48 protein-coding genes (2 of these 48 only partly in view) are annotated in these 57,438 nt (G+C 68.8%); 37 read left to right on the top strand and 11 right to left on the bottom strand.

The genetic code is table 11. From position 1 onward, the window contains the following. The 3 genes from ligA to def form a co-directional block, all read left to right on the top strand. A protein-coding gene (ligA, locus tag QTH87_RS12315; RefSeq protein WP_286609305.1) for an NAD-dependent DNA ligase LigA crosses the window boundary here: on the top strand, positions 1–1,482 show its 3' portion. Its footprint begins 609 nt before the window's first position; 1,482 of the gene's 2,091 nt are visible here — the last part of the coding sequence; its start codon lies beyond the left edge, outside the window; its stop codon occupies positions 1,480–1,482. 64 nt (positions 1,483–1,546) lie between these two features. Beyond that, a complete protein-coding gene (locus tag QTH87_RS12320) occupies positions 1,547–1,927 on the top strand; it encodes a hypothetical protein (protein WP_286609308.1) in 381 nt (126 codons plus the stop codon). A gap of 96 nt (positions 1,928–2,023) precedes the next feature. After that, positions 2,024–2,563 (top strand): peptide deformylase, encoded by a 540-nt coding sequence (gene def / locus QTH87_RS12325; protein ID WP_286609310.1) that lies wholly within the window; start codon positions 2,024–2,026, stop codon positions 2,561–2,563. Here the strand turns inward: def and QTH87_RS12330 are convergent, their stop codons facing one another. Continuing rightward, positions 2,564–2,968 carry a DoxX family protein gene (locus QTH87_RS12330; protein ID WP_286609311.1) on the bottom strand — a complete coding sequence of 135 codons (405 nt, stop codon included), beginning with the start codon at positions 2,966–2,968 and terminating at the stop codon, positions 2,564–2,566. A gap of 159 nt (positions 2,969–3,127) precedes the next feature. Here QTH87_RS12330 and QTH87_RS12335 point away from each other — a divergent pair, with 159 nt between their 5' ends. Genes QTH87_RS12335 through QTH87_RS12345 form a run of 3 tightly spaced genes read left to right on the top strand, consistent with a single transcriptional unit; the run spans position 3,128 to position 6,203 of the window. Further along, positions 3,128–4,162 carry an amino acid ABC transporter substrate-binding protein gene (locus QTH87_RS12335; RefSeq protein ID WP_286609313.1) on the top strand — a complete coding sequence of 345 codons (1,035 nt, stop codon included), beginning with the start codon at positions 3,128–3,130 and terminating at the stop codon, positions 4,160–4,162. Continuing rightward, a complete protein-coding gene (locus QTH87_RS12340) occupies positions 4,159–5,163 on the top strand; it encodes an amino acid ABC transporter permease (RefSeq protein ID WP_286609314.1) in 1,005 nt (334 codons plus the stop codon). The genes QTH87_RS12335 and QTH87_RS12340 overlap by 4 nt, the downstream gene beginning before the upstream one ends. Further along, on the top strand, positions 5,160–6,203 hold the full coding sequence (locus QTH87_RS12345; RefSeq protein WP_286609316.1) for an amino acid ABC transporter permease: 1,044 nt from the start codon (positions 5,160–5,162) through the stop codon (positions 6,201–6,203). The genes QTH87_RS12340 and QTH87_RS12345 overlap by 4 nt, the downstream gene beginning before the upstream one ends. A gap of 24 nt (positions 6,204–6,227) precedes the next feature. Here QTH87_RS12345 and QTH87_RS12350 read toward each other — a convergent pair whose 3' ends face one another. Continuing rightward, on the bottom strand, positions 6,228–8,942 hold the full coding sequence (locus QTH87_RS12350) for a [protein-PII] uridylyltransferase (RefSeq protein ID WP_444812782.1): 2,715 nt from the start codon (positions 8,940–8,942) through the stop codon (positions 6,228–6,230). After that, the gene (map, locus tag QTH87_RS12355) at positions 8,843–9,667 is read right to left on the bottom strand and encodes a type I methionyl aminopeptidase (RefSeq protein WP_286609319.1); all 825 of its coding nucleotides are present in this window, start codon (positions 9,665–9,667) and stop codon (positions 8,843–8,845) included. Before map ends, QTH87_RS12350 begins: the two co-directional genes overlap by 100 nt. Positions 9,668–9,749: 82 nt before the next feature. Between map and purL the strand changes: the two genes are divergently transcribed. Further along, entirely contained in the window at positions 9,750–13,835 is a 4,086-nt protein-coding gene (gene purL / locus QTH87_RS12360; RefSeq protein ID WP_286609321.1) for a phosphoribosylformylglycinamidine synthase, read from the top strand. Between the two features lie 53 nt (positions 13,836–13,888). After that, the gene (ygiD, locus tag QTH87_RS12365) at positions 13,889–14,752 is read left to right on the top strand and encodes a 4,5-DOPA-extradiol-dioxygenase (RefSeq protein ID WP_286610377.1); all 864 of its coding nucleotides are present in this window, start codon (positions 13,889–13,891) and stop codon (positions 14,750–14,752) included. A 69-nt stretch (positions 14,753–14,821) separates the two neighbouring features. On the opposite strand, the gene QTH87_RS12370 is transcribed toward ygiD, so the two are convergent. The 6 genes from QTH87_RS12370 to QTH87_RS12395 all read right to left on the bottom strand — a co-directional run bounded on the left by QTH87_RS12370 (position 14,822) and on the right by QTH87_RS12395 (position 19,513). Beyond that, positions 14,822–15,607: a foldase protein PrsA gene (locus tag QTH87_RS12370; protein ID WP_286609322.1), complete on the bottom strand. Its 786-nt coding sequence runs from the start codon at positions 15,605–15,607 to the stop codon at positions 14,822–14,824. A gap of 52 nt (positions 15,608–15,659) precedes the next feature. Continuing rightward, complete coding sequence (locus QTH87_RS12375) at positions 15,660–15,926, bottom strand: BolA family protein (RefSeq protein ID WP_286609324.1); 267 nt, start codon at positions 15,924–15,926, stop codon at positions 15,660–15,662. Continuing rightward, positions 15,923–16,462 (bottom strand): septation protein A, encoded by a 540-nt coding sequence (locus QTH87_RS12380; protein ID WP_286609325.1) that lies wholly within the window; start codon positions 16,460–16,462, stop codon positions 15,923–15,925. The genes QTH87_RS12375 and QTH87_RS12380 overlap by 4 nt, the downstream gene beginning before the upstream one ends. Before the next feature lie 9 nt (positions 16,463–16,471). After that, on the bottom strand, positions 16,472–16,894 hold the full coding sequence (msrB, locus tag QTH87_RS12385; protein ID WP_286609327.1) for a peptide-methionine (R)-S-oxide reductase MsrB: 423 nt from the start codon (positions 16,892–16,894) through the stop codon (positions 16,472–16,474). After that, positions 16,891–18,372: a protein adenylyltransferase SelO gene (locus QTH87_RS12390; protein WP_286609329.1), complete on the bottom strand. Its 1,482-nt coding sequence runs from the start codon at positions 18,370–18,372 to the stop codon at positions 16,891–16,893. Before QTH87_RS12390 ends, msrB begins: the two co-directional genes overlap by 4 nt. A gap of 82 nt (positions 18,373–18,454) precedes the next feature. Next, positions 18,455–19,513 (bottom strand): AraC family transcriptional regulator, encoded by a 1,059-nt coding sequence (locus QTH87_RS12395; protein WP_286609330.1) that lies wholly within the window; start codon positions 19,511–19,513, stop codon positions 18,455–18,457. A 127-nt stretch (positions 19,514–19,640) separates the two neighbouring features. Here QTH87_RS12395 and QTH87_RS12400 point away from each other — a divergent pair, with 127 nt between their 5' ends. The 27 genes from QTH87_RS12400 to QTH87_RS12530 all read left to right on the top strand — a co-directional run bounded on the left by QTH87_RS12400 (position 19,641) and on the right by QTH87_RS12530 (position 50,806). Beyond that, positions 19,641–21,449, top strand: a complete 1,809-nt coding sequence (locus QTH87_RS12400; protein WP_286609331.1) for a carboxylesterase/lipase family protein — start codon at positions 19,641–19,643, stop codon at positions 21,447–21,449. A 157-nt stretch (positions 21,450–21,606) separates the two neighbouring features. Continuing rightward, a complete protein-coding gene (locus QTH87_RS12405; protein ID WP_286609332.1) occupies positions 21,607–23,250 on the top strand; it encodes a 3-(methylthio)propionyl-CoA ligase in 1,644 nt (547 codons plus the stop codon). Positions 23,251–23,418: 168 nt separating this feature from the next. Further along, entirely contained in the window at positions 23,419–24,657 is a 1,239-nt protein-coding gene (locus QTH87_RS12410) for a branched-chain amino acid ABC transporter substrate-binding protein (RefSeq protein WP_286609334.1), read from the top strand. Between the two features lie 75 nt (positions 24,658–24,732). Next, positions 24,733–25,686 carry a branched-chain amino acid ABC transporter permease gene (locus QTH87_RS12415; RefSeq protein WP_286609335.1) on the top strand — a complete coding sequence of 318 codons (954 nt, stop codon included), beginning with the start codon at positions 24,733–24,735 and terminating at the stop codon, positions 25,684–25,686. A gap of 4 nt (positions 25,687–25,690) precedes the next feature. After that, on the top strand, positions 25,691–26,989 hold the full coding sequence (locus tag QTH87_RS12420; protein ID WP_286609336.1) for a branched-chain amino acid ABC transporter permease: 1,299 nt from the start codon (positions 25,691–25,693) through the stop codon (positions 26,987–26,989). Positions 26,990–27,071: 82 nt separating this feature from the next. Further along, positions 27,072–27,842 (top strand): ABC transporter ATP-binding protein, encoded by a 771-nt coding sequence (locus QTH87_RS12425; RefSeq protein ID WP_286609337.1) that lies wholly within the window; start codon positions 27,072–27,074, stop codon positions 27,840–27,842. Between the two features lie 3 nt (positions 27,843–27,845). Next, positions 27,846–28,541 (top strand): ABC transporter ATP-binding protein, encoded by a 696-nt coding sequence (locus tag QTH87_RS12430; RefSeq protein ID WP_286609338.1) that lies wholly within the window; start codon positions 27,846–27,848, stop codon positions 28,539–28,541. Positions 28,542–28,715: 174 nt separating this feature from the next. After that, positions 28,716–30,821, top strand: a complete 2,106-nt coding sequence (locus QTH87_RS12435) for a 3-hydroxyacyl-CoA dehydrogenase NAD-binding domain-containing protein (protein WP_286609340.1) — start codon at positions 28,716–28,718, stop codon at positions 30,819–30,821. Next, the gene (locus tag QTH87_RS12440) at positions 30,751–32,310 is read left to right on the top strand and encodes a M20 family peptidase (protein ID WP_444812783.1); all 1,560 of its coding nucleotides are present in this window, start codon (positions 30,751–30,753) and stop codon (positions 32,308–32,310) included. The genes QTH87_RS12435 and QTH87_RS12440 overlap by 71 nt, the downstream gene beginning before the upstream one ends. 31 nt (positions 32,311–32,341) lie before the next feature. Then, entirely contained in the window at positions 32,342–33,517 is a 1,176-nt protein-coding gene (locus QTH87_RS12445; protein ID WP_286609342.1) for an acetyl-CoA C-acyltransferase, read from the top strand. Positions 33,518–33,534: 17 nt separating this feature from the next. Beyond that, on the top strand, positions 33,535–34,008 hold the full coding sequence (locus tag QTH87_RS12450) for a PaaI family thioesterase (protein ID WP_286609343.1): 474 nt from the start codon (positions 33,535–33,537) through the stop codon (positions 34,006–34,008). 16 nt (positions 34,009–34,024) lie between these two features. Then, complete coding sequence (locus QTH87_RS12455) at positions 34,025–35,857, top strand: acyl-CoA dehydrogenase (protein ID WP_286609344.1); 1,833 nt, start codon at positions 34,025–34,027, stop codon at positions 35,855–35,857. After that, entirely contained in the window at positions 35,857–36,084 is a 228-nt protein-coding gene (locus QTH87_RS12460) for a hypothetical protein (RefSeq protein WP_286609346.1), read from the top strand. The genes QTH87_RS12455 and QTH87_RS12460 overlap by 1 nt, the downstream gene beginning before the upstream one ends. Positions 36,085–36,135: 51 nt before the next feature. After that, the gene (locus tag QTH87_RS12465; protein WP_286609348.1) at positions 36,136–36,930 is read left to right on the top strand and encodes an SDR family oxidoreductase; all 795 of its coding nucleotides are present in this window, start codon (positions 36,136–36,138) and stop codon (positions 36,928–36,930) included. Positions 36,931–36,934: 4 nt separating this feature from the next. Next, positions 36,935–37,387: a PaaI family thioesterase gene (locus QTH87_RS12470; RefSeq protein WP_286609350.1), complete on the top strand. Its 453-nt coding sequence runs from the start codon at positions 36,935–36,937 to the stop codon at positions 37,385–37,387. A gap of 46 nt (positions 37,388–37,433) precedes the next feature. Next, positions 37,434–38,450, top strand: a complete 1,017-nt coding sequence (locus QTH87_RS12475; RefSeq protein WP_286609352.1) for an NADP-dependent oxidoreductase — start codon at positions 37,434–37,436, stop codon at positions 38,448–38,450. A 21-nt stretch (positions 38,451–38,471) separates the two neighbouring features. Continuing rightward, a complete protein-coding gene (locus tag QTH87_RS12480; RefSeq protein WP_286609353.1) occupies positions 38,472–40,118 on the top strand; it encodes an isovaleryl-CoA dehydrogenase in 1,647 nt (548 codons plus the stop codon). 21 nt (positions 40,119–40,139) lie between these two features. Further along, positions 40,140–41,078 carry a glutathione S-transferase family protein gene (locus tag QTH87_RS12485; protein WP_286609354.1) on the top strand — a complete coding sequence of 313 codons (939 nt, stop codon included), beginning with the start codon at positions 40,140–40,142 and terminating at the stop codon, positions 41,076–41,078. Between the two features lie 105 nt (positions 41,079–41,183). Further along, on the top strand, positions 41,184–42,089 hold the full coding sequence (locus tag QTH87_RS12490; protein WP_286609355.1) for an SDR family oxidoreductase: 906 nt from the start codon (positions 41,184–41,186) through the stop codon (positions 42,087–42,089). Between the two features lie 52 nt (positions 42,090–42,141). Beyond that, a complete protein-coding gene (locus tag QTH87_RS12495; protein WP_286609357.1) occupies positions 42,142–42,765 on the top strand; it encodes a paraquat-inducible protein A in 624 nt (207 codons plus the stop codon). Further along, complete coding sequence (locus QTH87_RS12500; protein WP_286609358.1) at positions 42,762–43,394, top strand: paraquat-inducible protein A; 633 nt, start codon at positions 42,762–42,764, stop codon at positions 43,392–43,394. The genes QTH87_RS12495 and QTH87_RS12500 overlap by 4 nt, the downstream gene beginning before the upstream one ends. Further along, the gene (locus tag QTH87_RS12505) at positions 43,391–45,031 is read left to right on the top strand and encodes a PqiB family protein (protein ID WP_286609359.1); all 1,641 of its coding nucleotides are present in this window, start codon (positions 43,391–43,393) and stop codon (positions 45,029–45,031) included. The genes QTH87_RS12500 and QTH87_RS12505 overlap by 4 nt, the downstream gene beginning before the upstream one ends. Further along, positions 45,028–45,666 carry a PqiC family protein gene (locus tag QTH87_RS12510; protein ID WP_286609360.1) on the top strand — a complete coding sequence of 213 codons (639 nt, stop codon included), beginning with the start codon at positions 45,028–45,030 and terminating at the stop codon, positions 45,664–45,666. Before QTH87_RS12505 ends, QTH87_RS12510 begins: the two co-directional genes overlap by 4 nt. Before the next feature lie 41 nt (positions 45,667–45,707). Further along, entirely contained in the window at positions 45,708–46,259 is a 552-nt protein-coding gene (locus tag QTH87_RS12515) for a methylated-DNA--[protein]-cysteine S-methyltransferase (RefSeq protein ID WP_286609362.1), read from the top strand. Between the two features lie 85 nt (positions 46,260–46,344). Next, positions 46,345–47,550 carry a multidrug effflux MFS transporter gene (locus tag QTH87_RS12520; protein WP_286609364.1) on the top strand — a complete coding sequence of 402 codons (1,206 nt, stop codon included), beginning with the start codon at positions 46,345–46,347 and terminating at the stop codon, positions 47,548–47,550. Positions 47,551–47,623: 73 nt separating this feature from the next. Continuing rightward, positions 47,624–48,976 carry an MFS transporter gene (locus tag QTH87_RS12525; protein ID WP_286610378.1) on the top strand — a complete coding sequence of 451 codons (1,353 nt, stop codon included), beginning with the start codon at positions 47,624–47,626 and terminating at the stop codon, positions 48,974–48,976. 111 nt (positions 48,977–49,087) lie between these two features. After that, positions 49,088–50,806 carry a hypothetical protein gene (locus QTH87_RS12530; RefSeq protein ID WP_286609365.1) on the top strand — a complete coding sequence of 573 codons (1,719 nt, stop codon included), beginning with the start codon at positions 49,088–49,090 and terminating at the stop codon, positions 50,804–50,806. A 37-nt stretch (positions 50,807–50,843) separates the two neighbouring features. Here the strand turns inward: QTH87_RS12530 and QTH87_RS12535 are convergent, their stop codons facing one another. Beyond that, positions 50,844–52,304, bottom strand: coding sequence for an alpha/beta hydrolase (locus tag QTH87_RS12535; protein WP_286609366.1), 1,461 nt, complete (start codon positions 52,302–52,304; stop codon positions 50,844–50,846). A 52-nt stretch (positions 52,305–52,356) separates the two neighbouring features. Further along, complete coding sequence (locus tag QTH87_RS12540; protein WP_286609368.1) at positions 52,357–53,766, bottom strand: aminotransferase-like domain-containing protein; 1,410 nt, start codon at positions 53,764–53,766, stop codon at positions 52,357–52,359. Positions 53,767–53,826: 60 nt separating this feature from the next. Between QTH87_RS12540 and QTH87_RS12545 the strand changes: the two genes are divergently transcribed. Next, positions 53,827–55,437, top strand: a complete 1,611-nt coding sequence (locus tag QTH87_RS12545) for an MFS transporter (protein WP_286609369.1) — start codon at positions 53,827–53,829, stop codon at positions 55,435–55,437. 112 nt (positions 55,438–55,549) lie between these two features. Continuing rightward, a protein-coding gene (locus tag QTH87_RS12550) for a hypothetical protein (protein ID WP_286609371.1) crosses the window boundary here: on the top strand, positions 55,550–57,438 show its 5' portion. The gene runs 640 nt beyond the window's last position; only the first 1,889 of its 2,529 coding nucleotides appear in the window; it begins with the start codon at positions 55,550–55,552; its stop codon lies off the right edge, out of view.

The raw sequence follows: 57,438 nt of genomic DNA on the forward strand, positions 1-57,438 counted from the left end.
GCCGGCCAGAAGAACGAGAAGGTCTTCGTCAACCCGCGCAATGCCGCGGCCGGCGCGGTACGCCAGCTCGACCCGGCCATCGCGGCGCAGCGGCCGCTGAGCTTCTTCGCCTACGGCCTCGGCGAGGTCACGCCGCCGGCCGAGGGCGGCCCCGACCACGCCACCCAGTTCGACTGGCTGCAGCAGTTCGCGGCCTGGGGCTTCCCGGTGGCGCAGCAGACCGCCCGCGCCCGCGGCGCGATCGAGCTGATCGCCTTCCACGAGACCATCGGCCGCCAGCGCGACGGCCTGCCCTACGACATCGACGGCGTGGTCTACAAGGTCGACAGCGTCGAGGAACAGCGCCGCCTTGGCTTCGTCTCGCGCGAGCCGCGCTGGGCCGTGGCCCACAAGTACCCGGCCCAGGAGCAGCTCACCGAGGTGCTCGCGATCGAGGTGCAGGTGGGACGCACCGGCAAGCTCACGCCGGTGGCCAAGCTGGCGCCGGTGTTCGTGGGCGGCGTCACCGTGACCAACGCGACCCTGCACAACGAGGACGAAACCCGCCGCAAGGACGTGCGCGTGGGCGACACGGTCATCGTGCGGCGCGCCGGCGACGTGATTCCCGAGGTGGTGGGCGTGCTGCCCGAGAGCGCGGCACGGCCGGACGCCGAGCGCGGCCCCGTCTTCACGATGCCGCGCCAGTGCCCGGTCTGCGGCTCGGACGCGGTGCGCGAGGAGGGCGAGGTCGACTACCGCTGCAGCGGCGGCCTGTTCTGCGCCGCCCAGCGCAAGGAGGCGATCCTGCATTTCGCGGCCCGGCGCGCGCTCGATATCGAGGGACTGGGCGACAAGCTGGTCGAGCAACTGGTCGACGCCGACCTGATCCGCACGCTTCCCGACCTCTACAAGCTGGGCTTCACGACCTTGGCGGGCCTCGATCGCATGGCCGACAAGTCAGCCAGGAACATCGTCGACGCGCTCGAGGCGTCCAAGAAGACCACCTTGCCGCGCTTCCTGTTCGGCCTCGGTGTGCGCCATGTCGGCGAGAGCACGGCGAAGGAGCTGGCGCGCCACTTCGGCAAGCTCGATGCGGTGATGGACGCGAGCGAGGCGCAGTTGCTGGAGGTCGAGGACATCGGCCCGGTGGTTGCGAGCAGCCTGCGCACCTTCTTCGACCAGCCGCACAACCGCGAGGTGGTCGAGCAGCTGCGCGCCTGCGGCGTGCACTGGGAGGAGGGCGAACCGGCACCGCGCGCCGCCAAGCCACTGAGCGGAAAGACCTTCGTCATCACCGGCACGCTTCCTACGCTGAGCCGCGAGGAAGCGAAGGAAAAGCTGGAAGGGGCCGGCGCCAAGGTGGCAGGCTCGGTCAGCAAGAAGACCGACTACCTGGTCGCGGGTGCCGAAGCGGGCAGCAAGCTCGACAAGGCCAACGCACTGGGCGTCCAGGTGATCGACGAGGCGGGGATGCTCGGCATCCTGGGCGGCGCGGCCGACTGAAACCGGACCGGACGCGACTGAACCCGCGCGGATTTTCCCGGTCAACAGGAAGTGCCGCCGGCCGTTGACTGGTGGAACGCGTCTGGAGATCCGAATGAAGCGCATCGTTCTCGTGTCGATCGCGGCCGCCTCGGCGGCCCTGCTGGGCGGCTGTGTCGCGCCGGGACCGTATTACGCGTCGCCGTACGGCGGCTACTACGCGGCCTCGCCGGTGGTGGTCTCGCCCTCGATCTACTACGGAGGCTATTACGGGGCTTGGGGCGGCTGGCCCGGGTACTACGGCCGGCCGGGCTGGCCAGGCTACTACGGCGGCTACTACGGGCGACCCGGTTACTACGGCTGGGGCGGCCGTCCAGGCTACTACGCCGGAGCCTACGGGCGGCCCGGCTACTACGGGCGTCCAGGTGGCTACTACGGCGGCCGGCCCGGGTATTACCGCCGATAGCGCATATAGAGCATCCAGGGCGGCCGGTCGCTGCGTTTCGGCCCGAAGCCCGCTCGATGCGCCGCCCGCGAACGGCGCCGCCGCGATAATCCGCAGATGGCCATCCGCGAAATCCTCAAGATGGGCGACCCCCGGCTGCTGCGCATCGCGCAGCCCGTGGCTGCCTTCGACACCGACGAACTGCACCTGCTGGTGCGCGACATGTTCGAGACCATGCATGCGGTCAACGGCGCCGGCCTCGCGGCGCCGCAGATCGGCGTCGACCAGCAACTGGTGATCTTCGGCACCAACACCGTGAATCCGCGCTATCCGGATGCGCCGATCGTGCCGCGCACCGTGCTGCTGAACCCGGTCGTCACGCCGCTCGGCGAGGCCGAGGAGGAGGGCTGGGAAGGCTGCCTCTCGGTGCCGGGCCTGCGCGGCGTGGTGCCGCGCTTCGCGGCCGTCCGCTACACGGGGTTCGACCCGTACGGCGATCCGATCGATCGCACCGTGGACGGCTTCCACGCGCGGGTCGTGCAGCACGAGGTCGACCACCTGCTGGGCAAGCTGTACCCGATGCGGATGCGCGACTTCACGCGCTTCGGCTACACCGAGGTCCTGTTCCCGGGCCTCGATGCGAGCGAGGACGACTGATCAGTTCAGCCGGCCGCCGCTGCCCGCGACGCTGAAGCGTCCGGCGCCGAGGAAGGCCACGGCCAGCGCCGAGAACAGGAAGAGGCCCTGGGTCTCGAGCGCCCAGCCGCCGTTCTTGTCGAGCGACCAGAGCTGGCCGGTGTGAACCAGCCAGATCGCGACCAGCATGTTGATCACGATGATCCAGGCCGCCGCGCGCGTGTAGATGCCACCGATCAACAGCACCGGCGCGAGAATCTCTCCGACATAGACGAGGTACGCCAGCACGCCGGGCAGGCCGTGCGAGCTCAGCAGGCCGGAGACGAAGCCGACGCCGGTCGTGAGCTTGGCGGCGCCGTGCAGCAGCAGCAGGATGCCCAGGGCCAGGCGCAGCACGAGCTTGCCGGTGTCATCGGAACGGATCATTTGAGAAACCTTTCGTTGCTTGAAAACAGGCGGGATTGTGGTGCATCTGCCCGTCGTCTTCCCGAATAAGTTTCCAACCGGTTGTTGTTTGGCAGACTCGCGCGCGGCCCCGTAAACTGCCCGATGCCATTTTTTCCCGCTGACCGAAGAGGACTCCGCATGAACCCACGCATTCGCCCGGCCCTGGCCGCCGTCGCCACCACCCTGGCCATTGCTGCCGCTGCACCGGCCTTCGCGGGCAAGACGCTCGATGCGGTCAAGCAGCGCGGCAGCGTCAAGTGCGGCGTGACCAACGGCGTGGCGGGCTTCTCGGCGCCCGACACCCAGGGCAACTGGTCGGGCCTGGACGTCGACACCTGCCGCGCAATCGCGGCGGCGGTGCTGGGCGACCCCAAGAAGGTGGAGTTCGTGCCGCTCAATTCGCAGCAGCGCTTCTCGGCCCTGCAGGCCGGCGAGATCGACATCCTCGCGCGCAACACCACCTGGAACCTGACGCGCGACGCCTCGCTGGGCTTCCACTTCACCACCATCACCTACTACGACGGCCAGGGCTTCCTGGTGCCCAAGAAGATCAAGGTGACGAGCGCCAGGCAACTCAAGAACGCCACGATCTGCACGCAGGCCGGAACCACCAACGAGAAGAACGTCGCCGACTGGTTCAAGGCCCAGAACATCCCCGTCAAGACCATCGTCTTCGACAGCTTCGAGGCCTCGTTCAAGGCCTTCTTCTCGGGCCGTTGCCAGGCCTTCACGACCGACAGCTCGGCGCTCGCCGGCCTGCGCAACAAGGAGGCGCCGAATCCCGACGACTACGTGATCCTGCCCGAGCTGATCTCCAAGGAGCCGCTGGCACCGCTGGTGCGCCGCGGCGACGACGAATGGTTCGCGATCGCCAAGTGGGTGCCCAACGCGCTGATCGAGGCCGAGGAGGTCGGCATCACGCAGGCCAACATCGACGAGCTCAAGGCCGGCAGCAAGGACCCTGCCCAGCAGCGCCTGGTCGGCAGCGGCGACGACGTCGGCAAGCTGCTGGGGCTCGACAAGGACTGGTCCTACCGCGCGATCAAGGCGGTCGGCAACTACGGCGAGGTGTTCGAGCGCAACGTCGGGCCCAAGTCGACGCTCAAGCTGCCGCGCGGCTCCAACAACCTCTGGAACAAGGGCGGCCTGATGTACGGATTGCCGGTGCGATGAACCGGCCGGGGGCGGGCGGCCGCCGCGCCGCCTGGCTCGCATGGGGGCTGCAGGCCCTGCTGGTCGCGGCGGTGGCCGGTGCCGCGTTCTGGCTCGTGCACCACGCGCTCGAGCTGCTGCGCGCCCGCGGCGTGCGCTCGGGCTTCGATTTCCTGCTGCAGCCGGCGGGCTTCGACATCTCCGAGGGCTGGCTCAGCTTCGACGCCGGCCAACCGTTCTGGCGCGCCTTCCTGGCCGGCCTCATCAACACGGTGCGCGCGGCCATTCCGGCGGCGCTGCTGGCGGTGCTGTTCGGCACGCTGATCGGCATCGGCCGGCTGGCGCCGCACGTGCTGGTGCGCGGCTTGTGCACGGCCTACGTGGAGACGGTGCGCAATGTGCCACTGCTGGTGCAGCTGCTGATGCTCTATTTCGCGATCACCCAGCTGCTGCCCGACTCCACCGACCCGCTCGAGCTGCTGCCCGACGTCTGGCTCAGCAAGGGCGGCCTGTCGCTGCCGTGGCCGGTGCGCGAGGAGGGCGCCTGGTTTCCGGATCGGCTCGAATGGCCCGAGCGCGGCAGCTTCAACGTCAGCGGCGGGGCGGCACTGAGCCCCGAGTACCTCGCGATCGTGGGTGCGCTGGCGCTCTACACGGCGGCCTTCGTGGCCGAGATCGTGCGCGCCGGGATCGGCTCGGTCTCGCAGGGCCAGCGGCTCGCCGCCCGCGCGCTCGGGCTGTCTCCGGGGCAGGAACTTCGGATCGTCGTCATGCCGCAGGCGCTGCGGGTGATCGTGCCGGCGCTCACCAACCAGCTGCTGAGCCTGACCAAGAACTCCTCGCTGGCGGTCGTGGTGGGCTATCCCGAACTCGTCTCGGTGGCCAACACCGCGCTCAATTCGACCGGGCGCGCCTTCGAATGCATCGCGGTGATCATGGCGGTCTACCTGAGCCTGTCGCTGCTGATCTCGGGCGGCATGAACTTCTACAACGCGCGGGTGGCGCTCAGGGGGTGGCGATGAGGGCGCAAGGCACCGCCTGGCGCCAGGAGCTCTGGGGCTCGCCGCTGCGCGCCGCGTTCACGCTGGCGCTGCTGGCGCTGTTCGGCTGGGCCGCGCTGCATGGCTTCGATTGGGCCGTGCGGCAGGCCGTGTTCCGCCCCGACGCCGAGGCCTGCCGCGCGGTGGCGCACGGTGCCTGCTGGGGCGTGGTGGCCGAGAAGTGGCGCCCGATGCTGTTCGGCCGCTATCCCTACGAGGACCAGTGGCGGCCCGCGGTCGCGGTCACGCTGCTTTCGGCCACCACGCTGCTGAGCGCCTGGCCGCGCAGCTGGCGCTGGTGGCTGCTGCCGCTGTGGATCGCGACGCTGGCGCTGGCCCTGCTGCTGATGCACGGCGGGCTGTTCGGACTCGAGGTCGTGCCGACCAGCCGCTGGGGCGGCCTGCCGCTGACCATCGGCCTGGCGGTCGTCGGGCTCGCGCTGGCGTTTCCGCTGGCCCTGCTGCTGGCGCTCGGCCGCCGCTCGCAGTGGCCCGTTCTGCGCACGCTGAGCGCGACCTACATCGAGCTGGTGCGCGGCGTGCCGCTCATCTCGGTGCTGTTCATGGCCTCGTTCCTGCTGCCGCTGTTGTGGCCTGCGGGCTGGCGGCCCGACGTCCTGCTGCGCGTGCTGGCGGGCCTGGTGCTGTTCGTGGCGGCGTATTTCGCCGAGATCATCCGCGGCGGCCTGCAGGCGGTGCCGCGCGGCCAGACCGAGGTCGCGATGGCGCTCGGCTTCGGCCGCTGGCCGGTGCAGCGCGACATCGTGCTGCCGCAGGCGCTGCGGCTGGTGGTGCCGGCGCTGACCAACAGCGTGGTCGGCACCCTGAAGGACACCTCGCTGGTCACGGTGGTCGGCCTGTTCGAGCTCACGGGTGCGCTCGGCCTCGCGCTAGGCGGCGATCCGACCTGGCGCCCGTTCTATCTCGAGGGCTACCTGTTCATCGCGGCGGTGTACTGGGTGCTGTGCTTCGGGCTGTCGCGCTACAGCGCGTGGCTGGAGCGTCGGCTGGCCACGCCCTGAGCGCCGGCGCGCGGTGGCGGCGCGCTACGACGCCAGCGCCTCGAGCAGTTCGGTCTCGATCGCGAGCTGCGCGCGCTGGCCCTGCAGCTCGGGGCCGCTGATCAGGAAGGTGTCCTCGATGCGCTCGCCGAGCGTCGTGACCTTGGCCAGCTGCAGGTTGAGGTGATGGCGCGCCAGCACCCGCGCCACCGAATAGAGCAGCCCCGCGCGATCGCTGGCCGAGATGCTGAGCAGCCAGCGCTGCGCCTTCTCGTCGGGCAGCAGGCTGATGCGCGGCTTGATCGGGAAGCTGCGCACCCGGCGCGACACCCGGCCCTTGCTGGGCGGCGGCAGCGGCCCGGCTTCGCTCAGCGTCTTCGTGAGGCCGGCCTCGACCATGTTGATCAGGTCGCGGTAGTGCTCGGGCACGAAGGTGGTCACGACCTGGAAGGTGTCGAGCGCGAAGCCGTTGCTGGTGGTGTGGACCTTGGCATCCAGGATGCTGAACGACGACTGGTCGAAGTAGCCGCAGATGCGCACGAACAGGTCGGCCTGGTCGGGCGTGTAGACCACCACCTGCAGGCCTTCGCCCACCGGCGACAGCCGCGCCCGCACCAGCGGTGGCGCGCGCGGATCGAGCGGCACGCCGGCCGGCGGCACGTGGCGCGACAGCTGCTTGGCGTGCCAGGCGATCTCGGAGGCGTCGTGGCGCATGAAATAGCCCACGTCGAGCGTCTCCCACAGCGCCTTGTGGGCATTGGTGGGCTCCGCGTGCAGCGCCAGCTGGACCAGGGCCTCGCGCTTGCGGGCCTCGATCTCGGCGCCCGGGTCGGGCATGTGGCCGCCGAGCGCGCGCGACGCCGCGCGGTACAGATCCTCGAGCAGCTTGCCCTTCCAGGCGTTCCAGACCCGCGGAGAGGTGCCGCGGATGTCGGCGATGGTGAGCAGGTAGAGCGCCGTCAGGTAGCGTTCGCTGCCCACGCGCTGGGCGAAGGTGCCGATCACCTCGGGGTCGCTGAGGTCCTGCTTCTGCGCGACCTGGCTCATTACGAGGTGCTCGGCGACCAGGAACTCGATCAGCTTCGAATCCTCGCGGGCAATGCCGTGCTGGCGGCAGAAGCGCCGCACGTCGCGCGCGCCGAGCGTGGAATGGTCGCCGCCGCGGCCCTTGGCGATGTCGTGGAAGAGCGCCGCCACGTAGAGGATCCAGGGCTTGTCCCAGCCGGCCGCGAGCTGCGAGCACAGTGGGTACTCGTGCGCGTGCTCGGCGATGAAGAAGCGGCGCACGTTGCGCAGCACCATCAGGATGTGCTGGTCGACCGTGTAGACATGGAACAGGTCGTGCTGCATCTGGCCCACGATGCTGCGGAACACGCGCAGATAGCGCCCGAGCACCGAGGTCTGGTTCATCAGCCGCAGCGCGTGCGTGATGCCGCGCGGCTGCAGCAGCATGCGCATGAAGGTCTCGTGATTGACCGGGTCGTTGCGGAACCTGCTGTCCATCACGTGGCGCGCGTTGTAGAGCGCGCGCAGCGTGCGCGCCGACAGGCCGTTGACGCCGATGGTCTTCTGGTAGAGCAGGAAGGTCTCGAGGATCGCGTGCGGGTTCTTCAGGTAGAGGTCGTCGCTCGCGACCTCGATCAGGCCGCCCTTCTCGAAGAAGCGCTCGTTGATCGGCGTCGCCTCGTCGGCCTGCGGCTGCAGCCGCTCGGCGATGTTGAGCAGCAGGATCTGGTTGAGCTGCGTGACCGCCTTGGCGGCCCAGTAGTAGCGCCGCATGAGCGCCTCGCTGGCCTTGCGCTGCGACTCGCCGACGTAGCCGAAGGTGGCGGCCACGGCGGTCTGCAGGTCGAACACCAGCCGGTCCTCGCGCCGATTGGCCGTGACGTGCAGGCGCGCGCGGATCAGGCTCAGCAGCGCCTCGTTGCGCTTGATCTGCTGGGCCTCGAAGGCGGTGGCGAGGCCGTTGCGGGCAAGGTCGTCCCAGCGGCTGCCGAAACCCGCGGCCTTGGTCATCCAGAGGATGGTCTGCAGGTCGCGCAGGCCGCCCGGCGATTCCTTGCAGTTGGGTTCGAGCGCGTAGGGCGTGTTGTCGAACTTCTGGTGGCGGTGCCGCATCTCCTGCGACTTGGCGGCAAAGAAGGCCTGCGGGTCGATCGCGGCGAAGAAGCTTTTGCGAAAGCCCGCGTAGAGCTTCTTGTCGCCGATCACCAGTCGCGATTCGAGCAGCGAGGTCTGGACCGTGACGTCCTTCGCGGCCTCGGCCAGGCATTCGTCCACCGTCCGCACGCTCGAGCCGATCTCGAGCCCGGCGTCCCAGCACTGGCCGATGAAGGCCTCGAGGCGGCCCGGCGCGATGCCGTCCGGATGCTCCTCGGGCAGCAGCAGCAGCACGTCGACGTCCGAGAACGGGAACAGCTCGCCGCGGCCGAAGCCGCCGACCGCCACCAGGGCGGCCGAACTGCCGAAGCCGGCGTCCTCCCAGAGTGCGGCGAGCGTCTCGTCGGCCAGCGCCGCCAGCTGGCGCAACACCGTATGGACGCTGCGCGTGGGCGCGCGCGCACTGCGCAGCTGGTCGAACAGGGCCAGCTTGTGCGTGCGGTAGGCGTCGCGCAACGAAGCGATGTCCACCTTGACCGCCTGGGGGCGCTCGCGCGGGCTCAAGCCGTGGCGCTGACGAAAGCGGGCGGCGGCGGGCTGCCGGCCGACAGCGTGAGGACCTCGTAGCCGGTCTCGGTCACCAGCACCGTGTGCTCCCATTGGGCCGACAGCGAGTGATCGCGCGTGACGATGGTCCAGCCGTCGTACTGGCCGCCCTTGGCGTCTTCCTTGATCTCCCGCTTGCCGGCGTTGATCATCGGCTCGATCGTGAAGGTCATGCCCGGCTTGAGCTCCTCGAGCGTGCCCGGGCGGCCGTAGTGCAGTACCTGGGGCTCTTCATGAAAGCCGCGGCCGATGCCGTGGCCGCAGAACTCGCGCACGACCGAGAAGCCGTTGCTCTCGGCGAAACGCTGGATCGCGAAGCCGATGTCGCCCAGGCGGGCGCCGGGCCGGACCTTGACGATGCCGTGCCACATGGCGTCGTAGGTGAAGCTGCACAGCCGCTTGGCCGCGATCGAGGCGTCGCCGATCACGAACATCCGGCTGGTGTCGCCGTGCCAGCCGTCCTTGATGACCGTGATGTCGCAGTTGACGATGTCACCCTTCTTGAGCGCCTTGTCGTTCGGGATGCCGTGGCACACCACGTGGTTGACCGAGGTGCAGATCGACTTCGGGTAGGGCGTGCTGCTGGCACCCATGTAGTTGAGTGGCGCGGGAATGGCGCCCTGGACCTGCGTGATGTAGTCGTGGGCCAGCTTGTCGATCTCGTTGGTCGTCTTGCCGGCGACCATGTGGGGGGTCAGGTAGTCCAGCACCTCGGAGGCCAGTCGGCATGCCACGCGCATGCCGGCCACGCCTTCGGCGTCTTTGTAGGTAATGCTCATCGCCGGAATTATCCCATCGGAGGCCGTTAAAATTCAGGGTTAGCGCGGATGGCCCCAGTCAGCGGCCGCCGCCTCATTTCTCATGAATTCCAACGCGGCCCCTGCGGCCGACCCGAACGTGACGCTGCCCGTGAATCCGCCTGCCACCCGTGCTGTTCCCGTCGCCCCCGTGGTGACCTACTTCGAGGGCGGCAGCGCACTCAGCGACTTCCGGGCCCGCCAGCTGCTGCCGCGGCTGCAGGCGATCGATCCGCGCATCGAGGGCCTGAGCGCCCGTTTCGTGCACCTGGTGGTGACCGAAGGGGCGCTCGACGGCAGCGCCCGCGAGCGTTTCGCGGCCTTGCTGAGCTACGGCGAGCCTTTCGAGGCGCCGGCCAAGGCCGGGCCGACCGTCATCGTCACGCCGCGCCTGGGCACCGTGTCGCCCTGGGCCTCCAAGGCCACCGACATCGCCCACAACTGCGGCCTGGCGCTGCGCCGGGTCGAGCGCGTCACCGAATACCACCTGGCGCTCAAGGCGCCGCTGCTCGACAAGGCCTTCGGCAAGGCTCCGGCGCTCGATGCCGGGCAGCTGCAGGCCGTGGCCGCGCTGCTGCACGACCGCATGACCGAATCGGTGCTGGCCGGGCTGGACCAGGCCGCCGGCCTGTTCGCCGAGCTGCCGCCGCAGCCCATGGCCCAGGTCGACGTGCTCGCGGGTGGGCGGGTGGCGCTGGTGGACGCCAACACGCGCTTCGGCCTGGCGCTGGCCGAGGACGAGATCGACTACCTGGTCGAGGCCTTCACGCGCCTGGGCCGCAACCCGAGCGACGTCGAGCTGATGATGTTCGCGCAGGCCAACAGCGAGCACTGCCGCCACAAGATCTTCAACGCCGACTTCGTGATCGACGGCCGGGCCCAGCCGCAGAGCCTGTTCTCGATGATCCGCCACACCGAACGCCAGAGCCCGCAGCACACGGTCATCGCCTATGCCGACAACGCGTCGGTCATGGAGGGCTCGACCATCGAGCGCTTCGTGGCGGCCTCCGGATCGGGCAGCTACGCGAAGCAGGAAGCGCTGAGCCACGTGCTCATGAAGGTCGAGACACACAACCATCCGACCGCCATCTCGCCGTTCCCCGGTGCCTCGACCGGCGCCGGCGGCGAGATCCGCGACGAAGGGGCCACCGGCCGCGGCTCCAGGCCCAAGGCCGGCCTGACCGGATTTACGGTGTCGAAGCTCTGGCCGGCCGAAGGCAGCTACGGCAAGCCCGAGCACATCGCGAGCCCGCTGCAGATCATGACCGAGGGGCCGCTGGGCGGCGCCGCCTTCAACAACGAGTTCGGCCGACCCAACCTGCTGGGCTACTTTCGCGAGTACGAGCAGGCGATCCGGAGCGACGCCGGCATCGAGCAGCGCGGCTATCACAAGCCGATCATGATCGCGGGCGGCCTCGGCAGCATCGACGCCGGCCAGACGAAGAAGATCCGCTTCCCGGCCGGCAGCCTGCTGATCCAGCTCGGTGGCCCCGGCATGCGCATCGGCATGGGCGGCAGCGCCGCCAGCTCGATGGCCACCGGCGCCAACGCGGCCGAGCTCGACTTCGACTCGGTGCAGCGCGGCAACCCGGAGATCGAGCGCCGTGCCCAGGAGGTCATCAACCACTGCTGGCAGCAGGGCGAGGCCAATCCGATCCTCGCGATCCACGACGTCGGCGCGGGCGGGCTGAGCAATGCCTTCCCCGAGCTCACGAACGACGCCGGCCGCGGCGCCCGCTTCGACCTGCGCGCGGTGCCGCTCGAGGAATCGGGCATGGCGCCGAAGGAGATCTGGTGCAACGAGAGCCAGGAGCGCTACGTGCTCGCGATCGCGCCCGAATCGCTGCCGCAGTTCCGGGCCTTCTGCGAGCGCGAGCGCTGCCCGTTCGCGGTGGTCGGCGTTGCCACGGACGAGCGCCAGTTGCTCGTCGTCGACGAGGGTGCCGAGGCGCAGCCGGTCGACATGCCGATGGACGTGCTGCTCGGCAAGCCGCCCAAGATGCTGCGCGACGTCAGGACCGTGGCGCGCCGCTTCCAGCCGCTCGACCTCACGGGCGTCGCGCTGCAGCAGGCCGCGATCGACGTGCTGTCGCATCCCACCGTGGCTTCCAAGCGCTTCCTCGTGACGATCGGCGACCGCACGGTGGGCGGCCTGAGCCACCGCGACCAGATGGTCGGCCCGTGGCAGGTGCCGGTGGCCGATTGCGCCGTCACGCTGGCCGACTACAAGGGCTTCGCGGGCGAGGCCATGAGCATGGGCGAGCGCACGCCGCTGGCCGCGCTCGACGCGCCGGCCTCGGGCCGCATGGCGGTCGGCGAAGCCATCACCAACCTGATCGCGGCACCGATCGAGCTGTCGCGGGTCAAGCTGTCGGCCAACTGGATGGCGGCCTGCGGCGAGCCCGGCGAGGACGCGGCACTCTACGAGACGGTGAAGGCGGTGGGCCTCGAGCTCTGCCCGGCGCTCGGCATCTCGATTCCGGTCGGCAAGGATTCGCTGTCGATGCGCACGCAATGGCAGGACGGCGGCGAAGCGAAGAAGGTCAGCTCGCCCGTGAGCCTGATCGTGACCGCCTTCGCCACGCTCGCCGACGTGCGCGGCACGCTCACGCCGCAATTGGACGCCGACGAGCCCGACAGCACCCTGGTGCTGATCGACCTCGGCCGCGGCCGCCAGCGCATGGCCGGCAGCATCCTGGCCCAGACCCTGGGCCAGAGCGGCGACACGGTGCCCGATCTCGACGATCCGCAGGACCTCGTCAAGCTCGTGGCCGCGGTGAATGCGCTGCGCGCCGAAGGCAGGATCCTCGCGCTGCACGACCGCAGCGACGGTGGCCTGTTCGCCGCCGCCTGCGAGATGGCCTTTGCGGGCCACGTGGGCGTGGCGCTCAACGTCGACATCCTGGTCACCGAGGGCGACGGCATCAGCGACAGCCGCGCCGAATACGGCGACGCCAAGAACTGGGCCGGCCAGGTGAGCGCCCGACGCGAGGAGCTCACGCTCAAGGCGCTGTTCAACGAAGAGCTCGGCCTGCTGCTGCAAGTGCGCACCGCGGAGCGCAACGAGGTCATGCAGACCCTGCGCGCCCACGGCCTGAGCGCCTGCAGCCATTTCGTCGGCAAGACCCGGCCGCAGAGCTCGGCCATCGAGGCCGGCAAGGGCCGCGTCGAGGTCTGGCGCGACGCCAAGTCGGTGTTCGGCGCCGAGCTGGCCGACCTGCACCAGGTCTGGGATTCGGTCAGCTGGAAGATCTGCCGCGAGCGCGACAACCCCGACTGTGCCGACGCCGAGCATGCCGCGGCCGGCGACCGCGAGGACCCGGGCGCCCACGTTCTGCTCGCGCCCGGCGCGACCGATGACGTCGCCGCCCCATTCCTGAACCTGGCGCGGCCCCGGGTCGCGATCCTGCGCGAGCAGGGCGTCAACTCGCATGTCGAGATGGCCTATGCCTTCACCGAGGCCGGCTTCGAGGCCTTCGACGTCCACATGACCGATCTGCAGACGGGCAGGGCGGACCTGGCCGACTTCAAGGGCATCGTCGCCTGCGGCGGCTTCAGCTACGGCGACACGCTGGGCGCTGGCATCGGCTGGGCCCGCAGCATCACCTTCAATCCGAGGCTGGCCGGACAGTTCGGCGACTTCTTCGGCCGCGCCGACACCTTCGGCCTGGGCGTCTGCAACGGCTGCCAGATGTTCGCTGAACTGGCCGACATCATCCCGGGAGCCGAGGCCTGGCCGCGCTTCACGACCAACCTGAGCGAGCGCTTCGAGGCCCGGCTGTCGATGGTCGAGGTGCTCGATTCGCCGAGCCTGTTCTTCGCCGGCATGGCCGGCAGCCGGATGCCGATCGCGGTCGCGCACGGCGAGGGCTATGCCAATTTCAAGCACCGCGGCGACCCGGCGCGCGCGATCGCCGCGATGCGCTTCGTCGACAACCACGGCGCCGCGACCGAGCGCTATCCGTTCAATCCCAACGGCAGCGCGGGTGGCCTGACCTCGGTGACCACCGCCGACGGCCGCTTCACGGCGCTGATGCCGCATCCCGAGCGGGTGTTCCGCAACATCCAGAAGAGCTGGACCTCGGGCGATGCGAGCGACACGAGCCCCTGGATGCGGATCTGGCGCAACGCGCGCAAGTGGGTCGGCTGATTCCGATGCGCAGACGTTCCGTCGTCGGCGCCGGCTTCGTGGCCGGCGGCACGATGCTCGGCATCACGTCCTTGGCCGGCGCCGCCGAAGCCTTCGGCGCATTGAAGAAGTCGCCGCGCATGCCGGTGATCTTCGTCGGCCACGGCAGCCCGATGAACGCGATCGGCGACAACGCCTACCGGCGCAGCTGGCAGTCGCTGGGCGCGGAGTTCGGCACGCGCTATCCGAAGCCGCAGCTGATCCTGTGCGTGTCGGCGCACTGGCTGACGCGTGGCGGCTGGTACCTGACCGGCATGGCCCGGCCCAGGATGATCCACGACTTCGGCGGCTTCCCGCAGGCGCTGTTCGATCAGCAGTATCCGGCGCCGGGTGCGCCCGAGGCCGCCGCGCAGATCGCACAGGCCGTGCGGCAGCCGCTCAGCGGCGCCCCGCTGAGCCTCGACACGTCCGAATGGGGCTTCGATCACGGCACGTGGTCGGTGCTCAAGCCGATGTTTCCGCGCGCCGACATCCCGGTGATCCAGCTCGGCATGGACTACGCCAGGCCGCCGGCCCAGCACTACCAGGTCGGCCAGCAGCTGCGCGCGCTGCGCGAGCGCGGCGTGCTGATCGTCGGCAGCGGCAACATCGTGCACAACCTGCGCGTCACGCGGCGCGACGCCGCGCCTGACCAGGCCTACGACTGGGCGATCGAGTTCGACCGCGTCGTCGCCGATCAACTGGCCAACGGACGCCTGAAGGAGCTTTCGGAGTTCAGGAACCTCGGGTCGATGGCGGCCCAGGCCCATCCGACGCACGACCACTACCTGCCCCTTCTCCATGCCGCCGGCGCGGTCGACGCCAGGGAGAGCCCGCGCTTCTTCAATGCCGACTTCCAGTCGGCCTCGATATCGATGCGCTCGGTGGTCTGGGGCTGAACCGCGCCGGGCGCGCAGGCATGAAAAAAGCGGCCCGCAGGCCGCTCCTTGCCAACAGGCCGCAAGGGCCTACTCGACCTTCGCCTTGGCGCGCAGGTCTTCCTGGTACTTCTGCAGCCGCTGCTGCTGCAGCTGCTGCGTGACCTGCGGCTTGACTTCCTCGAGCTTCGGCAGCTGGGCCTGGCGGATGTCGTCGACGCGGATGATGTGATAGCCGAACTGCGACTTCACGGGCACTGCGGTGGTCTCGCCCTTCTTGAGCTTGATCATGGCTTCCGAGAACTCGGGCACGAAGCTCGCGGGCGCAGCCCAGTCGAGGTCGCCGCCGTTGGCGCCCGAACCCGGGTCCTTGCTCTGCTTCTTGGCGATGTCCTCGAACTTGGCGCCCTTCTTGAGGTCGGCCAGGATCTTGTTGGCCTGGTCCTCGGTCTCAACCAGGATGTGGCGAGCCTTGAATTCCTTGCCTGCGTTGGCTGCGACGAACTTGTCGTACTCGGCCTGCACGTCGGCGTCGGTCACCGGATTGGTCTTGCGGTAGTTGTCGAACAGCTGGCGGATCAGGATCGCCTGGCGAGCCAGTTCGAGCTGGTTCTTGTAGTCGTCGGTGGCGTCGAGGCCCTGCTTCTGCGCTTCCTGCATGAAGATCTCGCGCGCGATGATTTCCTCGCGCAGCTGACCCTGCATCTCGGGCGTGACCGGCCGGCCGGCGGCCGCCAGTTGCTGGGCCAGCACGTCCATGCGTGCCTTGGGCACGGCCTTGCCGTTGACGATGGCGGCGTTCTGCGCCATGGCGCCGAACGGAAGGGCGCCGACGATGGCCGCGAGCGCGACCGCCTGGAGGATGTTTTTCTTCATAGAGGGGAGGGGTGGTGTCGCCGCACGACCGTGCGGGTGGTGAATCAACGCTTCAAAGCGTCTCGATGGCAAGCGCGTGAAGGCCCTGTGCGATGAAAACTTGCAGCGCATCATACACAAGCCGATGGCGCGCCACGCGGGGCTTGCCGGCGAACAGGGGGGAAGCGATGCGGACCCGGAAATGGGTGCCGCGCCCCTCTGCATTGGCCCCCGCATGGCCCGCGTGGGCGGCGCTCTCGTCGATCACCTCGAGTTCGGTGGGCACGAGCGCCTCGCGCAGGCGCGCTTCGAGTTCGGCGGCGGTGGGCAAGCTGCTCATGCTGCCGGCTTGTCCGACTTGAGATGCGGCGAGATGTACAGGCCCTGCGCCACCAGGAAGGCGATCGGGAACACGTAGCCCCAGAGCTTGAAATCGACCCAGGCCTCGGTCGTGAAATTGGCCGCGACGTAGCCGTTGAGCACCGCCATGAACAGGCAGTAGACGATCCAGGCCACGTTCAGATGGCCCCAGATGCGCGCCGGCAGGTCCAGTTGCGCGCCCAGCAGCATCTTGAGGAAGTTCTTCTTGAAGCCCCAGAGCGCCACCGCGAGCGCGATGGACATCGCGCCGTACAGCACGGTCGGCTTCCACTTGATGAAGCGGTCGTCGTGCAACAGCAGCGTGAGCGAGCCGAACAGCAGGATCAGTACCAGCGTGGCCTTCTGCATCGGCTGCAGGCGGCGCTCCATGAACCAGATGATCGCCATCTGCAGCACGGTGGCGGCCATGAGCACGCCGGTCGCCGTGTAGATGTCGTAGAGCTTGAAGGCGCCGAAGAACAGCAGGATCGGGAAGAAGTCGATGACGAGTTTCATGGCGGGGCGTCAGGCGCCGTCCTTCTTGTCGTGGAACTCCAGCGAGGCGGAGTTCATGCAGTAGCGCAGGCCGGTTTCGGTCGGACCGTCGGGAAACACGTGGCCCAGGTGGGCGCCGCAGTTCGCGCAGACATTCTCGGTGCGCACCATGCCGTGCGAGCGGTCGACGATGTTGCGGATCGCGCCCGGCACCGCTTCCTGCGAGAAGCTGGGCCAGCCGCAGCCGGCGTCGAATTTCGTTCCCGAATCGAAGAGCTTGGCGCCGCAGCAGATGCAGTGGTAGCTGCCGTCGGCCCAATGGGCTTCGTACTTGCCGGTGTAGGGGCGCTCGGTGGCGGCGTGCCGCGTGACCTCGAAGGCGCCGCGCTCGGCGCCTTTCTCGGCCAGCAGGGCCTTCCATTCGGCATCGGTCTTTTCAACGGGTGAAGTCATGATGAGCAGCTGATCTCGATCGTGGAGGCCCAGTCGGGCGGGAAGCCGGCGAATTCTTCATGGCCGGCATGTTCGTCAAATGGGGACTCGAGCAGCGCCAGCAAGGTGGCGACGCCCGAGAAGTCCCTGGCGGCGGCGGCCTCGATCGCCTGCTGTCCCAAGTGGTTGCGCAGGACGAACTTCGGATTGTGGCCGAGCATGCGGCGGGCGGTCTCGGCGGCCGGCGTGCCGGCGCGGCGCGCCGCATGGCTCGCCCACCAGGCGTCGAAGCCCGCGCGATCGATGAACAGGTCGCGCACCGGGCCCGTGTCGCCGTCCGCCACCGCCTGCGAGAGGCGGCGCCAGAAGATCGTGTAGTCGACCTTTTCCTGCGCCAGCAGGCGCAATGCGCCCTCGATCAGCTGGCGGTCGCCGTCCGCGGCTTCGGCCAGTCCCAGCTTGGCCCGCATGCGGTCCTCGAACTCGGACGGGAACACCGTCTTGTAAGACTCGAGCGCAGCCACCGCGACCTGCTGGTCGCCGATCAGCGGCAGCAGGGCCTGGGCGAGGCAGAACAGGTTCCAGTAGGCGACGTTGGGCTGCTGGTTGAAGGCGTAGCGGCCGGCCGTATCGCTGTGGTTGCAGATGTGGCGCGGATCGAAGCCGTCGAGGAACTGGAACGGGCCGTAGTCGATCGTGAGCCCGAGGATGCTCATGTTGTCGGTGTTCATCACGCCGTGGCAGAAGCCCACCGCCTGCCAGCGGGCGAGCAGGGCGGCGGTGCGCTCGCTCACCGCCTCGAGGAAGGCCGCGTAGGCGTTGCCGTCGAAGCGATCGCTGTGCCGGCATTCGGGATAGTGGCGGTCGATGACGTGATCGGCCAGGGCGCGCAGTTCGCCGTCGCGCTGGTTGGCCGCGAAGTGCTCGAAATGGCCGAAGCGCACGAAGCTCGGTGCCAGCCGGGTCACGACCGCGGCGGTTTCCAGTTCCTCGCGTCGCACGCGGGCATCGGAGCCGGTCACGCACAGGGCGCGCGTGGTCGGGATGCCCAGGCCGTGCATCGCCTCGCTGCAGAGGAATTCGCGAATGCTCGAGCGCAGCACGGCACGGCCATCGCCCATCCGTGAATAGGGCGTGGGGCCGGCGCCCTTCAGCTGCACCTCGAGGCCACCCGCGGTTTCGCCGAGCATGATCGCGCGGCCATCGCCGAGCTGGCCGGCCCAGACGCCGAACTGGTGGCCGCTGTAGACCGTGGCGTAGGGCCGGGTGCCCGCGATTGGCAGATTGCCGGTGAAAGCCGCCAGGCCTTCGTCGGATTGCAGCCAGGAGTCGTCCAGCCCCAGGAGGCGCGCGGCCGATCCGCTGCGGCCGACCCAGTAGGGTTCGGGCAGCGGCCGCGGCTGGAGTTCGGTCAGGAAGGCGGGACCCAGCGCCGAAAAGCCAGGGGCCCAGCGCAGACCCGGGGCCACCAGGTCGGCTTCGTCGGCAAGCATGCTCATGGACGCCATTGTCCCGCAGCGCCCGAAACCCCGGCGCGGCGGGGGCTTGGCTGTCGCGGCCGCGATTCCGCGCAGCCGGCGCTCAGGAAGCGGAGGCGGCGGCGGGCCGCGCTTCGACCGCGCCCGACAGTTGGGCCCGGTACTGCGCCGGTGGCAGGCCAAACCAGCGCTTGCAGGCGCGAAAGAAGTTGCTGCTGTCGACATAGCCGAGCAGGTCGGCCACCTCGGCCAGCGAATGGCGCTCCTCGGACAGGTACTGGCGCGCAAGCTCGAAGCGCGTGCTGTCGAGCAGGGCCTGGTAGGACACGGATTCCTCCTGCAGGCGCCGCTGCAGCGTGCGCTCGGCGAGGCCGAGGCCGGCCGCCACGTCCTGCCGGCGCGGCTCGCCGCGCCCGAGACGGCGCGCGATCTCGGCGCGCACCAGGCTCGCGATGCGGGTCTGGCCGAGCTGGTCCAGCTGTTCCTCGAGCAGCTTCTCGTGCATGGCGCCGAGCGACTGGTGATGCGTGGGAATCGGGATCCGCAGATCGTCTGCCGACATGAGCAGCCGGTGCGTCGGGGCATCGAAGCGGATCGGGCAGCCGAAGGCCTCGCGGTACGGGTGGTCGTTGACGGGGCTGGGGTGCGCGAACTCGACCACCTCGGGCAGGACCTCGCGCCGCGTGAGCCACTGGCACAGCACCAGCGTGGCGAGCATGGCGTATTCGACCCGCTGGCGCGGCACCGGCAGCGTGCCGCCCGTGTGGTGGGTGCTGAGCCAGACGCCGCGCGCGTCGGGTTCCAGCGTGAAGGCGGTGGCGTCGGAGATCACGGCCATGTAGCGCTCGAGGCGCCGCAAGGCACTGCCCAGGTCGCGGCTGCAGGCCATCGCGTGGCCGACCGTGCCGGTGTTGCTGTGGGTCGCGGCCAGGCTGCGCCGCAAGCCCAGCGTGGGCTTGCCGACGCGCGCCACGGCGAGCTGCCAGAGCCGCGTGATCTGGTCCACCGGGAAGCGGGCGTCCTGCCGCTGGAGGGCCGCGCGGTCGATGCCGGCATCGCGCAGCAAGGTCGGCACGTCGAGGCCTTCGGCCTCGAACATGGCCAGCACGCCTTCGAGCCAGGCGGCAGAACTGGTGCGCGGCGCGGGGGTTTCTGAAGTCATTGCTTTGGCGCGCTTGGGATAGCGGCGATCGGAAGGGCGGTACCTAGAATTTTTTGCATCGAAGCGTCGCAGTATGAAACAGCGACCTCGGTACGGGAATTCCGAATAACCCCGGTGTGGAGACAAGATGAAAAAGAGCATCGAGACATTGCGTTCGAGCGTGGCCCTGGCGGGCTGCGCGCTGCTGACCGCCTGCGGCGGCGGTGGTTCCTCCGGCAACGGCTTCATGCTGCCGGCGGCCGCGAACGCGACGACCGCTCCGGCGACGACTGCTCCGGCAACCGCGTCCCCGGCAGACGCGACGAACGGCCCGATGGTGCGCCAGACCGCCGCCGGCAAGATCGAGGGCGTGGACGACAGCGCCCGCTCCGGCGCCTATTTCTGGAAAGGCGTGCCCTATGCCCAGCCGCCGATCGGCGCGCTTCGCTGGCGGGCGCCGGTCGAGCCCGAAGCCTGGAGCGGCGTGCGCGCCGCCGACAAGTTCGGCCATCCCTGCCTGCAGATCGGCCGGCTGTTCGGCCCGGGTGCGAACAACACCTACGACGAGACCATCGGCAGCACGCTCAACACGCCGGTCGGCAGCGAGGATTGCCTGACCCTGAACATCTGGCGACCTGCCACCACCGAGGCCCGGCTGCCGGTGCTGCTGTTCATCCACGGCGGCAGCAACATTTCGGGCTACACCGCCGATCCGCTCTATGACGGCGCCAACCTCGCCAAGGCCGCCAACGCAGTGGTGGTCACCGCGAACTACCGGCTCGGCATCCTCGGCTTCCTGAACATCGCCCAGCTGCGCCCGGGCGGCGGCGCTGCCGACGACTCGGGCAACTTCGCGCTGCTCGACAACATGGCGGCGCTGCGCTTCGTGCAGAACAACATCGAGGCCTTCGGCGGCGATCCGGGCAATGTCACCTTCTCGGGCGAATCGGCCGGCGCCAACAACGTGCTCGCGGTGATGACCTCGCCGATGGCCAAGGGGCTCTTTCATCGCGTGATCGCGATGAGCGGCGGCGTGTCGCTCGCGAGCAACCTGCCGACCGGCACGCTGCCGACGCTGTACCCGGCCACCGCGGCCGCGGCGCAGGGCCAGGCGGTGCTCGAGAATCTGCTCGTCGCGGCCGGCAAGGCGCCCGACCTGGCGGCCGCAGCCACCTACGCCCGCAGCCAGACGCCGGCGCAGATCGCCGAATTCCTGCGCGCCCAGGACGGCCCCGCCATGCTCTCCACCGTGCTGGCGAAGGGCCTCAACAGCGCCAGCCCCATCCCCGATGGCAGCGTGGTGCCGCTGGACCCGATCGCCGCGATCACGGCCGGCAACCACGTCAGGGTGCCGACCATCGTCGGCAACACGCGCGACGAGGGCAAGCTGTTCGCGGGGCTTCTGCAGCTGGTCGGCGGCAGCAAGCCGGGCTTCGTCATGGACGATGCCGCGCGCTTCACGCTGATGCGCAACTTCGACCCCGACGCGCCCACCACGCTCACGGTGGCCGACATCGTCGATTCCGTCTATCTGCCCGTGACGACGCCCGGCACCGGCTACAACGCGCGCACACAGCTGATCACCCAGGGCCTGTTCGAGGCCAACAGCCAGAGCCTGCTCGCGGCGCTCAAGAGCCAGCAGTCGAACGTCTGGCGCTACCGCTTCGACTGGGCCCAGTCGCCGGCGCCCTGGAACGACGTCCACGGGGCGGCGCATGCCTTCGACCTCGGCTTCATGTTCGGCAACTTCGGGCCGTCGCTGCTCGCCAGCGTGAGCTACAGCAAGGCCAACCGGCCTGGCCGTATCGCGCTGTCGAACGCCATGATGGCGAGCATCGGCGCCTTCATGCGCAACGGCGATCCGAACAGCGCGGCGCTGGGCGCCGACTGGAAGCCGTGGCCCTCGAAGCTGCTGCTCGACGCCAGCCCTGCGGCAGCCAGCATCACGCTGCAATGAGGGGCGCACCGGCGCCCCATCACGGGGCGTTGCCTGTGCGGGTTTCTGGCATTGCCCCGATGCCGGACATGGAGGAATCTCGCTGCCGGCGGGCAGGTTGGTTACATTGCGTCGCCCTCTCTGGTTTTAGAAGAATGTTGAACATAGGAGCTGATAGATGCTGGGTTTGATGCAAGACCAACCGTTGCTGATCTCGTCGCTGATCGAGTTCGCCGAGCGCCACCATGGCGACGCCGAAATCGTCTCGCGGCGCGTCGAAGGCGACATCCACCGCACCACGTGGCGCCAGGTCGCTTCGCGTGCGCGCCAGATCGCCAACGCGCTCGAGGAAGAGCAACTGCTCTTCAGCGACCGCATCGCCACGCTGGCCTGGAACGGCTACCGCCACCTCGAGCTCTACTACGGCGTGAGCGGCTCGGGCCGCGTGCTGCACACCATCAATCCGCGCCTGCATCCCGATCAGATCGCCTGGATCGCGAACCATGCCGAAGACCAGATCCTGTGCTTCGACCTGAGCTTCCTGCCGCTGGTGCAGGCGGTGCATGCCAAGTGCAGCACGGTGCGCAAGTGGATCGCGCTGTGCGACGCCGACAAGCTGCCGGCCGACAGCGGCATCCCGAACCTCGTGAGCTACGAGGCCTGGATGGGCCAGCGCTCCGACGTCTATGCCTGGCCCAGCTTCGACGAGAACTCGGCCTCGAGCATGTGCTACACGAGCGGCACCACTGGCAACCCGAAGGCCGCGCTCTACAGCCACCGCTCGACCCTGCTGCATGCCTACGCGGCGGCGCTGCCCGACGTCATGTGCATCTCGGCGCGCGATTCGGTGCTGCCCGTGGTGCCGATGTTCCACGTCAATGCCTGGGGCATTCCGTACTCGGCGGCGCTGGTCGGCGCCAAGCTGGTGTTCCCGGGGCCGGCGATGGACGGCAAGTCGATCTACGAACTGATCGAGGCCGAGAAGGTGAGCTTCGCGGCCGGCGTGCCGACCGTGTGGCAGATGCTGCTGGGTCACCTGCAGGCCAACAAGCTCAAGTTCTCAACCCTCAAGCGCACGGTGATCGGCGGCTCTGCCTGCCCGCCGGCCATGATCCATGCCTTCCAGGAGCTCTATGGCGTGGACGTGCTGCATGCTTGGGGCATGACCGAGATGTCGCCGCTCGGCACGCTGTGCACGCTCAAGAACAAGCACCTCGAGATGTCGCCCGAGGAGCAGACCGCGATCCGCATGAAGCAGGGTCGCGCGATCTTCGGCGTCGACATGAAGATCGTCGACGGCAACGGCGAGTCGCTGCCCTGGGACGGCAAGGCCTACGGCGACCTGCTCGTGAAGGGGCCGTGGGTGGTGAAGGAGTACTTCAAGGGCGAGGGCGGCGATCCGCTGGTGCCCGACGCAGAGGGCCGCGGCTGGTTCCCGACCGGCGACGTCGCCACCATCGATGCCGACGGCTTCCTGCAGATCACCGACCGCAGCAAGGACGTGATCAAGTCGGGCGGCGAATGGATCAGCTCGATCGACATAGAGAACATCGCGGTGGCGCATCCGGCGATCGCGATGGCGGCCTGCATCGGCGTCTTCCACCCGAAGTGGGACGAGCGCCCGATCGTGGCGGTCGTGAAGAAGCCCGGCGCCGAGGTCTCGCGCGACGAACTCATCGCCTTCTACCAGGGCAAGACGGCCAAATGGCAGATCCCCGACGACGTCGTGTTCGTGGAGGCGATTCCGCTCGGCGCCACCGGCAAGATCCTCAAGACGCGGCTGCGCGAGCAGCTGCGCGACTACAAGCTGCCGGAGGTCTGAAAAGCCGAAAACCTACCGCCGAGTAGCAACCAGGAACGAGGCGCTGTCGCATGGGTGATAGAAACCGCTGCGGCAGCTCCTTTCTTACGGGCATTCCCTGACCGGCAGGCCCACAAACGCTTGTAATCTCGCCCAGCCCCGACAAGCTCGACCCCAAGGAGACAACCTGTGAAATTCACCCTCAAGATCGCTACCGCCGCCATCCTCGTCGCCAGTGCGACCGGCGCCTTCGCCCAGAAGGGCGAAACCGTCAAGATCGCGTGGCTCGATCCGCTGTCGGGCCTGATGGCCGCCGTCGGCACGAACCAGCTCAAGACCTTCCAGTTCCTGACCGAAGAGTTCAACAAGAAGAACGCTGCGGGCGTCAAGTTCGAGATCATCGGCATCGACAACAAGCTGAGCCCGCAGGAAACCACCAGCGCGCTGCGCTCTGCGATGGACCAGGGTGCGCGCTACGTGGTGCAGGGCAACGGCTCCGGCCCGGCGCTGGCCATCATGGACGCGCTCGAGAAGAACAACGCCCGCAATCCGGGCAAGGAAGTGCTCTACCTGAACTACGCGGCGGTCGATCCCGACCTGACCAACAGCAAGTGCAGCTACTGGCACTTCCGGCTCGACGCCGACACCTCCATGAAGATGGAAGCGCTGACCACCTTCATGAAGGACCAGCCCGACGTCAAGAAGGTCTACCTGCTCAACCAGAACTACTCGCATGGCGTTCAGGTGGCCAAGTACGCCAAGGAAAACCTGGCACGCAAGCGCCCCGACGTCCAGGTCGTCGGCGAAGACCTGCACCCGCTCGCCCAGGTGCGCGACTTCGCACCGTACATCGCCAAGATCAAGGCCTCGGGCGCCGACACCGTCATCACCGGCAACTGGGGCTCCGACCTCTCGCTGCTGATCAAGGCCGCCAACGATGCCGGCCTGAACAACGTCAAGTTCTATACCTACTACGGCACCGTCAGCGGCACCCCGACCGCGATGGGCGCGGCCTCGGCCGGCAAGGTGTACATGGTCGGCTACGGCCACTACAACATGGGCGGCGACATCGAGCGCCTGAGCAAGGACTTCAACAAGAAGTTCAAGGAAGACCTCTACACCTCGGCCGCCTACACCTCGCTGCAGATGCTGGTCGACGGCTTCGTGAAGGCCAAGTCCACCGACCCGGTCAAGGTCGCGGCCGCGCTCGAGGGCATGCGCTTCAAGAGCTTCAACGGCGACGTCGAGATGCGCAAGACCGACCACCAGCTGCAGCAGGGCCTGTACGTGTCCAAGTGGGAGAAGGCGGCCGGCAAGTTCCCGATCGATGCCGAGAACACCGGCTACACCTTCGTGCCGGTCAAGTACTACGAGCCCTACGTGGCGAGCACGCCCACCACCTGCGAAATGAAGCGTCCCAGCCCCTGACGCGCTGAAGACTGAACCAGGGGCCCGAACTCCACGTTCGGGCCTTTTCTTTTTCCACCTCACCACCGAGGACCGATGAACGTCGAATTCTTCGTCATCTCGCTGCTCAACGGCGTCAGCTACGGCTTGCTGTTGTTCATGCTGAGCTCAGGCCTGACGCTGATCTTCAGCATGATGGGCGTACTCAATTTCGCCCACACCAGCTTCTACATGCTCGGCGCCTACGTGGCCTACACGCTGTCGGGCATCATCGGCTTCTGGCCGGCCCTGTTCATCGCGCCGCTTCTGGTGGGTGCGCTGGGCGCCGGCTTCGAGCGCTACAGCCTGCGCCGCGTGCACAAGTACGGCCACGTGCCCGAACTTCTCGTGACCTTCGGGCTCTCGTTCCTGATCCTCGAGGTGGTGCAGCTGGTCTGGGGCCGCTCGACCGTGCCCTATGCGCTGCCGACGCAGCTGCAGGGCCCGCTCTTCACGCTCTTCGGAACCCAGTTTCCGAAGTCGCGCTCGTTCATCATGCTGGTCGCGCTGCTGATGCTGGTGTCAGTCTGGCTGCTGCTCACGCGCACCCGCATCGGCCTCGTGATCCAGGCCGCGCTGAAGCACCCGGACATGGTCGAGGCGCTCGGCCACAACGTGCCGCGCATCTTCATGCTGGTGTTCGGCGGCGGCGCTGCGCTGGCCGGGCTGGCCGGCGTGGTCGGCGGCAACACCTATGTCACCGAGCCCGCGATGGCGGCGTCGGTCGGCTCGATCATCTTCGTGGTGGTGGTGGTCGGCGGGCTCGGCTCGCTGGCCGGCGCCTTCCTGGCGTCGCTGCTGATCGGCATCGTCCAGACCTTCGCGGTGGCCATGGACCAGTCGATGGCCGGCGGCCTGCGGGCGCTCGGCATGACGGTCAACGAAAGCACCTTCGGCTTTCCGCTGCTCTCGCTCACCATCTCCCAGGTGGCGCCCATCCTTCCCTATCTCTTCCTGGTCCTGATCCTGATCTTCAGGCCCAAGGGTTTGCTCGGCACGCGGGAAGACTGATCCGATGACGACTACACAGTACTACCGCTTCAAGCCCCTGAACCTCGGGCGCTTCTTCATCTGGTCGCTGTTCGCGATCGCGCTGATCGTGGCGCCGATGCTCTTCAAGAGCAGCCTGGCGCTCACGATGCTCTCGCAGATGGGCTACCTCATCATCATCTGCCTGAGCTACAACATCCTGCTCGGGCAGGGCGGCATGCTGAGCTTCGGCCATGCGGTCTATGTCGGGCTCGGCTCGTTCATCGCCATCCACGCGATGAACCTCGCGGGCAAGGGCAGCTGGCCGATCCCGCTGGTGCTGATCCCGGTCGTGGGCGGCCTGGCCGGCATGTTCTTCGCGATCATCCTGGGCTTCGTGACGACCAAGAAGTCGGGCACGACCTTCGCAATGATCACGCTGGGCATCGGCGAGCTGGTCGCCTCCATGGCGCTGATGTTCCCGGGCTTCTTCGGCGGCGAGGGCGGCATCACCACCGACCGCGTCTACGGCCGGCCCTTCTTCGGCCTCAACTTCGGCTCGCAGATGCAGGTGTACTACCTGATCGCGGTGTATTGCTTCGTCTGCACCGCGCTGATGTACGCCTTCACCGGCACGCCGCTCGGCCGCATGCTGAACGCGGTACGCGACAACCCCGAGCGCGTCGAGTTCATCGGCTACAACACGCAGCGCGTGCGCTACTTCGCGTTCATCATCGCGGGCTTCTTCGCCGGCATCGGCGGCGGTCTCGCGGCGATCAACTTCGAGATCGTGAACGCGGCGGACAGCCTGAACGCGATGCGCTCGGGCAGCTACCTGCTGTTCACCTTCCTGGGCGGCGCGACCTTCTTCTTCGGGCCGATCATCGGCGCGGTGCTGCTGGTGTTCGCCGCGGTGCTGCTGTCGGAGCTGTCCAAGGCCTGGCAGCTCTACTTCGGGCTGGTCTTCGTGTTCATGGTGATGTTCGCGCCGGGCGGCATCGCCAGCCTGGTGATGATGAACCTGCGCGTCGCGAAGTTCGGCAAGTTCAAGCAATTCTGGCTGCTCTACGGCGGCCTGCTGCTGGCAATGATCCCTGTGGTGATCGGTGCCGCTGCGCTCATCGAAATGATCTATCACATCCAGCTCAACTCGGCGCTCGGGCCGAACCTCCGCTTCATGGGCGCTTCGCTCGACACCTCGACACCCGGCAGCTGGATCGCTGCCTCTGCGATCCTCGTGGTCGGCCTGGCCGCACTCGAATTCATGCGACGCCGCTTCGTCCTGGCCTGGGGCACGGCCCAGGAGCAGATCGAGGCCGAGATCAAGCGGAGGGAGACGGCATGAGCGCAGCGCAGAACCGCTTCAAGCAAGCTCGCACCCCCTTGGGGGGCAGCGAGGACACGGCAGTGCCGAGCTTGGGGGCCCTATGACCCACGCACTCGAACTCAGGGCCCTGCGCAAGAATTTCGGCAAGACCGAGATCATCCGCGGCGTTGACCTGGCGGTCGAAGCCGGCGAGCGCATCGCGATCATCGGGCCCAACGGCGCCGGCAAGTCGACGCTGTTCAACCTGATCAGCGGCCGGCTCGCACCCAGCAGCGGCGAGGTGCTGCTCAACGGCGAACGCATCGACGGCAAGAAGCCGTTCGAGATCAACCGCCTCGGACTGTCGCGCAGCTTCCAGATCACGAACATCTTCCCGAAGCTCAGCGTGTTCGAGAACCTGCGCTGCGGCGTGCTCTGGAGCCTGGGCTACCGCTACAGCTTCCTGCGCTTCCTTTCGAACCTGCACGATGCCAACGAACGCACCGAGGAGCTGATCCGCCAGGTCGGCCTCGAGCGCAAGCGCGACGTGCAGGCGGTCAACCTGACCTATGCGGAGCAGCGGGCGCTCGAGATCGGCGTCACCATCGCCGGCGGCGCCAGCGTGATCCTGCTCGACGAGCCGACCGCCGGCATGAGCAAGACCGAGACCTCGCACTTCATCTCGCTCATCAAGCACGTCACGGTCGGCAAGACGCTGCTCACCGTGGAGCACGACATGGGCGTGGTGTTCGGCCTGGCCGACAAGATCGCCGTCGTGGTCTACGGCGAAGTGATCGCCTTCGACACGCCGGCTGCGGTGCGCGCCAACACGCGCGTGCAGGAGGCCTACCTGGGCTCGGCGGTCGCAGACGCGCAGGGCGGGGGACACTGAACCATGTTGAAGCTACAAGACATCCACGCCTATTACGGCAAGAGCCATGTGTTGCATGGTGTTTCATTCGACGTCGCCCCCGGCGAGATCGTCGCGCTGCTGGGTCGCAACGGCTCGGGCCGCTCGACCACCGCCAAGGCCATCATGGGCCTAGTGCATGCCGAAGGGTCGCTGCGCTGGAAGGAGCAGGACATCCTGCGCAAGAAGGCCTACGAGGTGGCCCACATGGGCATCGGCTACGTGCCGGAGAACCGCGAGATCTTCCCCAAGCTCACGGTGCACCAGAACCTGCTGCTGGGCCAGAAGGGCAAGGGGAAGGGCAGCCGATGGTCCTTCGACGACATGTACGAGATGTTCCCGCGCCTCAAGGAGCGCCAGCACACCGAGGCCGGCGTGCTCTCCGGCGGCGAGCAGCAGATGCTCACGCTGTGCCGCACGCTGATGGGCGACCCCGACCTGATCATCATCGACGAACCGACCGAGGGCCTCGCGCCCAAGATCGTCGAACTGGTGGGCCAGTACCTGCGCACGCTCAAGGACAAGGGGATCTCGGTGCTTCTGATCGAGCAGAAGCTGACGATCGCGATGCAGATCTCCGACCGCGTGCTGGTGATGGGCCACGGCAGCATCGTCTTCGACGGCACGCCGGATGGCCTCAGGGCCGATGCCACTACCCGCAAGGAGTGGCTGGAGGTTTAATTGCCTCTTGTCCCGGCAGCGACTTCCGCGCGTTGCCGGCGTGCTGGAAACGCCTAGAATTCCACAAAAAAAGAACGTCCGTGCTTTTTGAGCACGAGGGCCTGCCACCTCCCGGGGTGCGCAGGCCCCCGAACCTGTTTTTTTCGATCCTCTCCCATCCCAAAGGAACGCAGCATGACGGCTGAATACAAGGTGCTCGGCGATGTCGCCGTGATCACGCTCTCGAATCCCCCGGTCAACGGCCTCGGTTTCTCGACCCGCATCGGCATCACCGACGGCCTCTCGAAAGCCATCGACGATCCGGCCGTCAAGTCGATCGTCATCACGGGCGCCGGCAAGGCCTTCTCGGGCGGCGCCGACATCAAGGAATTCGGCACGCCCAAGGCGCTGCAGGAACCCAACCTGCTGAGCGTCATCCTCGCGCTCGAAGCCTCCACCAAGCCGATCGTGGCGGCCATCCACTCGGTCTGCATGGGCGGCGGACTCGAACTCGCGCTGGGCTGCCACTACCGCGTGGCTGCCCCCGGCACCAGCATCGCGCTGCCCGAGGTCAAGCTGGGCCTGCTGCCCGGCGCCGGTGGCACCCAACGCCTGCCGCGCGTGCTCGGCGTCGAGACCGCGCTCAACATGATCGTGAGCGGCGAGGCCGTGAAGAGCGAGATGCTCGCCGCGCTGCCGGGCCAGAAGCTGTTCGACAAGCTCGCGGCTTCGCCCGAGTCGCTGTTCGACGAGGCGGTGGCGTTCGCCAAGTCGGTGGCCGGCAAGACCGGTGATGCTCTGCCGCTGGTGCGCAACCTGCCGTGCAAGCATCCGCAAGGCGATGCCTACTTCCAGTTCGCGAAGAACATGGTCGGCGGCATGTCGAAGAACTACCCGGCGCCGCTCAAGTGCGTCGACGCGGTGCAGGCCGCCACCAAGCTCCGGTTCGACGAAGGCATGGCCGAGGAGCGCCGCCTCTTCACCGCGCTGATGTTCACGCCCGAGTCGCTCGCGCTGCGTCACCTGTTCATGGCCGAACGCGCGGCTTCGCGCATTCCCGACGTGCCCGAGGACACGCCGCAGCGCGCGATCAAGTCGGTCGGCGTGATCGGCGCCGGCACCATGGGCGGCGGCATCTCGATGAACTTCCTGAACGCGGGCATCCCGGTCAAGATCCTCGAGATGAAGCAGGAGGCGCTCGATCGCGGCGTCGCCACCATCAAGAAGAACTACGAAGCCCAGGTCAAGAAGGGCAAGCTCAAGCAGGACAAGTACGACCAGCGCATGGCGCTGCTCTCGACCACGCTGAGCTACGACGACCTCAAGGACGCCGACCTCATCATCGAGGCGGTGTTCGAGGAACTCGGCGTCAAGGAAGCCGTGTTCAAGGAACTCGACCGCGTCGCCAAGCCGGGCGCGATCCTGGCCTCCAACACCTCGACGCTCGACGTCGACAAGATCGCCGCCTTCACGAAGCGTCCGCAGGACGTGGTCGGCATGCACTTCTTCAGCCCGGCCAACGTGATGAAGCTGCTCGAGGTGGTGCGCGGCAAGGAAACCGGCAAGGACGTGCTTGCCACCGTCATGGCGATCGGAAAGAAGATCAAGAAGACCTCGGTGGTCTCGGGCGTCTGCGACGGCTTCATCGGCAACCGCATGATCGAGCAGTACTCCCGCCAGGCCGGCTTCCTGCTCGACGAGGGCGCGACGCCGCAACAGGTCGACAAGGCCATCGAGAAGTTCGGCTTCGCGATGGGCCCGTTCCGCATGGGCGACCTGGCCGGCAACGACATCGGCTGGGCGATCCGCAAGCGCCGCGCCACCGAGCGCGCCGACATGAAGTACAGCCGCACGGCCGACAAGCTCTGCGAACTGGGCCGCTTCGGCCAGAAGACCGGAGCAGGGTGGTACGACTACCAGGCCGGCAAGCGCGACGCGATCCCGAGCAAGGTCGTGCTCGACCTGATCGAGCAGCATCGCAAGGACGAAGGCATCACGCCGCGCAAGATCTCCGACGAGGAAATCGTGCAGCGCCTGGTGTTCGCCCTGGTCAACGAAGGCGCCCACATCCTGGAAGACGGCATCGCCTCCAAGTCGGGCGACATCGACATGGTCTACCTCACGGGCTACGGCTTCCCGATCTGGCGCGGCGGCCCGATGCACTACGCGAACCAGGTCGGCCTGTACAACGTGGCCGAGGCGATGAAGCGCTTCGCGAAGAACCCGCGCGATGACGCGAGCTTCTGGCAACCGGCCCCGCTGCTGCAGAAGCTGGTGGCCGAAGGCAAGCAGTTCAGCTGAACCGGAGACGAGCCGATCCATGTTGAAACGCGTTTCCCTGGTGGTTCTGCTGGCGCTGCTCGCGCTGGCAGCGGCCGTGGCGGTGAATACCTGGCGCACGCCCTCTCGACAGGTGGCCGTGGCGCCGGCGCCGGCGCTGACTGTCGATGTGCAGGCGGCCGCCCGGCGGCTGGCGGCCGCGATTCCGTTCAAGACCGTCTCGAGCCTCGAGGACGCCAAGGGCAACGCGGCCGAATTCGACAAGCTGCATGCCTACCTGGAGCAGCAGTTCCCGAAGCTGCACGCCACGCTCAAGAAGGAAGTGGTCGGCAACAAGGCGCTGCTCTACACCTGGGCCGGCAGCGACCCATCGACCAAGCCGATCGCGCTGATGGCGCATCAGGACATGGTGCCGATCGCCCCTGGCACGGAGAAGGCCTGGTCGGTCGATCCCTTCGGCGGCGTGATCCAGGACGGCTTCGTCTGGGGCCGCGGCACGCTCGACAACAAGAGCAACCTGTTCGCGCAGATGGAGGCGATCGAGCTGCTGATCGCGCAGGGCTTCCAGCCGAGGCAGACGGTCTATCTCGTCATGGGCGACGACGAGGAGGTCAGCGGCCTGCGCGGCGCGCTGCCGATCGCCGAGCTGCTCAAGTCGCGCGGCGTGCGCCTGGACTGGGTGCTCGACGAAGGCCTGCTAGTGCTCGACGGCGTGCTGCCGGGACTGAGCAAGCCTGCGGCGCTCATCGGTCTGGCCGAGAAGGGCTACGGCACCTTCTTCCTGAGCCTGGACACGGCGCCCGGACATTCGTCGATGCCGCCCGCCCACAGCGCGATCGGCAGCATGAGCGCAGCACTCGCGCGGCTCGAGGCAACGCCGATGCCCGGCGGCATCAAGGGCGTGGCGGGCCAGATGTTCGGCACGCTGGCGCCCGAGATGAGCGGCCTCAACCGCGTGCTGCTGTCGAACCTGTGGCTGACCGGGCCGCTGGTACAGGGCCAGCTCGAGAAGAGTCCGAGCAGCAACGCGATGCTGCGTACCACCACGGCGCTCACGATCGTGCGCGCCGGCAACAAGGACAACGTGCTGCCCGGTCGCGCCGAGGCGGCAGTCAACTTCCGAATCCTGCCGGGCGACAGCATCGACAGCGTCGAGAAGCATCTGCGCAGCGCGCTCGGCAACGACGCCATCCAGATCAAGCGCTACCCGGGCAATTCGGAGCCCTCGCCGGTGTCGCCGACCGACAGCACGGGCTACCGCGCGGTCGAGCTGGCGGTGAGGCAGACTTTCCCCGATGCGGTGGTCGCACCCGGCCTCATGACCGCCGCCACCGATTCGCGCCACTTCAGCCTCGTGAGCGATGCGGTCTATCGCTTCTCGCCGTTCCGCGTCAAGGGCGAGGACCTGGCGCGCTTCCATGGCAACAACGAGCGTCTCTCGATCGCCAACTACGGCGAGATGATCCAGTTCTATCACCAGCTGCTGCGCAACACGGCGCAGCCCCAGTAAGCGTCATTCCTCTTTCTCAAAGGACCTCACCATGACCCGCGCCGTCATCGTTTCCACCGCCCGCACGCCGCTCGCCAAGAGCTGGAAGGGTGCCTTCAACATGACGCACGGCGCCACGCTCGGTGGCCACGCGGTCGAGCACGCGGTCAAGCGCGCCGGCATCGACCCGGCGTCGGTCGACGACGTGATCATGGGTTGCGCCACGCCCGAAGGCGCCACCGGTTCGAACATCGCGCGCCAGATCGCACTGCGCGCCGGCCTGCCGATCACCACCTCGGGCATGACCATCAACCGCTTCTGCTCCTCGGGCCTGCAGACCATCGCCACCGCGGCCCAGCGCATCATCGCGGGCGAGGGCGATGTCTACGTGGCCGGCGGCGTCGAGAGCATCTCGTGCGTGCAGAACGAAGCCAACAAGCACATGCTGGCCGACCCCTGGCTGGTCAAGCACAAGCCCGAGATCTACTGGAACATGCTGCAGACGGCCGAGCAGGTCGCCAAGCGCTACGAGATCGGCCGCGACGCCATGGACGAATACGGCGCCGCCAGCCAGCAGAAGGCCACGGCCGCGCTCGAGGCCGGCCGCTTCAAGGACGAGATCGCCCCGATCACCGTGCTGGCCGGCGTGGCCGATGCAGTGCTGGGCCTGCGCACCAAGGAAGTCACGATCGAGAACGACGAAGGCATCCGCGCCGGCACCACCAAGGAAGGCATCAGCGGCATCCGCCCGGCCATCCCTGGCGGCCTGATCTCGGCCGGCAATGCCAGCCAGTTCTCGGACGGCGGTGGCGCCTGCGTGCTGGTCGACGAGAAGTACGCCGAGCAGAAGGGCCTGAAGCCCCTGGGCCGCTTCCTGGGCTTCGCGGTGGCGGGCTGCGAGCCCGACGAGATGGGCATCGGCCCTGTGTTCGCGATCCCGAAAGTGCTGAACCGCCTGGGCCTGAAGGTCAGCGACATCGACCTCTGGGAACTCAACGAAGCCTTCGCGGTGCAGGTCATCTACTGCCGCGACAAGCTCGGCATCCCGGGTGAACTGCTCAACGTCGACGGCGGCGCGATCGCGGTCGGCCATCCGTACGGCGTGAGCGGCCAGCGCCTCACCGGTCATGCGCTGATCGAAGGCAGGCGCCGTGGCGCCAAGAAGGTCGTCGTCACGATGTGCATCGGCGGCGGCATGGGCGCGGCCGGCGTCTTCGAAGTTCTCTGACACCAGAGCCCGAGGCCATGGCTGCGCCCGCGCAGAAGGCCACGCCCGAGCAGTTCCTGGCCATGGGGCAGGAGGTGCTCGCGAGCCAGCCCTTCAGCGTGCTGGTCGGCGCCGAGATGCACGCGCTGCGACCCGGCTTCATCGAGCTGCAACTGCCGATCGCCGACAAGCTGAAGCAGCAGCACGGCTTTGCCCATGGCGGCGCGGTGAGCTACCTGGCCGACAACGCGCTGACCTTTGCGGGCGGTACCGCGATGGGCGTGCCGGTGGTCACGGCGGAGTTCAAGATCAACTACCTGCGCCCGGCCGTCGGCGCACGCCTGGTTGCGCGCGCCCGGGCCGTGCACGTGGGCAGGTCGCAGGCGGTGTGTACCTGCGAGGTCCTCGTCCTCGACGGCGGCGAAGAGAAGCTCTGCGCCCTCGCGCAGGGCACGGTCTCTCGGCTGCCACCGGCACCGGACGCCCGGGCAGAATCCAATCTCAATCCCTAGCTGAGCGACCCACTCCATGAGCCTGCGTCCAACCCTCGACTTCCTGCTGTACGACTGGCTCCATGCCGAGTCGCTCGCCGAGCGCGACCGCTTCGCCGATCATTCGCGCGAAACCTTCGATGCGGTGCTCGACACCTGCGAGCGCATTGCGCGCGACAAGTACGCGCCGCACAACCGCATCGTCGACACGCAGGAGCCGCACTTCGACGGCGAAAAGGTGATCCTGCCGCAGGCCACGCACGATGCCCACAAGGCCTTCGTCGAGTCCGGGATGATGAGCGCAGCCCAGGACTACGACATCGGCGGCATGCAACTGCCCTACACGCTGTCGGCGGCGGCCAACAGCTTCTTCGCGATGGCCTCGGTCAGCATCGGCTCGAACATGCTCACGAGCGGCAATGCCAACCTGCTCATGGTGCACGGCAGCCCGATGCAGCAGGAGGTCTTCGCGAAGAACGAGTTCTCGGGCCGCTGGGCCGGCACGATGTGCCTGTCGGAGCCGCAGGCCGGCTCGAGCCTCAGCGACGTCGCGACCCGCGCCGTGCCCGACGGCGCCGGCTTCCAGGACGATCCGCTCGGGCCGCGCTATCGCCTGACCGGCAACAAGATGTGGATTTCGTCCGGCGACCACGAGCTGACCGAGAACATCGTGCACATCGTGCTGGCCAAGATTCCCGACGAGAACGGCAAGCTGGTTCCGGGCACGCGCGGCATCTCGCTGTTCATCGTGCCCAAGCGGATGGTCGGCACCGACGGTCAGCTCACCGGCGAGCGCAACGACGTCGCGCTGGCCGGCCTCAACCACAAGCTGGGCTGGCGCGGCACGACCAACACGCTGCTCAACTTCGGCGAAGGCAAGTACCCGGTCGACGGCAAGGCCGGCGCGGTCGGCTACCTGGTCGGCCAGCCCGGCAAGGGCCTGCACTGCATGTTCCACATGATGAACGAGGCCCGCATCGGCGTCGGCACCGCGGCGACCATGCTCGGCATGGCCGGCTACCACGCCTCGCTCGAGTACGCGAAGGGCAGGCCGCAGGGCCGTCCCGTGGGGCCGGCGGGCAAGGATCCGGCGCGCCCCCAGGTGCGCATCATCGAACACGCAGACGTCAAGCGCATGCTGCTGGCGCAGAAGGCGTACTGCGAAGGCGCGCTGGCGCTCGAGCTCTATTGCGCGCGCCTGGTCGACGAGCAGAAGACCGGCAGTGCGCAGGCAGCCGACGATGCCCGCCTGCTGCTCGAGGTGCTGACCCCGATCGCCAAGAGCTGGCCCAGCGAGTGGTGTCTCGAGGCCAATTCGCTCGCGATCCAGGTGCATGGAGGCTACGGCTACACGCGTGACTTCCCGGTCGAGCAGTACTGGCGCGACAACCGGCTCAACATGATCCACGAGGGGACCCACGGCATCCAGGGGGCCGACCTGCTGGGCCGCAAGGTGCTGATGGAGGACGGCCGCGGCCTCACGCTGCTGGCCGGCCGCGTCGCCGCGACGGTCGGTGCCGCCACCCGGGTGCCGGCGCTCGCCGCGCATGCGAGGGCGCTCGACGAGGCGCTGCAGCGCATCGGCAGCGCAACCCGCGCCGCCTGGTCCACCGGCAATCCGCAGGAGGCGCTGGCCAACGCCGTGCCCTACATGCAGGCCTTCGGCCACGTGGTGCTGGCCTGGATCTGGCTCGACCTCGCCCGCCGCTCGCTCGAGATCGACCCCGACAAGACCCTGCCCGCCACCGTGGGCCGGCTCGGTGCCACCGATTTCTTCTTCCACTACGAGCTGCCCAAGATCGGCGCCTGGCTCAACGTGGTCGAGAGCCGCGACACGACCTGCGCCAACCTGCCCGAGGAGGCCTTCTGATGGCCGATGCCAAGCCACCTTCCAAGCCGTACGCCAGGCTCGAGTCGTGGATCTGGATCCTGATCTACGGCGGCATGTTCGCGGTCATCCTCGGCCTGGTGGCCGGCCGCGTCAACGAGCCGCTCGGATGGGCCATGGCCGTGCCGGGCGTCGTGCTGGCGGTGACCGGCGTGGTGCTGATCTACGTGCGCTCGCGCCTCGGCGCCGGCAAGAATTCCGGGCAGTGACGAAGCCGTCACCGCCCGACCACCCGACAAACCCCTGACTCCGGAGACAAGATGACCGCACGCAACATCCAGAAGCTTTTCGACCTCAGCGGCAAGACCGCGCTGATCACCGGCGGTTCGCGCGGCCTCGGGCTGCAGATGGCGCATGCGCTCGGCGAGGCCGGTGCCCGCATCATGCTGAGCTCGCGCAAGGCCGACGACCTCGAGCAGGCCGCCGCCGAACTGCAGGCCGCCGGCATCGACACGCGCTGGATCGCGGCCGACTGCTCGAAGGAGGAAGACACCCGTCGCCTCGCGGACCAGACGCTCGAGCGCATGGGCGCGATCGACATCCTGGTCAACAACGCGGGCGCGAGCTGGGGCGCACCGGCCGAGGAACATCCGGTCGAGGCCTGGGACAAGGTGCTGAACCTCAACGTGCGCGGCTACTTCATCCTGGCCCAGCAGGTCGCGCGCGGCTACATGATCCCGAAGAAGTCGGGCCGCATCATCAACATCGCCTCGATCGCGGGGCTCGGCGGCAACCCGCCCGAGATGCGCACCATCGCCTACAACACCTCGAAGACCGCGGTGCTCGGCTTCACGCAGACGCTGGCCGCCGAATGGGGCCGCTACGGCATCAACGTCAACGCGATCTGTCCGGGCTTCTTCATGACCAAGCTCGCGGCCGGCCTGATCAAGTCGCTGGGCGAGGACAAGATGGCAGCCGCCGCGCCGCTCGGCCGGCTCGGCGACGACGAGGACCTCAAGGGCATCACGCTGCTCTACGCGAGCGACGCCGGCAAGCACATCACGGGCCAGTGGATGGCGGTCGATGGCGGCGTGAGCGTGGTCCGCGGCGCCTGATTCAATGACAGCCGACCTGCACCTGCGCTCCTACGTGGACCGGATTCCCTTTGCGCGCCATCTCGGCTTCGAGATCACGCGCTTCGAGGGCGGCGAATCCGAGCTGCGCTACACCGCGAAGCCCGAGCACCTGAACACCTTCGACGTCACGCACGGTGGCGCCGTCATGACCATGCTCGACATCGCGATGGCCGCCGCGGCGCGCAGCGACACGCCCGAGACCGGCGTCGTCACGATCGAGATGAAGACCACCTTCATGGCGCCCTCGGTCGGCCCGCTGATCGCGCGTGGCAAGCTCATGCATCGCACCGCGACCATGGCCTTCACCGAGGCGAGGATCTACGACGCGCAGGAACGCGTCTGCGCCCATGCCACCGGCACCTTCAAGTACGTGAAGCGCCGGCTGCCGACCGGGCCCGCGAGCGCCAACGAGATGCGCCCGCCGTCCACCGACTGACACAACCCCTACCGATCGATTCTTCAAGCCCCCCCGGAGACAGAACATGCCCACCAATCGCCAGCAGATCCTCGACAACCGCCCCGAAGGCGAAGCCGTCGCCGCCAACTTCAAGCTCGTGACGACCGAGACGCCCGCGCTGAAGGACAACCAGGTCCTCGTGCGCCACCACTTCATGAGCCTGGACCCCTACATGCGCGGACGCATGAACGATTCCAAGAGCTACGCCGTGCCGCAGCCGCTGGGCCAGGTGATGCAGGGCGGCACCGTCGGCGAGGTGGTCGAGAGCAGGCATCCCAAGTACGCGGTCGGCGACAAGGTCGTCGGCTTCGGCGGCTGGCAGGAGTACAGCGTGGTCGATGCCTCGCAGCCCGGCGCGCTCAAGAAGGTCGACACCACGCAGGTGCCGCTGTCGCACTACCTGGGCGCGGTCGGCATGCCGGGCGTGACGGCCTGGTACGGGCTGGTGAAGATCATCGCGCCGAAGGCCGGCGAGACGGTCGTGGTCACGGCCGCCAGCGGTGCGGTCGGCAGTGCCTTCGGCGCGCTGGCCAAGGCGCGCGGCTGCCGCGTGGTCGGCATCGCGGGCGGCCCCGACAAGTGCAAGTACGTCACCGACGAATTGGGCTTCGATGCCTGCATCGACTACCGCCAGCATCCCGACGTCAAGAGCATGGGCGCCGCCCTCAAGGAAGCCTGCCCCGACGGCATCGACGGCTATTTCGAGAACGTCGGCGGCTACATCTTCGATGCCGTGCTGCTGCGCACCAACGCCTTCGCGCGCATCGCGCTCTGCGGCATGATCGCCGGCTACGACGGCCAGCCGCTGCCGCTCGCGAACCCCGCTCTGTTCCTTATCAACCGGCTCAAGCTCGAAGGCTTCATCGTGAGCGAGCACATGGAAGTCTGGCCCGAGGCGCTGGCCGAGCTCGGCGGGCTGGTTGCGAGCGGCAAGCTCAAGCCGCGCGAATCGGTGGCGCAGGGCATCGAGGCGGCGCCCGACGCCTTCCTGGGCCTGCTCAAGGGCCGCAACTTCGGCAAGCAGCTGGTCAAGCTGATCTGACGCACGACGCGGAGGTTCGAGATGGACGGCACGACGACGCATGAAGTCTTCAACCAGCCGGCCCCGCTGGTCGGCTACAACCTGTTCGACACCCACCGGCCGCTGCTGGACGCGCTGAAGTTCAACGCGCCCGGGCTGCAGCTGGCGCCGCTCCGGCACCTGGGCGAGCAGCTCGGCTCGGCCGAGATGCAGACCCATGCACGCCTCGCGAACATCCACACCCCGGTGCTGCACACGCACGACCGCTTCGGGCGGCGCATCGACGAGGTCGAGTTCCATCCGAGCTATCACGCGCTGATGTCGGCCGCGGTCGGCGCCGGCCTGCACGGCACGCCGTGGGCGAAGGAGGTCGCGACGCCTCATGTGCAGCGCGCAGCCGGCTTCATGCTCTTCACCGAGCTCGAGCCCTCGATGCTGTGTCCGATCTCGATGAGCTACGCGGTCACGCCCGCGCTGCGCGACAACCCGGGCCTCTTCGCCGACTGGGGACCGAAGCTCGCGAGCCGCTGGTACGACCCGGCTCTCAAGCCCCTGGCCGACAAGCCCGGCGTGACCATGGGCATGGGCATGACCGAGAAGCAGGGCGGCTCGGACGTGCGCGCGAACACCACGCGCGCCCGCCGCGTCGACCGCGACGCCTGGGGCGAGCGCTACGAGATCACGGGCCACAAGTGGTTCTTCTCGGCTCCGATGTGCGACGCCTTCCTGGTGCTGGCGCAGACACCGGCCGGGCTCAGCTGCTTCTTCCTGCCGCGGGTGCTGCCGGACGGCAGCCGCAACGCGATCCACATCCAGCGCCTGAAGGACAAGCTCGGCAACAAGGCCAACGCGAGTTCCGAGGTCGAGTTCCATGGCGCCAGCGCCTGGCTGGTCGGCGAGGAAGGCCGCGGCATTCCGCAGATCCTCGAGATGGGCACCATGACCCGGCTCGACTGCGCGCTGGGCACCAGCGGACTGATGCGACAGGCGCTGGGCCTCGCGATGAACCACACGGCGCAGCGCCAGGCCTTCGGCCGGCCGCTGGTCGAGCAGCCGCTCATGAAGAACGTGCTGGCCGATCTCGCGCTCGAGAGCGAGGCCGCGACCGCGCTCGCGATCCGCCTGGCGCGCGCCTTCGACCGCCCCGACGATGCCCACGAGCGCCTCATGGCGCGCATCCTGACGCCGGTCGCGAAGTTCTGGATCTGCAAGCGCGGCAGCCATTTCGCCCAGGAGGCCATGGAGTGCCTGGGCGGCAACGGCTACGTGGAGGAGGGCGGCGAAGGCGTCATGGCGCGCATCTACCGCGAGATGCCGCTCAACTCGATCTGGGAAGGCGCCGGCAACATCATGGCGCTCGACCTGCTGCGCGGCCTTCGTCGCGGCGATGCGGTGGCTGCGCTGGCGCACGAACTGGCGCCGGCGCGCGGCAACGATGCGGCGCTCGACCGGCTGGCCGATGCGCTGCCGGCCCGCATCGAGGCCATGGCGACCGAGGTCGAGGCCCGCCGCCTGGCGCAGGACGTGGCGCTCGCGGTGCAGGCCGCGCTGCTGGTGCAGACCGCGCCGCCAGCGGTGGCAGGCGCCTTCTGCGCCTCGCGCCTTGGCGGCGACTGGGGCCATGCCTTCGGCACCCTGGGCTCCGGCGTTGATTTCGATTCGATCATCGCGCGTGCGCGACCCCACTGACATTCCATTCCGAAGGACCCCATGGCCGACCTGATCCTCCACCACTACGCGACTTCGCCGTTCTCCGAGAAGCTTCGCCTGATCCTCGGCTACAAGAAGCTGGCCTGGAAGTCCGTGATCATTCCGCAGATCGCGCCCAAGCCCGATCTCGTGGCGCTCTCGGGCGGCTACCGGCGCACGCCGGTGCTGCAGATCGGCGCCGACATCTACTGCGACACGGCGCTCGTCTGCGACGTGCTCGAGCACCTGGCACCGCTGCCGTCAATCTACCCCGAGCCCGGCAAGGGTCTGGCGCGCACGGTGGCCCAGTGGGCCGACAGCACGCTGTTCTGGGCCGCGATGGCCTACAACTTCAGCCCGAAGGGCGCGGCCGACATGTTCGGCAAGGCATCGCCCGAGATCGCCAAGGCGTTCGGCGACGACCGCCGCGCGATGAGCGGCAACATGGTGCGGCTGCGGCCGGCCGATGCCGCCGCGGCCTACAAGTCCTACCTGCGGCGCCTGTCGGACATGCTCGACGACACCGACTACCTGCTCGGCGCCTACCCGACCGTGGCCGACTTCGCCTGCTATCACCCGCTGTGGTTCACGCGCAAGCGCACGCCGTCGATGGCCGGCATCCTGCAGCTGACGCCGGCGGTGGGCGACTGGATGGACCGCATGGCGGCCATCGGCCACGGCACGATGGAGGTCTACGACGCCGCGCGCGCGATCGAGGTGGCGGCCGCCGCCACGCCGCACACGCTGCTGTCCGACAGCACCTTCCAGGACGATCACGGCATCCCGCTCGGCACGCTGGTCACGGTCGCGGCCGAGAGCTTCGGCCCCGAGACGACCGAGGGCGAGCTGGTCGCGGCCACGCGCACCCACTACACGCTGCGCCGCACGGATGCGCGCGCAGGCACGGTGCACGTGCACTTCCCGCGCATCGGCTACGTGCTGAAGGCGGTCGGGGCCTGAACGGCGCTTGCAGCCGCGAGGGGAACCTTCGCGACTGCGCCGGCAGCGAATCCGTATTTCAATAGCGCCTCCAGGCATACCAAAGAGACGAAAGGACACGCGCAAATGATTCAGGACTTCAAGGGCACCACGGCCGTTCTCACGGGAGCCGGCTCAGGCTTCGGCCTCGAATGCGCGCGCATCGGCGCGGCTCGCGGCATGAACCTGGTGCTGGTCGACGTCCAGCAGGACGCGCTCGACCGCGCCGCCGCCGAGATGGAGGCCGCCGGCGCCCAGGTGCTCGCGCGCAAGGTCGACGTCGCCGATGCGAAGCAGATGGAGGCATTGGCCCAGGCGGTCCAGCAGCGCTTCGGCGCACCGCACTTCGTCTTCAACAACGCCGGTGTCGGCGCCGGTGGCCTGGTCTGGGAGAACACCGTGGCCGACTGGGAATGGGTGCTGGGTGTCGACCTCTGGGGCGTGGTGCACGGCGTGCGCCTGTTCACGCCGATGATGCTCGAGGCCGCGGCCAAGGACCCGGCGTACCGCGGCCACATCGTCAACACCGCCAGCATGGCGGGCCTGCTGACCCCCCCGAACATGGGCATCTACAACGCCGCCAAGGCCGCGGTCGTGAGCCTCACCGAGACGCTCTACCAGGACCTGAAGCTGGTGACCGACCAGATCGGCGCCAGCCTGCTGTGCCCCTATTTCGTGCCCACCGGCATCACCCAGAGCGACCGCAACCGCCCGGGCGCACTCTCGGCCGGCAAGCCCACCAGGAGCCAGCTGATCGGCCAGGCCATGAGCAACAAGGCAGTCAGCAGCGGCAAGGTCAGCGCGGCCGAGGTGGCGCAGAAGGTGTTCGACGCCATCACGGCCAACCAGTTCTACGTCTTCAGCCATCCGAAGGCGCTCGGCAACGTCAAGAGCCGGATGGAGAACATCGTCTCGATCACCAATCCCGCCGACCCCTTCCTCGAGCGGCCGGAGATCGGCATCAACCTGCGGGCGCAACTGCGCGGCGGCTGAGCCGGCGCGGGCAGCCGCGGTTGGCCGAATGGCTGACAATGGCGGCCTGCCCATGAAAGAACTCCCCGACGCCATCGTCTGCGAAGGCTGCGACGCCGTCTACCGGCGCGTGCGGCTGCGCCGCCGGGAGGTCTCGCACTGCCCGCGCTGCAGCACCGAACTGGACCGCCACGGCGGCGACCAGAGCGCGCGCGTGCTGCCGCTCACGGTGGCCTGCCTGATCCTGTTCGCGATCGCCAACCTGTTCCCGATCGTCGAGATCGAGCTGCAGGGCCTCAGCAGCGAAACCACGCTGGTCGGCGCGGTGATCGCGCTCAGCGCCGAAGGCATGTCGCCGGTGGCCCTGCTGGTGCTCGCCACCACATTGCTGTTCCCGCTGCTGCAGCTGTGCATCCTGTTCTACCTGCTGGTGCCGATGCGCTACCAGCGCCGACCGGCGGGCTTCCGGGTGCTCGTGAACGCGCTGCTCAGCCTGCGGCCCTGGGGAATGATCGAGGTCTTCCTGCTCGGCGTGCTGGTGGCGATCATCAAGCTCAGCAGCATGGCCAAGGTGATTCCGGGACCGGCGCTCTGGGCCTTCGTCGGACTCACCGTGCTGCTCACTGCGGTGCTGTCGTTCAATCCCCGCACCTTCTGGGAGATGGCCTTCGAGCCGCGTCCGGGGCAGGAGGAATGAGTCTTCGTCCGATCGGCTGCCATCACTGCGGCACGGCCTGGACCGAGGTCAGCGACGGCGAGCCCTGCGCGCGCTGCGGCACGCCGCTGCACCGGCGCAAGCCCGACAGCATCAATCGCACCTGGGCCTATCTGATCGCCGCCGCGATCCTCTATCTGCCGGCGAACCTGCTGCCCGTGATGATCACCCGCAGCCTGCTCGGCAGCCAACAGGACACGATCCTGAGCGGTGTCATCTACTTCTGGGTCTCGGGCGCCTACGGGCTGGCGGCGCTGATCTTCATCGCCAGCTTCCTGGTGCCGCTGTTCAAGCTGACCGCGCTGATCCTGCTCACCCTCACGGCGCAGCGCCGCAGTAGCTGGCGCCAGCTGGAGCGTGCCAAGCTCTACCGCATCCTCGAGGTGATCGGCCGCTGGTCGATGCTGGACGTCTTCGTGGTCGCGCTGCTGGCCGGCCTGGTGCGCATCCAGGGCTTCGCGGAGATCACCGCCGGCGTCGGCATCGCGGCCTTCGGCGCCGTGGTGGTGCTGACCATGCTGGCCTCGCTGAGCTTCGACCCGCGCCTGACCTGGGACACCGAGCCCGTCGACGAACCGAACGACCTCCCCATGAGCAACGAAACGACATGACCGAAGAAGACAAGGGCACAGCCCCCCGACCGCCACTCGCGGCGCCGAAGGTGGTGCGGCGGCGCAACTGGCTGCCGTCGCTGATCTGGCTGATCCCGATCGTGGCCGCGCTGGTCGGCGTATTCCTGGTGGCGCGCATCCTGATGGACCGCGGACCCGAGATCGTGCTGACCTTCAAGACCGCCGAGGGCATCGAGGCCAACAAGACCTCGGTGCGCTACAAGGACGTGCAGATCGGCACGGTGGAGCGCATCCGGCTGGCCAACGACCGCTCGCACGTGCGCGTGCTGGTGCAGCTCAAGAAGGAGGCGAGCGCCTTCACCTCGCAGGACACGCGCTTCTGGGTGGTGCGGCCACGGCTCGACACCTCGGGCATCTCGGGGCTCAGCACGCTGCTGTCGGGCGCTTACATCGGGGCCGATGCCGGCACCGCGGAAGAGACCTCGGGCGAGTTCACCGGGCTGGAGGCGCCGCCGATCGTCACGCGCGACGCGTCCGGGCGGCAGTTCATGCTGCATGCGCGCGACGTCGGCTCGCTGGACATCGGCTCGCCGGTGTATTTCCGGCGCATCAAGGTCGGCCAGGTGGCGGCCTACGAACTCGACCCCGACGGCCGCGGCGTCACCATGCGCGTCTTCGTCAACGCACCCTACGACAAGTTCGTGGGCGTCAACACGCGCTTCTGGCATGCCAGCGGCTTCGACATCGATCTCAACGCGAGCGGCCTCAAGGTGCGGACCCAGTCGCTGGTCACGGTGCTCATCGGCGGCATCGCCTTCCAGGCGCCGGACGACCAGGCCGGGCCGACGGCCCAGGAGAACGCCGCCTTCATGCTGGCGGCCGACGAGGGCGCAGCCATGAAGGAGCCCGACGGTCCCTCTCAGACCATGCTGCTGTACTTCAACCAGTCGCTGCGCGGTCTGTCGCCTGGTGCACCGGTCGATTTCCGCGGCGTCGTGATCGGCGAGGTGAAGTCGATCGGCGTCGAGTTCGACCGCACCGAGCGCGAGTTCAAGATGCCCGTGGTGGTGCAGATCTACCCCGACCGGCTGCGGCGGCGCAGCACCGATCCGGGCAGCGTGCCTCAGGGGCCGTCGCAGCTCGAGCGCTGGCGCTTCCTGGTCGGCAAGGGCCTGCGCGCCCAGCTGCGCACCGGCAACCTGCTGACCGGCCAGGTCTACGTGGCGATCGATTTCTTCCCCGACGCCAAGCCCGCCACGCTCGACATCGCGCGCACGCCGCTCGAGCTGCCGACCCAGCCCAACAGCCTCGACGAACTGCAGTCGCAGGTGTCGGACATCGCGCGCAAGATCAACAAGGTGCCGTTCGAGGAGATCAGCGCCGACATCCGAAAGGCGCTGGTGGGCGTCAACCGCACGCTGGCAACCACCGAGCAGCTGGTGAAGGGCATCAACAACGATGTCACGCCCGAGATGGCTGCCGCCATGAAGGACGTGCGGCGCACCCTCAACTCGGCCGAGAAGACCATCGCCGACGACTCGCCGCTGCAGCAGGACCTGCGCCAGACGCTGCAGGAGGTGTCGCGCGCCGCAGGCTCGCTGCGCGTGCTGACCGACTACCTCGAGCGCCATCCCGAATCCCTGATCCGCGGCAAGCCGGAGGACAAGCAGAAATGAAGACCCAGAGATCGCGGCTCGCCGCACCGGCGCTGCTGGCTGCACTGTTGCTGGCAGCCGGCTGCGGCAGCACGCGCACGCAGTTCTACAGCCTGGCCGGGACGGCCACTCCGCCCACGGTTCCGCCGGCCAGCGCCAGCAGGGCCGCGCCGACCTTCATCGAGCTCGCGCCGGTGGCGATGCCGGAGCGCTTCATGCGCCCGCAGCTGGTCGTCCGGCAGAAGGATGCAGGCGCGGGGCCCCAGGTCGCGATCCTCGAGCAGAGCCGCTGGTCGTCCTCGTTCGAGAACGAACTGCGCGACGCGCTCGCCTCCGGCATCGCGGCCCGGCTCGGCGCGGTCGACCTCACCAAGTCCGGCCGCCAGCGCGGCCAGACGGCGATCCGGATCGGGGTGCAGATGGGCCAGTTCGACGCCATCGAAGGCAGACGGGTCGATGCCGCCTTCACCTGGACGCTGCGCCGCACCGACGACGGCCCGGCGGTCGGCTGCGCGCTGAGCCTGTCGGAGCCCGTGGGTGCGGGCATCGATGCGCTGGCGGAGGGCGCCCAGCGCGTCGCGTCGCGGCTGGCCGACGCGATCGCGGCCAGCGTGCCGTCGCTGCAGGGCCAGGCCGTGGCGAACTGCCGCGCCTGAGCGAATTCGAGCGGTGGATGGCGAGTAGGGTATCGACGCCTATGAATCCCGAATCCAGCGGCGGCTTCGCACTGTTCGACACCACGATCGGCCACTGCGGCATCGCCTGGGGCCCGCGCGGCATCGTCGGCGTGCGCCTGCCCGAGGCGCAGGAAGAGACTACGCGCAGCCGCATGCAGCGCCGCTTCGCACCGCTGCCCGAGTGCGAGCCGAGCCCCGAGGCACGGCACGCGATCGACTCGATCGGTGCGCTGCTCGAGGGCCGGCCGCTCGACCTGCTGGACATCGCGCTGGACTACGAGGGCGTGAGCGAGCTGCACCGGCGCATCTACGAGATTGCGCGCCGCATCCCGCCCGGGCGGACGCGCACCTACGGGGACATCGCGTCAGAGCTGGGCGACAAGGGCCTGGCACGCGCGGTCGGCCAGGCGCTCGGGCTCAACCCCTTCGCGCCGGTCGTGCCCTGCCACCGCATCCTCGCGGCCGGCGGCAAGTGGGGCGGTTTCTCGGCCCCGGGCGGCATGGACGCCAAGCTGCGCATGCTGGCCATCGAGGGCGCGCGGCCCGACAGCGACACGGCGCCGCTGTTCTGAACGGATTGCGCATGGCGCTGGCCTAGCACAGCGGCCGGCGCGCTGCTCGGCGCGGTCCATTGCGCCTTTGGTGACAATCGGTGCAATGACTTCCTCGCGATTCTTCCGGATCGCGCTCGTGCTGGGCCTGTTGTCGGCCATCGGCCCGTTCGCGATCGACATGTACCTTCCCGCGCTGCCCGAGATCGGCAGCAGCCTCGGTGCCGGCATCGGGCCGGTGCAGATGAGCCTCACGGCCTTCTTCATCTCGCTCGGCGTCGGGCAGCTGCTCTACGGTCCGGTGTCGGACATGGTCGGGCGCAAGCCGCCGCTCTACTTCGGGCTCGGCCTGTTCGCGCTCGCGAGCATCGGCTGCGCGCTCGCGACCAGCATCGAAACGCTGATCGCCCTTCGCTTCGTGCAGGGCCTGGGCGCCGCGGCGGGCATGGCCATTCCGCGCGCCGTGGTGCGCGACCTGCATACCGGCAACGACGCGGCGCGCCTCATGTCGCTGCTGATGCTGGTCTTCAGCGTGTCGCCGATCCTGGCGCCGCTGGCCGGCAGCGCCGTGATCGCCTTCGGAAGCTGGCGCTGGGTTTTCTGGGCCGTGACGCTGGCGGCGGTCCTGGGGCTGGCCACCATTGCCACGGTGCTCAAGGAGACCCGGCCGCCCGAGGACCGCGTCGAGAGCAGCCTGGGCAGCGCGCTGGCCGCCTACGCGGTGCTGCTGCGCGATCGCCACTACCTCGGCCTGGTCTTCATCGGCGCCTTCGCGATGGCGGGCTTCTTCACCTACCTGGCGAACTCCTCGTTCGTGATGATCGACCACTACGGGCTTTCGCCGACGCTCTACAGCGTGGCCTTCGGCGTCAATGCGGCCGCCTTCTTCGCCGCCGCGCAGCTCAACGGCCCGCTGTGCGAGCGCTTCGGCATCGAGCGCGTGGTCAAGACCAGCGTCGCCGCCTGCGGCCTCGTGATGCTGGCCATGTTCGGCTACTTCGCAGCCGGCGGCGACCGCCTCGCGGTGCTGATCGTGCTGTACTTCATCGCCAGCGGGCTCATGGGCCTGGTGATCCCGACCACCGCGGTGCTCGCGCTCGAGAAGCACGGCGCCATCGCCGGCACGGCGTCGGCGCTGCTCGGCACGCTGCAGATGCTGACCGGCGCGGTCGTGATGGCGGTGGTGGGCCTGTTCACCGACGGCCGGCCGCTGCCGATGGTCGCGGGTATGGCGGCCGGTGCGCTGATTGCCGTGGCCCTGACCTGGCTCACGCTCGGCGCCGGTTCGCGGCCGGCCTATACCCTGGGCTGACCGGGTGCAGGCAGCCAGCAGCACCGCAGACGCGGCCGCCGACGGCCTGGCCCAGCCGCAGCGCCGGCAGGCGATGGTGGTGGTGATCCTCGGCATCGCGGTGGCGGTGCTCGACGGCACGATCGTCAACCTCGCACTGCCGGGCATCGCCCGCGAGCTGCAGGCCGACCCGGCGCATGCGATCTGGGTGGTCAACGCCTACCAGATCGCCACGCTCGTCATGCTGCTGCCGCTGGCCTCGCTGGGCGACCGCATCGGCTACCGCCGCGTGTACCTGGTCGGCATGGGCCTGTTCGCGTCGGCTTCGCTGATCGCGACGCTGTCGAATTCGATCGGCATGCTGATCGCGGGCCGCGCGCTCCAGGGCCTGGGCGCGGCCGGGATCATGAGCGTCAACGCGGCGCTGGTGCGGCTGATCTATCCGCAGGCGCAACTCGGCCGTGGCATGGCGCTCAATTCGATGACGGTCGCGGTGGCCTCGGTGGCGGGGCCCTCGGTGGCCGCCGCGATCCTGTCGGTCGCCTCCTGGCCCTGGCTGTTCGCGCTCAACGTGCCGCTCGGCGCCCTGGTGTTCGTGCTCGGATGGCGGGCGCTGCCGACCAACCCTGCGGCGCCGCCGTCCGCGGCGCGCTTCTCGGCCGTCGACGTCGGCCTCAACATCGCGATGTTCGCGCTGATCTTCATCGGCGCCGACCGCCTCGGCGTGCGTGCCGAGGGCGGGCAGGGCGCCAGTCCGATGGCCTGGGCGCTGCTGTTCGCGGGCGTGGCGGTGGGCTTCGTCTACCTGCGCCGGCAGCGGCTGCTGGCGGTGCCGCTGTTTCCGGTCGACCTGCTGCGCATCCCGGTGTTCGCGCTCTCGATGGGCACCTCGGTGGGCGCCTTCTGCGCCCAGATGCTGTCGTTCATCGCGCTGCCCTTCCTGCTGCTCGATGCCTATGGCCGCTCGCATTTCGAGGCCGGCCTTCTGATCACGGCGTGGCCGCTCGGGATCGTGCTGATGGCGCCGATCGCGGGTCGGCTGATCGGCCGATATCCGGACGGCTTGCTGGGCGGCATCGGCCTCGCGATGCTAGCCTCCGGACTGGCACTGCTGGCCGCGCTGCCCGCGCACCCCGCCAATGCCGACATCGTCTGGCGCATGGCGCTGTGCGGACTCGGCTTCGGGCTGTTCCAGTCGCCCAACAACCACACGATCGTTACCACGCCGCCCTCGCACCGCAGCGGCGCCGCGAGCGGCATGCTCGGCACCGCGCGGCTCACCGGCCAGACCCTGGGCGCGGTGCTGCTGGCCGCCATCTACAGCGTCTGGAGCCCGCACGAGGGCAGGGCGCAGGTGATCGCGCTCGGGCTGGCCGCCGGGTGCGCGGCGGTGGCGGCGGTGTGCAGCACGCTGCGCCTGCGCCAGCCGGTGGTGCACCGGACCTGAGATCGGGGCGTTCCTGATCGGAGCCGTCGCGCGGCTCTATCACCGAAGGCCGATTGCCGGGCGCGAGTCGGCCCCCTAAGGTTCAGGCCCTGTGCAATCAAGGGGCTCGCCATGCCTGACCGTTCGGACATCCTCTGGTTCAAGACCGAGTTCCAGCCGAGGATCCTGCCGCTCCTGGCCGGCACGCCGCTCACCGTCGACATGATCGCGGCCATCGCCTGCCAGGAGACCGGCCACATCTGGCCCGTGCTGCGCCGCAAGGGAATGGCCACCGACCGCATCCTCGCGCTGTGCGTGGGCGACACGCTCGATGCCGACAAGGGGCGGCGCGCCTTCCCGAAGACCAAGGCCGAGCTGCTGTCGCGCCCCGGCGGCGACCGCATGTTCGCGATCGCGCACCAGGGGCTGGTCGACATGGCGGCGCAGGTGCCGGGCTACTCGGCCGTGGCGGCCCGGCCGGACAAGTTCTGCCATGGCTACGGCATGTTCCAGTGCGACCTGCAGTTCTTCCTGACCGACCCCGACTACTTCCTCGAGCGCCGCTACGCGCAGTTCGAACAGACCCTGGGCAAGTGTCTCGAGGAACTCGGCCGTGCGCTGCGCAAGCTCGGCTTCGAGCGCCGCGAATCGCTCGACGACCACGAGCTCGCGGCGGTCGGCATCGCCTACAACACGGGCGGCTACAAGCCGGCCAAGGGCCTGCGGCAGGGCCACTTCAACGGCACCAGCTTCTATGGCGAGCTGCTGTTCGATTTCATCCGGCTCGCCCGCACCGCCGCGCTGCCCGAGGACCCGGCGCCGCTGGTCGATCCACCGCCCGGCGTGGCGATCCTGCCGCCGCCGACGCCCGTGGCAGCCGACGGCGCCGAGTTCCTGGTCAGCACGGTCGACAGCATGCTGCGCCTGCGCAGTGCGCCTGCGATCAGCACGCCGCCGCAGGCCAACGTGGTTGCGAACCTGCCCGGCGGGCACCGGGTGCGCGCGGTCACGGGCAAGCCGGTCAAGGGCTTCCTGGAGGTCGAGACCGAGCTGTTGGGTGCGCTGCTGCACGGCTTTGCGTCGCTCAAGTTCCTGGCCCCGGCGCCTGCGGTGCCGCGTCGGGTGGCGCTGGCACGCGGCGCACGTGCCGCCGCCGCGGCGGCGCCTTTCGTTCCGCCGCCGGCAGCGCTTGCATCACGCCCCGGCAACCCGACCCGGCGCCGTGATCCGGCCAACGCACGTTCGCTCGACGAGCCGAAGCAGCCTGGCCGCTCGGGCCAGAGCGCCGAGGCGCTGCGGGCCGAGCTCGGTGCCATCGTCGACTGGCTCGCGGTCGACAACCCGGCGTTCGCGCGCTACCAGCCGCGCGCAGGACTGACCTTCTGCAACATCTACAGCCACGACTACTGCCACCTTGCGGGCGTCTACCTGCCGCGGGTCTGGTGGACCTCGCCTTCGCTGGTCGCGATGTCGCACGGCGCCTCGCTGTCGCCGCTGATCGGCGACACGGTGGTCGAGATGCGGGCCAACGACCTGTTCCGCTGGCTGCGCGACTACGGGCAGGCCTTCGGCTGGCGGCAGACGGGCACGCTCACCAAGCTGCAGCAGGCGGCCAACCAGGGCGGCATCGGCCTGATCGTCGCGCGCCGCAGGGAGGACGGCCGTTCCGGCCACATCGTGGCGGTGGTGCCCGAGACCGAGACGGCGGCCGCCCGGCGCGACGCCGCCGGCGAGGTGCCCGCACCACTGCAGAGCCAGGCCGGTGCGCGCAACTTCGCCCGCGGCACCGGCAAGGCCAACTGGTGGAACGGCGAGGAGTTCGCCGAGTCGGCGTTCTGGATCCACGCCTGAGTGCCGTCGGCGCGTGGCAGCGGCCGGCGGCGCCTGGCTACGATCCGGGCGGGAGCAGGGCGCCGATGATGCGCTCGGCCATGAAGTCGTAGAACGGGTTCGAGGTCAGCCGCGTGAGCGAATCGATGCTCACGATCAGTCCGCCGCGCTCGCCGCGCAGTGCCAGTGCACCGAGATTGACGCCGAAGTCGTCGCTGTTGTCGGGGCGGATGCCGTAGAGCGGATCGGTGATCGGGAACGGCAGCGCGAGGTGCGACAGCGAGAAGACCTCGATCGGGAACTCGAGCCCGATCGGGCGTGTCTGCACGGTGGTCGAGCCGGCGTCGGTGACCTGCTCCACCACCTGGCGCGTGTTGGCGTCGGCATTCGTGATGACGGTGGTGCGGAAGGCGCGCGGCGCAGGCGTCAGCACGCGGTCGGGCTGCAGGTTGGCGCCGGTGCTGAGCATCGGACCGAACTTGACGCTGCGGTTCAGGTCGAAGAGCACCAGTTCGCTGCCGTTGGCCGGCAGGCGCGCATAGAGGCTCGTGACGATGGCCCGCGTGCTGACCGTGAAGTCGATCATCGACTGGAAGGTCAGGAAGGGCGGCAGCTGGGCCAGGCGCCCGGACTTCTCCTCGCGCAGCACGTGGGCCTGCAGGTCGCGTGTCAGCAGCGACGACTGGCGCGCCCCGTTGACCGGGAACGAGTTGTACTTGAAGGGATTGAACTCGGGCACGACGCCGAGCCAGGCGGCTTGCGCGAAGGCCGGGAAGACGGCCGGCCAGCCCAGCACGCCCGCGAAGCGCGACATCTCGGTGATGCCGATCATGGGCGCGATCAGCACCACGCGCGCGGGCCTGGGCAACTGCGGGTCGTCGAGCGCATCGAGCGCGTACTTGGTGGCCAGTGCGCCGCCGTTCGAGAAGCCCACCACATGCAGCGGCAGCGGTGCCGGCACGCGGCGCCGGGCCTCGCGCACCGCCAGGCGCGTGGCTTCGGACCAGTCCTGCCACTGGACGTCGGCCAGCCCGGCGGGCACGGTGCCGTGCCCCGGCATGCGGATGCCGACGACCGCAAAGCCGTGGTCGCGATACAGCGTGGCCACGTGGCGCAGGCTGTAGGGCGAATCGGTCAGGCCGTGCAGCAGCACGACCACGCCCTTGGGCGGCCCCTGGGGATCGAGCGTGTACGAGCGGTTCCAGTCCTGGCGGAAACGCCCCGGGTACATCGGGCTGCCTTCGAAGTAGCGGTTCGACGGCGTCCTGAGTTCCTCGGGCAGCTTGTCGGTGACTTCCCGTCGCACCTCGTCGAAGACCGCGTTCTCGGCCGCGAGCCATGTCGGCCAGTCGGCCTGGCGGATCTCGTCGCGCGAGAGCTCGTGCGGCACGTGCGTGTGCCACGGGTCGAGCGAGGGGCCACCCCGAACCTGGTAGGCACGCACCGCGACCAGGGTGATGACGACGACGCCCAGCAACAGCGCCACGCGCTTGAGCATCCTGGCCAGCCAGCGTTTCATTCCGTTCCTCTTCGATGATTGGTTTTTCTTCGGGGCTTGCCCGGCGCCTAGCTTACCTGCCGGCCAGGCGCCCCAGCGTGGCCACAGCCTGCGCGCTGCGCTCGTCCCAGGGATGCCCGTAGTTGAGCCGCAGGCAGTTCGTGAAACCGCGCTGGGCAGAGAAGATCGGTCCGGGTGCGACGCTGATGCCGGCAGCGAGCGCCTGCCGGTGCAGTTCCAGTGCGTCGACGCCGGCCGGCAGCTCGACCCACAGGAAGTAGCCGCCGGCCGGACGGGTGGCGCGCGTGCCGGCGGGGAAGTACTCGCCGATGGCCTGGACGAGCCGTGTCTGCTGCTCGGCCAGCGTGCGCCGCAGCCGGCGCAGGTGCTTGTCGAAGCCGCCCTGCTCGAGGTAGGCGGCCAGCGCGTTCTGGGTCGGTGCCGAGGCGCCCAGCGTGGTCGTGAGCTTGGCCCGCGCCACCGCGCGCGTGAAGCGTCCCGGCGCCGCCCAGCCGATGCGCCAGCCCGGTGCCAGGCACTTCGAGAACGAGCCGCAATGCATCACCAGGCCCTCGGCGTCCCAGGCCTTGGCCGGCAGCGGACGCTTGTCGCCGAAGTAGAGCTCGCCGTAGACATCGTCCTCGATCAGCGGAATGCCGTGGCGTGCCAGCAGTTCGACCAGCGCCTTCTTGCGCTCGTCGGACATCAGGCTGCCCAGCGGATTCTGGAAGTTGGTCATGAGCCAGCAGGCCTTGGGCCGATGCCGCAGGATCGCGCGCTCCAGCGCGTCGAGCGCCATGCCCTCGCGCGGATGCGTGGGCACCTCGATCGCCTCTAGGCCGAGCCGCTCGAGCGCCTGCAGCGCGGCATAGAAGGTGGGCGACTCGATCAGCACCGCGTCGCCGGGTCGCGTCACGCTCGCCAGGCAGAGGTTGAGCGCCTCGAGCGCACCGTTGGTGATCACGATCTCGTCGGGCGCGACCTGCATGCCGTCGGCCAGGTAGCGCAGCGCGATCTGGCGCCGCAGGCGCGCGTTGCCGGGCGTGAGGTCGTCGACCGTGCTCCACGGATCGAGCTTCTGCACGCTCGCGGCCATGCTGCGGCCGAGACGGGCGAGCGGGAACAGCAGCGGGCTCGGAAAGGCCGAGCCCAGCGGCACCACGTCGCGCACCATGGTCGATTCGAGGATCTCGAACACCCGCTCGCTGACGTCGAGCGGCAGGGCATCGTCGTCGGGCTGCGAGGCGGCCTCGGGTTCCGGTGGCAGCGGCCGCACGCCGTCGGCCACGTAGTAGCCCGAACGCTCGCGCGCACGCACCAGGCCCTGCGCCTCGAGCAGGTAGTAGGCCTGGAAGACGGTCGAGGGGCTGACGCCGCGGCTCGCGCGGGCCTGCCGCACCGAGGGCAGGCGGTCCCCCGGGCGCAGCACGCCGCTGCGTATCGATTCGGCGATCTCGGCGGCGAGGGCCTCGTAGCGGGTCATGAAAAAGGGGAGGAGCTTGCAAAAGCCGCGATTGTCGGGCCCTGGACGCATACTCGCCGCATGATCGGCAAGCTCCCGGGCGACGACAGCCTCATCCGCCACGGTTGCGCGGAGACCGGCTGCCCGCCCGCATCCCGGCCCTGGGTGCTGGCCGCGGCGATCGTCGGCTCGAGCATGGCCTTCATCGACGGCACGGTGGTCAACGTGGCACTGCCCGCGATCCAGGCCGACCTGCATGCCAGCGCCTTCGAGGCCCAGTGGGTGGTCGAGTCCTATGCGCTGTTCCTGGCGGCGCTGCTGCTGGTGGGCGGCGCGCTCGGCGACCGCTTCGGCCGCCGCCGTATCTTCGCGCTCGGCGTCGCGCTGTTTGCGCTGGCCTCGGTCGGCTGCGCGCTGGCGCAGGACGTGCAGCAGCTGATCCTCGCGCGTGCGCTGCAGGGCGTGGGCGGCGCGATGCTGGTGCCCGGCAGCCTGGCGCTCATCAGCGCCGCCTACCCCGAGAAAGAGCGCGGCCGTGCGATCGGCACCTGGTCGGGCTTCAGCGGCATCACGGCCGCGATCGGACCGGTGCTGGGCGGCTTCCTGGTCGACCACTATTCCTGGATCTGGGCCTTCCTCGTGAACCTGCCGATGGCTGCCGCCGTGCTGCTGATCGTCTGGCGGCACGTACCCGAGAGCCGCGGCGATGCGGCCTCGCAGGGGCTCGACGGGGGTGGTGCAGCGCTCGCCACGGTGGCGCTGGGCGGCATCGTCTATGCCTTCGTCGAGGCGCCGACCAATGGCTGGGATTCGCCCGCGGTGCTGGCGGCGCTCGCGGCCGGCATCGCGGCCTGCATCGGCTTCGTCGCGGTCGAGCTTCGGGTGCGGGCACCGATGCTGCCGCTCGGCCTGTTCGGCATCGGCAACTTCGGCGGCGCCAACCTGCTGACGCTGCTGCTCTACGCGGCGCTCGGCGGCGGGCTGTATTTTCTTCCGCTCAACCTGATCCAGGTGCAGGGCTACTCGGCCACGGTGGCCGGTGCCGCGCTGCTGCCCTTCATCGCGATCATGTTCGCGCTGTCCGGATGGGCCGGGCAGCTGGTCGACCGCTTCGGGCCGCGGCTGCCGCTGGTGGCGGGGCCGGCCATCGCTGCCGCCGGCTTCGCCTTGTTCGCGCTGCCGGGTGTCGAAGCCGGCTACTGGAGCGGCTTCTTCCCGGCGGTCGTGGTGCTGGGCTTCGGCATGACCGTGACCGTGGCGCCGCTCACGACCACGGTCATGAACGCGGTCGGCGCCGAACGGGCGGGCATCGCCTCGGGCGTCAACAACGCGGTGTCGCGCGCCGCCGCGGTGCTCGCGATCGCGGTCTTCGGCGTCGTGATGTCGGCCGCCTTCGACGCCCGGCTCGCAGAAGGCCTGCGCGCCAGCGCCGCTGCGCCCGAGATCGTGCAGGCCATGCAGGTTCAGCGCGCACAGCTGGCGGCCGCGGTTGCGCCGGCCGGGGTGGATACGACCACGGCAGCGGCGCTGCGCGAGACGGTGCGTGCGGCCTTCGTCTCGGGCTTTCGATGGGTCATGCTGCTGTGCGCCGCCCTGGCGCTGCTGAGTTCCGCGAGCGCATGGCTGCTGATCGGTCCCGGGATTCAGGGCCGCAGCGCCGACCGAACGGGCGAACCGGCGAGCGGGCCCTAGCTCTTTTGCGTTAGCGCGCATGGCCGATAGGCAAGGGGAATGGCCGCCCCCACACTGCGCACACCGATGGGAGCCGTCCACCGACGCCGTCGACGCAGGAGGAATGGCAACGATGAAGCCGATTGCCCACCGCGGCATGCGATGCGCGCCGCTGCTCGTCTGCACGCTGCTGCTGGCCGCCTGTTCCAGGGGCCCGCAGCCCGGCGAGGTGCAGGACGAGGCCAAGCTCGCGGGCCGCGACGCGGCGTCCTTCCCGCACGCCTCGGAGGACTACTTCAAGGACATGGACAACGGCGTCGCGCTGACGGCCGAGGAGATTCGCGGCCGCAACATGTGGCTGGTCTGGAGCGGCGGCAACGACCGCTTCTGGAACCAGATGAGCGACTACACCTTCGGCGCCTTCGACCTGCTGAAGGTCATCAGCTCGCATCCGAGCCTGGGCTACTCGCGCGCGAACCGCTGGGAATACCTGGGCCTGGTCAACGAGCCCTGCTTCGACAACGCGTCGGGTCCGGTCAAGGAGCGCCGCGGGCTGTGGATCGACGTGCGCAGCAAGGACTGCGCGCCCGATCCCTTCGAGAACGAGAGCAAGTACCCCGGCGTCGCGATCGGCTCGCGCGGCAAGCCGCTGGGCGACGGCACGACGCAGCCGGTGGGCTCCTACTACGGCTATGCCACCGGCGTCGCGGGCCTGCGCCTGTTCCCGAACCCCGCCTTCGACGAGAAGGCCGCCAAGGCCTGGGACGCCGAGCGCTACTACACCGACCCGGCCTACTACAACCGCAAGGATCTCGTGCGGCCCTATCGGGTCGGCATGTCCTGCGGCTTCTGCCATATCGGGCCCAGCCCGGTGAAGCCGCCGGCCGATCCGAACCATCCGAAGTTCGAGAACCTCAGCTCTTCGGTGGGCGCGCAGTACATGTGGGTGGACCGCCTGTTCATCCACAACGCCAACCGGCCCGAGGGCCGCACCAACTACATGTACCAGCTGGCCCATACCTACCGGCCCGGCACCATGGACACCTCGCTGGTCTCGACCGACGGGATCAACAACCCGCGCACGATGAACGCGGTCTACGACTTTCCGTCGCGCATGGCGATGGCGCGGCGCGTCGGCCGCGAGCAGCTGGCCGGCGGCGAGCTCGACAACCGGCAGTTCAACGACTACATCGCGACCGGCCCGCTGACCGAATTCTTCTCGAAGGCCGATTCGGTGGTCTACACGCCGCACGTGCTCAAGGACGGCGCCGACTCGGTCGGGCTTCTGGGCGCGCTGAACCGGGTCTATCTCAACATCGGCCTGTTCAGCGAGGAATGGCTGCTGCATTTCAACCCGGTGGTCGGCGGCAAGACCATCACGCCGATCAAGATCGCCTCGGCGCAGAAGAACTCGAGCTACTGGCAGGCCACCGAGGCCGGCACGCCGGACACGGCGCTGTTCTTCCTCAAGGCGGCGCAGCCCGATCACCTGAAGGACGCGCCGGGCGGTGCGAAGTACCTCGATGCCGACGCCGCCACGCTGGAGCGCGGCAAGCTGGCCTTCGCCGACACCTGCGCGCGCTGCCATTCGAGCAAGGCGCCGCCGCTGCCGGCCGCGCTGCAGCTCACGCCCGCACGCTGCGCCGGGCCGGGCTACATGGATTGCTTCAAGCGCTACTGGGCCTGGACCCAGACCGACGACTACAAGGCGCAGATGCGCAAGATCGTGCAGGCGCCGGACTTCCTGCAGTCCAACTACCTGTCGACCGAGGCGCGCATCCCGGTCACTCTGCTGCGCACCAACGCCTGCAGCCCGCTCGCGACCAACGCGCTCGAAGGCAACATCTGGGACAACTTCTCCTCGCAGACCTACAAGAACCTGCCTTCGGTCGGCACCGTGACGCTCAGCGATCCGTTCACCGGCGAGCCGAAGCCCTATGCGATGCCCGCAGGCGGGCGCGGCTATACGCGCGTGCCTTCGTTGATCAGCGCCTGGTCGACCGCACCCTTCCTGCTCAACAA

Origin of the sequence: Variovorax jilinensis, assembly GCF_030316885.1 — a bacterium.
In the GTDB taxonomy this organism is placed as follows: domain Bacteria; phylum Pseudomonadota; class Gammaproteobacteria; order Burkholderiales; family Burkholderiaceae_C; genus Variovorax; species Variovorax jilinensis.

Excerpts from the sequence above, each read along its gene's own strand:
- def (WP_286609310.1), top strand. The coding sequence starts at position 2,024 with ATGGCCATCCGCGAAATCCTCAAGATGGGCGACCCCCGGCTGCTGCGC.
- QTH87_RS12330 (WP_286609311.1), bottom strand. The coding sequence starts at position 2,968 with ATGATCCGTTCCGATGACACCGGCAAGCTCGTGCTGCGCCTGGCCCTG.
- QTH87_RS12335 (WP_286609313.1), top strand. The coding sequence starts at position 3,128 with ATGAACCCACGCATTCGCCCGGCCCTGGCCGCCGTCGCCACCACCCTG.
- QTH87_RS12340 (WP_286609314.1), top strand. The coding sequence starts at position 4,159 with ATGAACCGGCCGGGGGCGGGCGGCCGCCGCGCCGCCTGGCTCGCATGG.
- QTH87_RS12345 (WP_286609316.1), top strand. The coding sequence starts at position 5,160 with ATGAGGGCGCAAGGCACCGCCTGGCGCCAGGAGCTCTGGGGCTCGCCG.
- QTH87_RS12350 (WP_444812782.1), bottom strand. The coding sequence starts at position 8,942 with ATGGGAGCACACGGTGCTGGTGACCGAGACCGGCTACGAGGTCCTCAC.
- map (WP_286609319.1), bottom strand. The coding sequence starts at position 9,667 with ATGAGCATTACCTACAAAGACGCCGAAGGCGTGGCCGGCATGCGCGTG.
- purL (WP_286609321.1), top strand. The coding sequence starts at position 9,750 with ATGAATTCCAACGCGGCCCCTGCGGCCGACCCGAACGTGACGCTGCCC.
- ygiD (WP_286610377.1), top strand. The coding sequence starts at position 13,889 with ATGCTCGGCATCACGTCCTTGGCCGGCGCCGCCGAAGCCTTCGGCGCA.
- QTH87_RS12370 (WP_286609322.1), bottom strand. The coding sequence starts at position 15,607 with ATGAAGAAAAACATCCTCCAGGCGGTCGCGCTCGCGGCCATCGTCGGC.
- QTH87_RS12375 (WP_286609324.1), bottom strand. The coding sequence starts at position 15,926 with ATGAGCAGCTTGCCCACCGCCGCCGAACTCGAAGCGCGCCTGCGCGAG.
- QTH87_RS12380 (WP_286609325.1), bottom strand. The coding sequence starts at position 16,462 with ATGAAACTCGTCATCGACTTCTTCCCGATCCTGCTGTTCTTCGGCGCC.
- msrB (WP_286609327.1), bottom strand. The coding sequence starts at position 16,894 with ATGACTTCACCCGTTGAAAAGACCGATGCCGAATGGAAGGCCCTGCTG.
- QTH87_RS12390 (WP_286609329.1), bottom strand. The coding sequence starts at position 18,372 with ATGAGCATGCTTGCCGACGAAGCCGACCTGGTGGCCCCGGGTCTGCGC.
- QTH87_RS12395 (WP_286609330.1), bottom strand. The coding sequence starts at position 19,513 with ATGACTTCAGAAACCCCCGCGCCGCGCACCAGTTCTGCCGCCTGGCTC.
- QTH87_RS12400 (WP_286609331.1), top strand. The coding sequence starts at position 19,641 with ATGAAAAAGAGCATCGAGACATTGCGTTCGAGCGTGGCCCTGGCGGGC.
- QTH87_RS12405 (WP_286609332.1), top strand. The coding sequence starts at position 21,607 with ATGCTGGGTTTGATGCAAGACCAACCGTTGCTGATCTCGTCGCTGATC.
- QTH87_RS12415 (WP_286609335.1), top strand. The coding sequence starts at position 24,733 with ATGAACGTCGAATTCTTCGTCATCTCGCTGCTCAACGGCGTCAGCTAC.
- QTH87_RS12420 (WP_286609336.1), top strand. The coding sequence starts at position 25,691 with ATGACGACTACACAGTACTACCGCTTCAAGCCCCTGAACCTCGGGCGC.
- QTH87_RS12425 (WP_286609337.1), top strand. The coding sequence starts at position 27,072 with ATGACCCACGCACTCGAACTCAGGGCCCTGCGCAAGAATTTCGGCAAG.
- QTH87_RS12430 (WP_286609338.1), top strand. The coding sequence starts at position 27,846 with ATGTTGAAGCTACAAGACATCCACGCCTATTACGGCAAGAGCCATGTG.
- QTH87_RS12435 (WP_286609340.1), top strand. The coding sequence starts at position 28,716 with ATGACGGCTGAATACAAGGTGCTCGGCGATGTCGCCGTGATCACGCTC.
- QTH87_RS12440 (WP_444812783.1), top strand. The coding sequence starts at position 30,751 with ATGACGCGAGCTTCTGGCAACCGGCCCCGCTGCTGCAGAAGCTGGTGG.
- QTH87_RS12445 (WP_286609342.1), top strand. The coding sequence starts at position 32,342 with ATGACCCGCGCCGTCATCGTTTCCACCGCCCGCACGCCGCTCGCCAAG.
- QTH87_RS12450 (WP_286609343.1), top strand. The coding sequence starts at position 33,535 with ATGGCTGCGCCCGCGCAGAAGGCCACGCCCGAGCAGTTCCTGGCCATG.
- QTH87_RS12455 (WP_286609344.1), top strand. The coding sequence starts at position 34,025 with ATGAGCCTGCGTCCAACCCTCGACTTCCTGCTGTACGACTGGCTCCAT.
- QTH87_RS12460 (WP_286609346.1), top strand. The coding sequence starts at position 35,857 with ATGGCCGATGCCAAGCCACCTTCCAAGCCGTACGCCAGGCTCGAGTCG.
- QTH87_RS12465 (WP_286609348.1), top strand. The coding sequence starts at position 36,136 with ATGACCGCACGCAACATCCAGAAGCTTTTCGACCTCAGCGGCAAGACC.
- QTH87_RS12470 (WP_286609350.1), top strand. The coding sequence starts at position 36,935 with ATGACAGCCGACCTGCACCTGCGCTCCTACGTGGACCGGATTCCCTTT.
- QTH87_RS12475 (WP_286609352.1), top strand. The coding sequence starts at position 37,434 with ATGCCCACCAATCGCCAGCAGATCCTCGACAACCGCCCCGAAGGCGAA.
- QTH87_RS12480 (WP_286609353.1), top strand. The coding sequence starts at position 38,472 with ATGGACGGCACGACGACGCATGAAGTCTTCAACCAGCCGGCCCCGCTG.
- QTH87_RS12485 (WP_286609354.1), top strand. The coding sequence starts at position 40,140 with ATGGCCGACCTGATCCTCCACCACTACGCGACTTCGCCGTTCTCCGAG.
- QTH87_RS12490 (WP_286609355.1), top strand. The coding sequence starts at position 41,184 with ATGATTCAGGACTTCAAGGGCACCACGGCCGTTCTCACGGGAGCCGGC.
- QTH87_RS12495 (WP_286609357.1), top strand. The coding sequence starts at position 42,142 with ATGAAAGAACTCCCCGACGCCATCGTCTGCGAAGGCTGCGACGCCGTC.
- QTH87_RS12500 (WP_286609358.1), top strand. The coding sequence starts at position 42,762 with ATGAGTCTTCGTCCGATCGGCTGCCATCACTGCGGCACGGCCTGGACC.
- QTH87_RS12505 (WP_286609359.1), top strand. The coding sequence starts at position 43,391 with ATGACCGAAGAAGACAAGGGCACAGCCCCCCGACCGCCACTCGCGGCG.
- QTH87_RS12510 (WP_286609360.1), top strand. The coding sequence starts at position 45,028 with ATGAAGACCCAGAGATCGCGGCTCGCCGCACCGGCGCTGCTGGCTGCA.
- QTH87_RS12515 (WP_286609362.1), top strand. The coding sequence starts at position 45,708 with ATGAATCCCGAATCCAGCGGCGGCTTCGCACTGTTCGACACCACGATC.
- QTH87_RS12520 (WP_286609364.1), top strand. The coding sequence starts at position 46,345 with ATGACTTCCTCGCGATTCTTCCGGATCGCGCTCGTGCTGGGCCTGTTG.
- QTH87_RS12525 (WP_286610378.1), top strand. The coding sequence starts at position 47,624 with ATGGTGGTGGTGATCCTCGGCATCGCGGTGGCGGTGCTCGACGGCACG.
- QTH87_RS12530 (WP_286609365.1), top strand. The coding sequence starts at position 49,088 with ATGCCTGACCGTTCGGACATCCTCTGGTTCAAGACCGAGTTCCAGCCG.
- QTH87_RS12535 (WP_286609366.1), bottom strand. The coding sequence starts at position 52,304 with ATGAAACGCTGGCTGGCCAGGATGCTCAAGCGCGTGGCGCTGTTGCTG.
- QTH87_RS12540 (WP_286609368.1), bottom strand. The coding sequence starts at position 53,766 with ATGACCCGCTACGAGGCCCTCGCCGCCGAGATCGCCGAATCGATACGC.
- QTH87_RS12545 (WP_286609369.1), top strand. The coding sequence starts at position 53,827 with ATGATCGGCAAGCTCCCGGGCGACGACAGCCTCATCCGCCACGGTTGC.